The following is a 57671-nucleotide window of genomic DNA, read 5'->3' on the forward strand; positions in this document are numbered from 1 at the left end:
CCCAGGGTTTCCACCGCAATGATATTACCGATGTATTTTTAACCCATTTGCACTTTGACCACGTTGGTGGGGCTGTTGTAAGAGATGGAGAAGCACTTTTACCGGCCTTTAAAAACGCGACCTACTGGAGCAATGCCAAACACTGGGACTGGGCTGTAAACCCTAACGAGCGTGAAAAGGCCTCCTTTTTCAGGGAGAACATTATACCTCTACAGGAAAGCGGTCAACTAAAATTTATTGACACGGCAGATGGTATCAATTTCATGAAAGATTTTGATATCCGCTTTGTATCCGGGCATACCGAATCCATGATGCTGCCACTTATTAATTATAAAGGAAAACAGATCCTGTATATGGCCGATTTGCTGCCATCTGTAGGACACCTGCCCATACCTTATGTAATGGCTTATGATATGTTCCCGCTGCAAACGCTTACCGAGAAAAAGTTATTTTTAAACGAAGCGCTCGAAAAAGAATACATATTATATTTTGAACACGACCCGGTTAACGAATGCTGTACACTACAGCAGACAGAAAAAGGAATAAGAATGAAAGAAGCATTTAAACTGGGGGATGTTTAAGGAGTGTCATAAGATCACCACAAAAATCATACCGCTTGGTAATTTGCACAATTATTATTATAAACATGCACAGAATCTTTACACAACAAAAATTAAACCCTCACTATCAACATGTTACAATATTAATTAATGCCATATTTTTTTTCAAAATACTTTAACCAATTGTATTTTTTTAGAACAAATTTGTAGATTTACACGTTCTACTCCCTGAACACTGAGTAGAGAGGCTTAAGAAACTAAATGAGACAACTCAAAATAACGCAATCCATTACCAATCGCGAGTCACAATCGCTTGACAAATATCTGCACGAGATTGGTAAAGTTGACCTAATAACTGCTGAAGAAGAAGTAATTTTAGCTCAGAAGATCCGCGAGGGCGACCAGGCGGCATTAGAACGCCTCACCAAAACCAACCTTCGCTTTGTTGTATCTGTTGCTAAACAATATCAAAACCAGGGTCTAACCTTAGGCGATTTAATTAACGAAGGCAACCTTGGTTTGATTAAGGCTGCAAAACGTTTTGATGAAACAAAGGGCTTCAAATTCATTTCATACGCTGTATGGTGGATCCGTCAATCTATATTGCAGGCTATTGCCGAGCAATCACGTATTGTGCGTTTACCGCTTAACCAGGTAGGTTCATTAAGCAAAATCAGTAAAGCTTTTTCTAAGCTTGAGCAGGAGTATGAGCGTGAGCCATCGCCTGAAGAGCTTGCCGATATATTGGAAACCACCGTTGATAAGATCTCTGATACACTGAGCAACTCCGGCCGTCATGTATCAATGGATGCACCGTTTGTACAGGGTGAAGAAAATACGCTGCTTGACGTACTGGAAAACCAGGAACCAAACACCGATTCGATCCTGATAAACGAGTCACTATCTGAAGAGATCAAACGTTCACTATCGACCCTTACCGAGCGTGAGCGTGAAATCATTGTATTGTTCTTCGGTTTAGGCACCAATCACCCGCTTTCATTAGAGGAAATTGGCGAAAAGTTCAACCTGACCCGCGAGCGTGTACGCCAGATCAAAGATAAAGCCTTGCAACGCCTCCGCCACACCTCAAGGAGCAAAATCCTGAAATCATACTTAGGTTAATCAAACTTCCACAATAAGATATTTAAAAGCCATCGAAAATCGATGGCTTTTTTTGTACCTTACTCTCTCCACACGTCATTGCGAGGCACGAAGCAATCCCCTACTTACAGAGTAACTGTGCAAGTGCCTCTGCAGCTCGTGATTGCTTCGTGCCTTACAGCAATGACGCCTGAAGGGCGAGTATGGTCACAAAAAAAGCGGTGAGCCTAAACTCACCGCTTTTTATATCTGAAAGATCGGCAACTAATTTCTGATCACCAACCTCCAATAACTCTAAATTAAAGCGCTAACACTTCTTTAACACGGTCAGCAGCTTCTTTCAGCAATATAGCCGAGTAAACTTTCAAGCCTGAGTTATCAATCAGTTCTTTTGCTTCTGCAGCGTTTGTACCCTGCAAACGAACAATGATTGGAACCGGGATATTACCGATCTCCTTGTAAGCGTCAATTACACCCTGGGCAACGCGGTCGCAACGAACAATACCACCAAAAATATTGATCAGGATTGCTTTTACGTTAGGATCAGAAAGGATGATATTGAAACCGGCTTTTACAGTTTGCGCGTTAGCAGTACCACCTACGTCAAGGAAATTGGCAGGCTCGCCACCGGCTATTTTAATGATATCCATGGTAGCCATAGCTAAGCCGGCACCATTAACCATACAACCTACGTTACCATCAAGCTTAACATAGTTAAGGTTTGATTTGCTGGCTTCAACCTCAGTTGGATCTTCCTCATCGGTATCACGCATAGCAGCGTAATCAGCATGACGATAAAGCGCGTTATCATCAAGGTTTACCTTAGCATCAACTGCTAAAATTTTATTATCAGAGGTTTTTAAAACCGGGTTAATTTCAAATTGCGATGAATCGGTACCTTCATAGGCTTTGTATAAAGCCGCAATGAATTTGGTCATATCTTTAAACGCCTCGCCTTCAAGACCAAGGTTAAAAGCTATTTTACGAGTTTGGAAACCCTGTAAACCAACTTTAGGATCAATCTCTTCTTTAAATATAAGCTCAGGAGTTGAGTGTGCAACTTCTTCAATGTCCATACCACCTTCGGTGCTGTACATGATGATGTTACGGCCACGTGCGCGGTCAAGCAGCACGCTCATATAAAACTCTTTTACAGCGCTTTCGCCAGGATAGTAAACATCCTGTGCTACTAAAACCTTCTTAACTTTTTTACCTTCCGGACCGGTTTGTGGTGTTACCAGTTGCATACCTAAAATATTGCCTGATAATTCTTTTACCTGATCAATGTTTTTGGCCAACTTAACGCCGCCGCCTTTACCACGGCCACCTGCGTGGATTTGAGCTTTTATTACTACCCAATCCGAACCGAAGTCTTCTTTCATTTTTTGGGCAGCCTCAACAGCCTGCTCAACAGTATCGGCTACAATGCCTTCCTGAACTCTAACGCCATAGCTTTTTAATATAGCTTTACCCTGGTATTCGTGAATATTCATGTTTTGAAGAATTTGCGGTAAAGCTACAATTTTGTTTGAAACAGGAAACACCTTGTTTCAGTTTATTTGCCATTGTTTGGGTAAATAACATTGTATTTACAAAAGGTTGTTACTTACAATAGGTTGCCATGAATCAACATAACCCAAGTACCGTACACTTTGCTAAATGCGCCGTAGGCGCTACCTGTTTGTAGCAGCATAATGTTCAGTTAAAATTTTGCCTCGTAGAGGCTACCCTTTCTCATCCGATACAAAATCAAACTTGCAAGGGTAGCCTCTAACGAGGCAAAAAAATCATTACAATTACTTTGCTACAAACAGGTATCCCCTACGGGGAATGGAAAAAGAAAATGCGACTAAACGCATATTTAACATAGATACACAACTCAGCATAAAGCATCACATTATCCCCCATCAACCAAACAAATAAATCAGCTAATCCGTTACCTTTGTCAAATGCTTAAAGCCAATTCTATCCATAAATCATACGGACAATTACAAATATTAAAAGGTGTTGACCTTGAGGTACAAAAGGGCGAAATTGTGACCATTGTTGGCGCTTCGGGCGCAGGAAAAAGCTCCCTGCTTAACATATTGGGTACCCTTGACAAGGCCGATTCAGGCACTTTAACTATCAATGGTATTGAATTAAACAAGCTGAACAATAAACAATTGAGCGATTTCCGCAACCGCCAAATCGGCTTTATATTCCAGTTCCATCATTTACTGGTTGAGTTCAGTGCGCTTGAAAATGTTTGCATCCCGGCTTTTATAGCAGGCAAATCAAAGTCGGACGCCGAAAAAAGAGCAGCCGAATTGCTTGACCTGCTTGGCTTGAAAGACAGGCTGCACCACAAACCCAACCAGCTATCGGGTGGCGAGCAGCAACGCGTAGCAGTAGCACGCGCGCTCATCAATAACCCTGCGCTTATTTTTGCCGATGAGCCATCAGGAAACCTTGATTCGGTTAACGCGCTTGAGCTTCATGAATTATTTATTAAGTTGAAGAATGATTTCAGGCAAACCTTTGTAATTGTTACTCATAATGAAGATCTTGCAAACCTGTCGGATCGTACGGTTACAATGAAGGATGGTTTAATTGTTAACGCCCACTAACATGAGCATTTTAATTACTGCCGCTACATCAGCACAAGCCTATCAGCTTAAAAACAAACTTGACGGAAAAAATATTATTTTAGGTGATCACATGGACCTGCCCGATTTTATGGTTAAAACCGGCCAGATGATCCTGCTGCCTAAACCTGCTTCGGCAAGTTATACGCATGAAATGCTCACGCTTTGCTTAGACAAAGGCATCGAATCGGTTTATTTATTAAGGCCCGATGAAGCGGAGCTCCTGCTAAAAGCCGAAACCCTTTTTAATGAATACGATATAAAACTACACGTAATTGCTTAATGGACTATAAGGATATTGATAAACGTAAAACAGCTTTTATTTTTGAATTAGATGATGTGCTTTATCCGGCAAAGGATTACTACTTTCAGGCTTACTACCTGTTTGCCAATATGCTTGAATATATTGAGCTGATAGACGCGAAGGCCGCAACCAAAGTACTAACCGATACGTATATAGCTGAAGGAAAGGATGTTGCTTTTGATCGTTTAGCCGTTGAATTTCCGGTAGCTGAGCAATACCGCGATAAGTTTGAAAACCTGCTTCTAACTGCCAAATTACCGCTAAAGCTGCTTTTGTACCAAAATGTGCTTGCCCTGATGCAGGACATTGTGGTCGACCGTAAAAATCTGTTCATTGTAACCAATGGCAACGTACAGGAACAGGTAAATAAAATAAAACAAACTGAATGGCACGGATTGGAAAAATATCTGCGCTGCTATTTTACCGAAGAAACAACGCCCAAACCCGAGCCTGATGTAATAAACCTGCTTATTCAGGAACATGGCCTTCAGCGTAAAGAAATAGTAATGATAGGAAACTCGGCAACTGACAGACTTTGTGCTGAAGCAAGCGGCGTTGACTTTATCAGTGTGGAAGACTTTTTATAACATTACCTATAACATACTTAATAACCAGGCGTTTAAATATTAAAATTCAAGCTTATGCGGAAAACACTCTACTTTTTAGCCCTTATCTCCATTGCGTCGTTACCTGCCTGTAAAAAAAACAAACCGGTTAACAACGGAGATGATGGCTCAGGGCCGTCAAGCACAGGATCATTGCTTGATCGTGTACGGGATTCGGTTTATCTCTATCCGCAGGAAACCTATTTATGGTACAACCAGCTTCCTACGTATAAAAATTTTCAGCCACGTAATTATGTTAGCAGCGATACCATCACCGGTTTAAGCAGCGAGGTTGATCATTTATCGCAATATGCCATAAATCCAGCTACCTCTCAACCTTACGAATATTACGATAATACCGGTACTGCCAAATATTCGTTTATTGACGATGGCTCGGTATCAAATGAACTAAGCGGTAATGGCGGCGACTTTGGCTTCTCGGTATTCTACCCAAGCCGTACCGACTTGCGGATAAAATATGTGTATCCGGGCTCGCCTGCTGACCAGAAAGGTATTAAACGAGGCTACCAGATCACCAAGATCAACGGCCGCACTGATCTCGCTTATGATGATGGCGGTACAACTACACAATTTGTTATAAATGCTTATGCCAACAGCAAAACCATAAGCATGACACTAACAAAACCTGATAATACAACGATTGACGTAACATTAAATACGGCTAATTACACCATAAACCCGGTAATTACCTATAAAACATTAGATGTGGGTTCGGGCAAAAAAGCCGGTTACATGGTTTTCAATTCCTTTACCGATTTAACCAATGCAAAACCTAAAATTTTGGAGGCCATAAACAGCTTTGCCGGAATTTCTGATTTGATCATTGATTTAAGGTATAATGGTGGCGGGTCGGTAGAAACTGCCGAATACTTTGATAACCTTTTGGTACCATCGGCAAAAACCAATACTAAAATGTATACTGCTTATTTTAATGATAAGCTTACAAGTGACAACTATACCCTATTTAAAAACCTTTATGATATTCCTAAAGGCTTTTTCTCGGTAACCAATCAAACTGTTAACTTCCAAAAAGAAGGCTCACTTAACTTGAGCAGAATATTTTTTATAGTTGGCGGCGGCACGGCATCGGCAAGCGAATTAACTATCAATAACCTTATTCCGGAACTTGAAGTTCAACTAATAGGCTCAACTACCTACGGTAAACCGGTTGGTTTTTATGGTATAGATATCAATAAGTACCAGTTGTATATGCCTATGTTCTCCACAAGAAATTCGGCCAACAGCGGTGACTACTATACAGGAATGACACCCGGAAAAGATCCTTATAAAGGCATCAGTGCAACGGATGACCTGACCAAAGATTTTGGCGACCCTACAGAAGGATTATTGGCACAAGCGCTAAGCTATATATCGACAGGTAAATACATAACCCGTTCGGTAACAACACAAAGCCTGGCTACTTCCTCTAAAAACGTGCTTACTGCAGATCAAAAACGTACAATGGAACAAAAATTTACCCGCAACAAGGTTAAAGGCCTGATGCTTAAAACGCCATCGGTATTTAAAAAGAAGAAATAAGATTTTTTCGGAATATTCAAAAGGCGAAGGGCTTAAAGGCTTTTCGCCTTTTTTATTGCCGTTGTTGGTGTTGTCACCAACAACCTTATGCTATGCACGCCGGCTTTAGCATTAGTTAAAAAAGCCATGTCATTGCGAGGAGGAACGACGAAGCAATGACATGGCTATACAGATCGGATATGCATTGGCTACGAGATTGCCACGCTGCGCTCGCAATGACATACTTTTTTGCCGTTGTTGGTGTTGTCACCAACAACTTCACACTATGCGTATCGGTTTTAGCGATTAATAAGATCATGCGAGGATAAAAAGTTGTTGGTGGCAACACCAACAACGGCGAGAGGTCCGCCTTGTATAGTTTGGGATTGCTTCGTGCCTCGCAATGACGTTTTTATTTATGTCTAATGTTTTATCCCTAATCGGCCAGTTCCCTTAAATCGACAGGAACCACACGTGAGATTCCCTGCTCAACCATGGTTACGCCGTAAATAACGTCGGTACTGGCAATAGTACGTTTATTATGTGACACAATGATAAACTGTGACTCTTTGGAGAAGGTACGGATGATGTTATTGAACTTATCAATATTGGTATCATCAAGCGGGGCGTCAACCTCATCAAAAATACAGAATGGGGCCGGCTTAAGCAGGTACAACGAAAACAAGATAGCCGTTGCAGTAAGCGTCTTCTCCCCTCCCGATAGCTGGTTAATAGATAACGGGCGCTTGCCTTTTGGCTTGGCAATAATATCAATATCTGACTCGAGCGGGTGATCGGGATCAGTCAGGATCAGATCGCATGAATCCTCCTCATTAAACAACGAGCGGAACACCTTGATAAAGTTTTCGCGCACCATCATAAAGGCGGTCATGAACTTATCTTTGGCGGTATCATCAATCTCCTGGATAGTGGCCAGTAATGAAGCTTTAGCCTCGCTCAGGTCCTTCTTTTGTGCCTGGATAAAGGTATAACGTTCATTCATCTCGTTATAAGCCTCAACCGCCATTGGGTTTATAGCGCCAAAATCATCCAGCTGCTTTTTCAGCTTTTCAGCCTTATCGCGCAGGTCCTGTTCGTTTTCACCTTCAGGCACTTCGCTTTCGGGCAGGTCTTCAATATCTATATTAAACTCCACCGAAAGACGTTCTTTCAGCGCGTTCAGGTCTATCTTTAAATTATTACGCTGATCACGTAATTCGTTCTCAATAACTTCGCTGTTTTCTTTTTTCCGCCTTAATGAGCTTACCTGATTCTCATTTTCGGTGATCAGTCCGCGCCATTGATAGTGTTCTTGCTCGGCTTGTTGGGTAGCCTTTTCCAAATTTTCCTTCTGCTCGTACATCTCCAACAGGTTATCGTCGGAGTTATCGGCAAGTTTCAGGTTTTCCTGTATGGCAACCTTTACTTTCTCAAGCTCAATGGTATTTTGACGGATTCGTGTATCCAGATTTTCCTGCTGGCTATCGCGGTAATCGAGATCTTTCATTAAACCCGACACCTTGTTTTGCTGCTGATGGAAACGGATATTTTCCTGGTTATAGGCGTTAGACTGTACCGATACGTATTCGTTGAGCTCGTTAAAAGCCATCTGTTTATCGGCCAATAAATCGCTTTGAATCTGACGCTGAGTTTTCAGCTCAGCCAGCTGCGGCTGCAGGGCAGCCATTTCATCTTTTATACCTGCAATTTTGCGGGCGATATCCTCCTTACGGTTAAGGCTGTTTTCAATGAAAGTTTGATACTGTTCCTGGCGGGTTTTCACGGTGATCAGCTCCGTATTTAACCGGTTAATGATCATCTGCTGCTCATTGATCTCAGCCGCCTTGGTTGAACCACGTAAAGCGCCGAGCTTATTTTGCAGCTCTTCGGATTTGGTTCTGAAAGCACCTACCTGGTTCTCTATACCACGGATCTCCTTGGCTAAATTCTCCAGGTTTTTGGCGCGACCGATCCTCTTACCCTCAAACAAACCAACCGAACCACCGGCCATGGTATGTTTTGATTTATTGAACTTACCGCTTTTACCAATCAGCGTTACGCCCTGAGGCAAAGCTTCGCTGTTGATCTGGCCCTCTTTATCATCATCAACCAGATAAACCCCTTTTAACAGGTAATTACAAAGCGGCAGGTAACGTTTTTCAACCTCGATAACTCCGAGGGCTGGTATTGCATCTACCCTCTCGAAATTCACCTGTGCTGCGGCTTCATCGGCATAATTGTTCAGTACAAAGAAATTTGCACGTCCTTTAGCCGAATTGCTGAGCAGGTTTATAGCCTTTACCGCGTCATCGTAGCTTTCAACTACATAGTAGTTCATGAGCGGCTCCAGGTAGTTTTCGATAGCTACACGAAACTCCTCTTTACAAAAAAGCACATCGCTGAACAGCGGCGCATTTTTAGCCCAGTCGGTATTCTTTTTCAGGAACCTGATAGACTCCGGGAAGCCCTCCAAACTATCAACCATACTTTTGGTAAGGTTGTACTCGTTTTGCTTGGCGTCCAGTCTGCGGCTCTCTTTTATAATGGTATCCTTAACCGAGTTTAGTTCAACATCAGTTTCGGCAATTTGCTCTTTTAATTTATTTTCAAACTCAACGGCCTGTTGAAACTCATCATCAAGCGTTTCTTTGCGGTATTGCAATTCGGCAACCACCTGGTTAAAGTGTGAAAGTTCCACCTCTTTATTGGTGGTATCTTCCATATTGCGCTGGCTCTCCTGCTCCAATGCCTGCTGTTGGATCTGTAATATATCCAGGTCTTTTTCGGCTTTGTAAGCCTGATTTTGCAGGCGGGTATTGATATTATTAAGCTCGTTAAGTTCGTTACGAGCCTCGCTTTGCTGCGCGCGTAGTTCATCAACGGCTTCCTTTAAATCGGATAGCTTGCTCTGGATGGCTTGCAAGCTTTCATCCTCGGTAGCCTTTTCCTCGTTTAAGCGTTTAATGTTGTATAAAACGTGGTTCAGCTGGTTTTTATCTCGCTCCAACTCTTCTGTTAAACGCGATTCCTTATCCTGCTGAAACTTCAGCTGTTCGTTCTTGATCTTCTTTTCACTTTCGTAAGCGCGGATCTTTGAAACAAACTCGTTGGTTGTTTTTTGCTGAACAGAAAGGTTCTTTTCTTTGGTAATGCTATCCAGCTTCTGCTGCTGTAAGGTAGCTTCTAAAGTATCAATCTGGGCAATGATATCGCCTTTCTCGGCTTTATGTTTAAGCTCCTGCTCCTCTATCTTTTTTAACGAGTCGCTAAAGGCCACAATCCGGAACGAGGCCAGCATAATGCTCAGCGTTTTGTATTGCTCTTTTAAGCGATAGTAACGTTCGGTCTTCTTGGCCTGGTTTTCCAGCGTTTTGAGGTTCTTTTCAATCTCAAACAGCAAATCATCAACACGGGCCAAATCGGCTTCAGTTTCTTTTAGCTTACTGAAAGTTTGCTTTTTGCGAAGCTTATATTTAGAAATGCCTGATGCTTCCTCGAACAAATTACGGCGCGATCCTTCCTTATTGGTTATGATCTCGTCGATCATCCTCAGCTCAATAATTGAGTATGAATCGGAGCCGATACCGGTATCCAGGAACAGGTCGGTAATATCCTTTAAACGACACTGCACATCATTTAAGCGGTACTCACTTTCTCCGGTACGGTAAAGTTTACGGGTAAGCGTTACCTGCGAATAATCGGTAGGCAGTATGTTTTTTGTATTATCAAAAGTAAGGGAAACTTCGGCAAGGTTAGCCGATTTACGGCTCTTGGTACCGTTAAAAATAACGTTGTCCATCTTCTCCGAACGGAGCGCCCGGGTGCTTTGCTCACCCAAAACCCAGCGGATACTGTCAACAACGTTCGACTTACCACAACCGTTAGGCCCTACAATAGCGGTAACCCCCTCATTAAAATTGATGGTTATTTTATCGCCAAAACTCTTGAAGCCCTTGATTTCTAAACGGGTAAGCTGCATTTAATTTATTAAGTACCTTGCACAGTCCAAACCCCCAAAGTAATCATAAATAATTGAGTTTTGAAAGTATATTTTGAGGCGAAAGGGAAAAGGTTAAAGGCGAAAGGAGACTTCTACTATTAACACGTCATCGCGAGGAACGAAGCAATCCCGAAGGGACAGAGCAGCCATACAGATTCGCCCTGTAAAGTCGGGGATTGCTTCGTGCCTTGCAATGACGCTTTTTTATTTTTAAACCCTTATCTCCCCTTTTAAATAAGTAACTGCCTTACCACTCATCAGCACCCGGTCGCCTTTAAGTTCACACCAGAGCTCGCCCTGTCGGGCCGAAAGCTGGTAAGCGTGCAGCGTATCCTTGCTAAGGCGTTTTGCCCAGTAAGGGATCAGGTTGCAGTGTGCCGATCCGGTAACGGGATCTTCGGGGATGCCTGCTCCGGGGGCAAAAAAGCGGGACACAAAATCAGAATTATCGCCCGGAGCGGTAGCTATAATACCCACGGTATCCATTTTTGACATGGCGAAGAAATCGGGTGTAAGTTCCCTGATGTCTTGCTCCGTTTCATAAACAATGAAGTAATCGCGCGAGCGCAAAAACGCTACGGGCTGCTTTTCGCCAAGCGCTTCGGCCAGTCCGTTTGGAGCCTCGATTGGTATCGGCGGCCTCGACGGAAAGTCCATGGTATACTTATCACCATCCCACTTTACGGTAAGCGTCCCGGCTTTTACAGTTTCAAAATGAATGGTATCCTCCTCATAACCCAGTTCCGAAAACAAGATGTGTGCCGAAGCCAGCGTAGCATGCCCGCAAAGGTCTATCTCATACTCGGGCGTGAACCAACGCAGCTTGTAACCGGCCCCTTCCTTTACAAAAAAAGCAGTTTCGGCAAGGTTGTTTTCAATTGCTATCATTTGCATGGTAACATCGGGCAGCCATTCATTCAGCGGACAAATTGCCGCCGGGTTACCGCCAAAAAGCTTATCGGTAAACGCGTCGGCCTGGTATATAGGGATAGTCATATCGAATTGGTATTTAGCTAATATAGTAAGGAGAGAATCAAGATACAAGAGTATAAGAATCAAGATGCAAGAGAAAAGAATCAAGATCTTTATCATTTAGCCTGTAATTGTGTTTTTCAAGCTTTTTATTCTTGGATCTTGATTCTTATACTCTTGATTCTTATATCCTGATTCTTACAATCTTTCTTCTATTCCTCTATTCGATCCATAAAACGGAATTACCCGAATTATATTGGTTGTTTTCATAAAGTTTATTTCCGGGATCAATCATCCATTTACCATCCACAATAAACTTATACAGTTGCTTACCCGGTTTAAGGTTAACATTTACAGTCCACTCCTTGCCATCAAATGCAAGGGTATAGCCAAACTCATCAAAGTTGTTAAAACTGCCCGCCAGGTGAACGCTTTTGGCATTATTAAACCCGCTTAACTTAAATGTATAATTAGGTTTTACCGATATATAAGAATTTACAATACCGCCCTCTACCATATTACGTGGATTTTTAGGATCGGTCATCCAGTTATCATCCACAATAAATTTATACCCATAATTACCAGGTGGAATGATCAGGGATACGGCCCACCCGGTTTTGGTTTTTACAAGCGGAATCTTACCATGCTCCCAGTTATTAAAACTCCCGGCCACCTGTACCTTTTTAGCATCGGTATAACCATCAAGCTTAAACACAACCGTTTCGCCAAGGTTCAGTATCGAGTTGGTCAAACCATCCTCGCCCTGCATTTTATTGGGATTGGCCGGGTCGGTGATCCATTTACCATCAACCAAAAAACGGTAAGCCTGCGTGCCATCATGCAGGTAAAGCTGTTTTTGCCACCCTCCGCCGTTTTTTTCCATAATGATGCTATTGGCATCCCAACTATTAAAGCTTCCGGCAAGTGTTATTTTACGGGCATTTGCATAGCCATTTAGCTTAAATGTGTAGTTATATCTGAAGTAGATGGAGTTATTATCATGATCGGCCACGAGGTTGTTATACCGGTCATTGATCCAATGGCCATCAACAATAAACTTATACTCGTACTTACCGGGTTTCAGCTTTACATCGGCAATCCAGCCGCTGTCGGTTTTAGCCATGATTCCCTTAAGCGTGCTCCAGTTGTTAAAGTTACCCGATAGCAATGCCCTCTTATTGGGTAAATAGCCCGGCAAAAAGAAACGGGTTATGCCCGATGGCAACTCATGCACGGTTACTTTAGCAAAGTTATTAATGCCATAGGTAACATCAGCCGGGTATCCCGGCGACCCGTCATCATCCCTATCAATTTTAGTGGTTATGAGGTATGGTTGGGTTTGCGGATTTTTGTTGAGGTTTTCCAATGGCCTGTCAAACTCCACGATGTTTCCCCGCTTACCGGCTGTTGCCCAGCCATCTTTTTGAAGGGCGGAGAAATCGCCTTTCAAAATCGCGGCGGCATTTGCGCCCCTTAAACCAGCCTTTTTGAGCAGGCTATCCACTTCTGCTTTAGACGAGCGCATATCGATGCGCAGCGTCAGTTTATCGTTGCCCATAACCAGGTTACTGCGTTTTTGCGCACTTGCAGACAAGGCCATGCAAACCATCGCAAAAAAAACAATAACTATATAGGCGCGCCTCTTCATATTACTGGTTATTGTAAATGTACATTTCAAATTCTTTTTTAACAAAGTTGATGGTGAATATACCCCTCACAAAGAAATCGTAACCTAAAACACCGTCAATTTTGTAGCCGTACGCGTTCCCCATCTTTTCGAGATTGGTTATCAAGATCCGGTTTTTCATGTACTTGCGGTCACCTACAACCAGGTTATCAAAACGGGTATAGATCACCTCGATAGATGTGCCGCCAATACCCATAATTTTTGAACGACTGATTACCTCCATATCGGGTATCAACTTTTTTGACCGCCGGTAATCAAGCAGGCTGGTTTCGGCGGCGCTGTCAAAAGCAAACCAAAGCGAATTATCGTTAACCGTACCTTTCATTAAAATAACATCATTCAGCATCTTGAAAGGGCTTACCATAAACCTGTCATGAAATACTCTCTCAGCATCGGGAATGTTGCCGTTTTCATCAAGCTTTTGAATATAGAGGGTATTCCGGAACAGATCGACGGTAACGGCAAAATCGGCAAACAACCGGGTGCCCAGCAAACCAAGGATCTTTATTCCGCGCCCGTTTTCGATGGAAGAAAGATCGGTAACATCGGCCCTTAACTTTGAATAATGCAGATCAAGGATATTAAAATTGCGTACATAAGTTGTAAAAGAGCTTCCGGCGGCTCCGTTAATTCCGGCAGATTCCTGCTCGGAGGCATGTGGCATATACCTGAAATAAGTTTCGTTTAAAACCAGGTAAGGCGCTCCGGTATCCAGCACAAAATTACCTTCAAGCGTATCAATCTGCGCTTCAATAACAATCAGGTTTCCGGCCCTTTTTATGGGGATAACCAGTGTCTTAAAATCGCCGGTGGGTGAAGGATCAGCTTCGGGTTTTGCATTTTTAAAGGTAATGCCGTCAATAGTCACTTTCTCGCTTCCCGCTGCACCCAGGCAACAGAAAAATAAAAAAAGGACCAACAGACAAAACTTAGGCATTGCATTAAATACTATACCTAATAGACCCTCATTTTATACTTTAAGTTACACAGGCCAACAATTAAATCATGTGATTAATATAACCATACCTGATCAGGTCATCAGGGTTATGTATGGCTTTTGTACTACCATCATTGATCAACACTATCCTATCGGCCACATCAAGGATATTATAATACTGATGATCAGTAACAATGATACCTTTTACCTCAGCGCATTTACGAATGACGCCTTTAAACATTTCTGCCTGAACCGGCGAAACGTGAGTAAAAGGTTCATCAAGTAAAATAAAATCGGCCCGGCTGTAAATGCACATCAGTGTTTCCAGTTGCCTCAACTCCCCTCCAGACAGTTGGCTGGGCTTCTTTTGATAATGGTTTTGATAGATCGGCAATGAAATAAATTCATCAGCAAACCGAGGGTCGATAATAATTTTGGCCAGGCTTTCGATCTTTATATTTTGCGGTAGATAGTTATGTTGCGGTAAATAGGCTACACGCCCTCCGTCATAACCTTTATAAACATGCTTATCATCAATGCTTATATGTTTGTATGATGGCTTTAGGGTACCAAAAATAATCCGCAACAATGATGATTTACCACAACCATTGCGGCCAAGCAAACCTACCACCTCGCCCTGGCGGCAATGGAGATAAATATCCTGCAATATCTTGCGCCCATCAAACTCCAGGTGAACGCTGTCGGTTTTTAAAATATGCTTACCCAATATTCAACAAGCTTTAAGAGTGATAGCAATATACCGTAAGCCAGGGCATCGCAGGTAAGCGCGTATAAATACAACCTGTCAATATTATACCCCGCGTTGCGGAAGTAGAAGAATGTTTTGTTAGCGTTGTAATTATAATACTGAAAGCCAATAACCAAGCCGTAGCTCATTATTTTCAAAACGTACGATCCGACAACATTCACCTCTCCACGGAGTAAAAAGTAAACACATACCATATTGATGGTCATACACCATAACAATATTGATCTATAAAAATACCAGGTAATTTTTATGGTGTTACGCATTTAGCTATCGTGACAGGTCAGCTAAAATAACGTAGGTTGCGAATTAAAATTTTCCCCGTCGGCAATTCTTATTTTATTCACCAATAAATGTGCCTGTCGGGTTGGCTCGGGGATGCGATAGCCACGGATACAGTTTTTGATAAGCTCAACACTTTGCTCCATGCTGATATGATGGCCCGGAGATATGTAAATGGGGTTACATTTCTTTTTAGTGCGCAAAGCGATGCCAATTAGTTCACCTTTATCATACATCGGGCTTTGATCAAACACCTCGTTACCAGGTTCCTGGTACCTGCCGTAAAGGCGGCTTTTAGCGCTACCTATGGATGGCACATTGGTAAGCAGACCAAAATGGGTTGCAATTCCGGTACGGCGCTCGTGCGCTATCCCTTGCCCGTCCAACACCATAACATCGGGCTTAAAGGGCAGTTTCTCCCATGCTTCGAGCAAAGCAGGTACTTCCCTGAATGCCAGCAGACCGGAGATGTAAGGAAACTTTGTTTTGCTGATAGCCGTTGCCTGGCCAATGATGGTTAACTCGGGATACCTGAGCAGGATGATGCCTGCATAAACTACTTCCGAATACTTATTGAATGAAATATCAGCACCACCTATAACTTTGACAGCATTATCTAAAGGACAAATATCAATTTGTCTGCGTAGCTCCTGTTGCCAGGCAATGGCCTGTTCGGGACTAAGGTTTTCATATAATGCTGGCTGCACCGTTGATTTTTGGGTGATTACGTTGATTGCGCTGATGATTTATTTTTGATAAATGATTTTTAGGTGGATTTGTTTTGAATGGCGTGCATGTTCAAGCTTCCACGCTTTCGATTAACGTATTATGGTAAGCGTGAACGCTCAATCATAAAAAATCGGGGACTGTGCGATTCCCCTCTTGAGAGGCGCGGAGGGGTGTGTTTCTGCTTTGATAGGCTTGTAGCAGAAACACACCCCTGCTATCACTCGTTCCTCCGCGCCCCCTCTCAAGAGGGGAGTTTTAAAACCCGCATGTTCAAGCGTCCACGCTTAAACCTGCAAAAGTCGCTTGAACCTGCAATGTCTTAAAAAAACCAACCACTCAACCAATCACCCTAATCAACCAATCACCTCAATAAGAACTCACATTACTATAATCAATATTGGTTATCCCGCTGTAATCAGGCACAAAAGTTTCTTCCTTGCTGATGGCCATATCAAACTCGAACGAAGCAGGATAAGGTGTATTGAGCAGACTGCCTTTAGGGATGTAAGGGAACAGTTCGCCATAAGTGAGGATCTGGCTGTGGTTAATACGGCGATAAATATACATGCGGTGCAGATCGCAGGGTTTAGTTAAGCCTGCGGCTCCTATCATTTGGATGGCGCTGCTTACCGTTAGCTTGTGAAAGTTAGCTACGCGTACTTTTTTATCATCAACTACCAGACCTTTCATCAGGCTTTTATCTTGCGTAGCTACGCCTGTTGGACAGGTATTACTGTTACATTCCAGCGCCTGGATACAGCCAAGAGCGAACATCATGCCGCGGGCGCTGTTGCACATATCGGCACCAAGGGCAAAGTTTTTAACCAGGTCAAACCCGGTAGCCACCTTTCCGGATGCGATGAGCTTGATATTCTTTTTAAGATCAAACCCTGTAAGGGCATCATAAACAAAGGCCAGGGCTTCGCGCAGCGGCATCCCTACCGAGTTACTAAACTCAAGCGGAGCGGCACCGGTACCGCCCTCGCCCCCATCAACAGCAATAAAATCGGGCGTGATGCCGGTTTTAACCATGGCTTTACAAATGGCTAAAAACTCGCTTTTATGGCCTACACATAGTTTAAAGCCAATAGGTTTGCCCCCCGACAGATCACGAAGCTTCTGGATAAAAGTCATCAGCTCCAAAGGGTTGGTAAACGCAGTATGATAAGGCGGCGAAATCACGTCCTCTCCCATTTCAACAAGCCTGATTCGGGCAATTTCGGGCGTTACCTTGGCGGCAGGTAAAATACCACCGTGACCAGGTTTTGCTCCTTGCGAAAGTTTGATCTCTATCATTTTTACCTGTGGCAGCACGGCACGTTCGGCAAAGGCATCGTAGTTAATTGTACCGTCCTTATGTCGGCAGCTAAAATACCCTGTACCTATCTGCCAGATGATATCGCCGCCGGGTTGCAGGTGATAATCGCTCAGGCCACCCTCGCCGGTATTATGGGCAAAGTTATCCAGCTTGGCGCCTCCATTAAGAGCCAGGATAGCATTCATACTCAGCGAGCCAAAGCTCATAGCCGAAATATTGAATACACTGGCCATATAAGGTTGCTTGCAGGCAGGGCCGCCAACTTTTACACGCGGATCCATATTTAACTGATGATGATCGATAGCGGCAATGCTATGATTAAGCCATTCGTAACCGTTATCATAAACATCAAGCTCGGTACCAAAGGGCCGGGTATCATCAACCTTTTTGGCCCGCTGATAAACCACGCTCCTATTTTGACGATTAAAGGGTGTACCGTTGGTATCGCTTTCAATAAAGTACTGGTAAATTTTGGGGCGCAGTTCTTCCATCAAATACCTTAGGTGACCAAATACCGGGTAATTGCGCACAATGCTATGTTTAGGCTGCACCATATCATAAAAACCTATAAGATATATTGGCCCAATGAACAGGAATGACCATACAGCCGGTGGCCAGATGATGGTCCACAAGGCAAGCATACTGAATATGATAAAAAACGAAGCAATGAAGAGCTTTCTCATGGATGGTTAATTTTATATGAAGCGGCTATTAAGTTTTATAAAAATAGATTTATAATCTAAACAATAGGGCAAATTTGTGGTTAAGAAACTTACTCAATGTCGTTTTAAAGTCACAAAGTTAAAATAGATGTTTAAACATCTATTTTTGTGTTTATCTTTGTATCAACAAAAAAGAAATAAAAATCATGGCAACAGAAACAGCAACAAAATGGGTTATCGACCCTATGCACTCAGAAGTACAATTTAAAGTTAAACACCTGGTTATTTCAACCGTAAGTGGTTTTTTCAAAAGCTTTAATGGTGAATTATTAACTGATAATGATAATTTTGAAAATGCTGAAATTGATTTCTCATTAGATATCAACAGCATTGATACCAACCAGACACAACGCGACGAGCACTTAAAATCAGCCGAGTTTTTTGACGCTGAAAAATATCCTCAAATCAATTTCAAATCAACTTCATTCACCAAAACTGATGATGAAGAATATGAATTGAAAGGTAACCTGACCATTAAAGATCAAACTAAGCCGGTAACCCTTGACGTAGAATTTGGTGGCTCTGCTGCTGACTTTTATGGCAACACCAAAGCAGGTTTCGAAATTAGCGGTAAAATTAACCGTAAAGATTTCGGTTTAACCTGGGACGGCGTAACCGAAGCCGGTTCAATTGTAGTTGGTGAAGACATTAAATTGTTGATCAACATTCAATTCACTAAACAAGCTTAATTGTTTTAATACTGTTGCTGTGTTTTAACATTTAAAATGCCGCTGTTGTTAAAGGATCCAAACAACACGGCATTGTTGAAACCGCAAACAGGTTAAAAATTATGATACCAAAAAGCCATTCGTTTAACACGATTGGCTTTTTGGTTTTAAGGTGATTAAGTATTTTAGCGCTATAGCTAAACCTTATGAAAAACCTGTTAGGCTTGATTCTATTACTATTTCTTATACCGGCTTGCAATCCGGGCGATCCCAAAAGTAAAGTATACACCAAATTACAAAACATAACGAGAAATGATAGCCTTCTCAAAGCAAATAACGACACTGTTGTTATAGACACCGAGCATGGATTTAAGTTTACTCAACACGAATTGCAAGAACTTTATAAACGAGAACCTGCATTTCACGAAAGCGAATATCCCGATGCACCGGAAACTGCTTATAACGACAGGAAGACTACTGACTTTAATAGTGAGTTAGGAAAAGATATTTATTATACTTTATATGCCCACTTCCTGAGTAAGTCTCATTCCTCTAAAAAATACACTGTGAGGCGAAAAAAATTGATCATAATTTACAGGGATATCAATTACATTTTTGGAGGTTTAGCGCAGGGCGGCACTTATTTCGGACATCAGCACACACGCATTTTAGGAGACGCCGAATACGCGCTCTGTTTAGGTGATTTTTATGATTGTTACGATGAGCGAACTTATGATATAACTAAACAAAAGAAATTATATCTCAACGCTCTTCATCAACAAATAACAGATGAATTAAGCACAAATTACGATGTTCTGAAAAATGAAAAATCCGATTTAAAAAGAGATTTATTTGAAAAAGTAAAGGGACTTGATACCTTGATAACTGATTACTTCTACTTGGAAAGCGCCCGAACATTCCAATACTCAAATTATTAACATAGCCCATATCAAACTTACGAAGTTTTAAAAACTTCGTAAGTTTCCACATCGTTGTAATAACATGATTTTAAGCGCGTTCAAGCCTCGTTTTTAAACTAAGTAGCACTATATTTGTTCTTATACTTATGTTAATTAAAATATATCCCGAAAACCCTAATCCAAAAGCTATTGAGCAGGTGGTGGAGGTGTTAAAAAAAGGCGGCCTCATCATATACCCTACCGATACCATTTATGGTTTGGGTTGCGATATCACCAATCACCGTGCTATTGAAGCTATTTGTAAGATCAGGAATATCAAACCCGAAAAGGCTAATTTCTCGTTCATTTGCTATGACCTGAGCCATATCTCTGACTACATCAAACCGATTGACAATACTACCTTCCGCGTACTGAAAAAGGCTTTGCCTGGTCCGTTCACATTCATATTTAATGCAAGCCATATGGTGCCCAAAATGCTTAGCTCCAACAAAAAAACAGTTGGTATCAGGGTGCCTGATAATGATATAGCCCGCGAAATTGTACGTGTTTTAGGTAATCCGATCCTGTCAACATCTATAAGGGATGATGATGATATTATTGAATACTCAACAGATCCGGAACTGATCCATGAGAAATATGAAGATCTGGTTGATATTGTAATTGATGGTGGCTACGGCGACAATATCCCATCAACCATAGTTGACTGCACTACCGGCGACTTTGATATTATCCGTGAAGGTAAAGGCGATTTGGAGTTGTATTTATAAGGCACTGAATAATCTTAGCGATGCTGTGCGAGGGCCGCGTTAGGGATTGTAGTGAAAAGCCCACAGCGCGGGTGGCCATTGAGAGTGGGAAAGGCGAGGACTTGTAACGGAAAGCCCGGGCCGCAGGCAACGCCCATACCATCGAATCAATCAAAAAACACACTACGTTAAAATCCTTATAAAAAATAAAGCAATCTCCAAACTATACAGAGCGGCTCTGCCTATTTGGGATTGCTTCGTTCCTCGCAATGACGTAATGAAAAAACCTACGGCCTTATACCTTTTATAAACCCGTCTATTTTATCCATATACCCATCCTCGCCTAAAAGTTTTACAAACCTGCTGCCTATAATAGCACCGTTGGCGTAATTACATGCTTTGGCAAAGCTGCTGCTATCGGTAATACCAAAACCAATAACAGTAGGATTTTTCAACTTCATGGCCGTGATACGTTTATAGTAATCTTCAACACTATCACTTAATTTCAAATTGTAGCCAGTTATAGTCGATGATGACAGCAAATAGATGAAGCTGTTACTTAGTTCATCTATTTTGCGTATCCGCTCTTCCGAGGTTTGCGGGGTTACCAGGAATATATTGCTTAGCCCATTATCAATAAAATATGAGGAATACATATTTTCATACTCATATATCGGCAGATCGGGTACAATAATGCCATCTACACCAACTTCGGCTGCTTTTTTGCAAAAACGTTCAATGCCGTATTGAGCAATTGGGTTAAAATAGCCCATAAGCAAAATAGGAATACTTACCCGGCTGCGCAATTCGGTCAGTTCTTCAAATAAAACTTTGAGGCTCATGCCGTTTTCCAATGCTACCTCTGAACTATGCTGAATGGTTGGACCATCCGCAACAGGATCAGAATATGGAAAACCGATCTCCAGGAAATCAGCGCCTGATTTTTCAAGGGCTTCGGCAATATCAACCGTAGTATTTAGCGCGGGATAACCTGCTGTAAAATAAATGGATAACAGGTTGTTATTTTTTGATGCAAAAAGCTTGTTTAAACGGTTCATGGTATTTTATTTGTCTGAACTCGAATCAAACGAATTATAAGAATTAATCGAATTTCAAAATTCTGTCTATTCACTAAATTCTCTTAATTCGAGTTCAGACCTTTTTAGTAGTTAAAATATTTAATATAAGTATCCAGATCTTTATCTCCCCTGCCCGAAATGCAGATCACTACATTATCGTTAGCCTCAAACTTCATTTTCTCCAATTGAGCCAAAGCATGGGCTGTTTCAATTGCCGGGATGATCCCTTCCAACTGGCAGCAAAGCAGGCCGGCCTGTAAAGCTTCATCATCGGTAATACTTACGTATTCGCCGCGGTGGCTTTTAAATAAATGCGCATGCTGCGGACCAATACCGGGATAATCCAAACCTGCCGAAATAGAGTAAGGCTCAACAACCTGTCCATCTTCAGTTTGCATTAAAATAGTGCGACTGCCGTGCAATACACCCTCATTACCCAAAGCTGTGGTAGCAGCCGATTCGCCGCTGTTTACACCTTTACCTGCAGCTTCAACAGCTACCAGTTTCACGCTTTCATCATCAAGAAAATGATAAAACATGCCCATGGCATTGCTACCGCCGCCCACACAGGCCAGTACGTATTGCGGTAACTCGCTACCTGTATATTCTACCAATTGTTTTTTTGTTTCGGCAGATATTATCGACTGGAAACGAGCCACCATATCAGGGTATGGATACGGGCCAACTACTGAACCGATGATATAATGTGTATCAACCGGATTGCCTATCCAATCGCGCAGGGCTTCGTTGGTTGCATCTTTAAGTGTTTTACTTCCCGATGTTGCAGGGATCACCTTTGCCCCCAGCATTTTCATGCGCGATACGTTAGGTGCCTGGCGGGCCATATCAATTTCGCCCATGTAAACCACACATTCAATGCCCATTAAAGCGCATACAGTAGCTGTTGCCACGCCATGCTGACCGGCACCGGTTTCGGCAATGATCCGTTTTTTGCCAAGGCGTTTTGCCAGCAAGATCTGTCCTATGGCGTTATTAATTTTGTGCGAACCAGTATGGTTAAGGTCTTCCCTTTTAAAGAAAATATTAGCGCCATATTTTTCCGAATATCTTTTAGCGTGATATAAAGGAGAAGGGCGGCCTACATAGTTCTTTAGCAGATCGTCAAATTCGGCTTTAAAACCTTCATCATTTAAGATATTGAGGTACTGTTGCCTTAATTCCTCTACGTTAGGGTATAACATTTCGGGAATGTATGCTCCCCCAAAATCGCCATAATAACCTTGTTCGTTAACTCCGTATTTCATCTGCTGTATTTTATTTTTGACGATGTTAAATGCGTCTTTTAGTTTTTCGATATTCTTTAAGCCCGGTTCAATTTCAAACCTGCTGTTAAGGTCAACCCCATAAAATTGGGGATGCGTGATATTTTTAACTTCAGCTATATTTTCAGGACCTATCCCTCCCGATAAAAAGAAAGGAACGTCCAATTTGTATTGATCAAGAATAGTCCAGTCAAACGTTTTGCCCGAGCCGCCGTAGATTTTAGTTTTGGTATCGAACAGGAAAAGATCAACATTGTTCGCGTAATCTTTTAATTGTTCAAAATCAAAATCTTCGTTAAGTCCAAACGCTTTTATTACGGTTACCCTGCCTTTAAAGGCCGCGCAAAATGCAGGACTTTCATCACCATGCAACTGAATAGCGTTAAAGCCATATTCGGCAATCAACTTATCAATATTTTCGGCGCTCTCGTTTACAAAAACACCAGTTTTCCGGATAGAAGCCGGGATAGCCTGCAGCGCATCTGCTGACAAACCGGCTGCATAACGCGGTGTTTTATCATAGAAAATAAAGCCCACATAATCTGGCTGTAAAGCCGCGACCGCTTCAATGTTTTCAGGATGTTTTAAACCGCAAACCTTTATTTTCATGGCTTAATTCTGCAATAAATTACTAAAGCTTTTCAAGGCTTTTTTACCAAGCAATGCTTCTTCGGCTTCATAAAAACAATCGCCAAAAGTCTTTTCAGGGCATATAGTTTTAATGGCAAGCGCGGCATTTGCTAAAACAACGTTATTTTGAGCAAGAGTGCCATCGCCTTTGAGCACGTTGTTGAATATGGTCGCCGAAGCCTCTACAGTATCACCGCCTATAATCTCTTTAGGATCAAGCAATTCAAAGCCAAGATCTTCTACACTGTTGATCTTTTCGCCATCGGCCGAGAAGGTTTTAAAATCGCAGGTTAATGAGATTTCGTCATAACCTTCCAGCGCGTTTATGATGGTATACTTTGTAGTTGATTTCTGATACAGATAGGCATACACGCGGGCAAGCTCCAGGTTAAACACACCCACCAACTGATTGTCGGGCTTAGCCGGATTAACCATAGGGCCCAGCATATTAAAGAAGGTTTTTACCCCCAGTTCCTTACGGATAGGCGCTACAGTTTTCATAGCCGGGTGGAACAGCGGAGCATGCAGAAAACAGATATTAGCTTCATCGGTGCTGCGTTTCAACTTATCCATATCATTGGTAAACCGGTAACCCAGGTACTCCATTACATTTGATGAACCACAACCTGACGATACACCGTAATTACCATGCTTGGCTACTTTGTAACCAGCACCCGCAACTACAAACGATGCCAATGTTGAAATGTTAAACGTGTCTTTACCATCACCGCCGGTACCGCAGAGATCGATAAGTCCATCGGTTTCCAGATCTACAGGCAGGCAAAGTTCCAGCATGGCATCACGGAAACCTTCCAGTTCCTCAACGGTAATGCTCCGCATACAATAAGCCGTCATAAAGGCAGCCATTTGCGCGTTGTTGTACTTACCCTGCGCAATGTTCATCAAAATACCTTTAGATTGTTCCCTGCTAAAGGTTTTGTGCTCAAAAAGATGATTAAGTATCTGTTTCATTTGCCCCCCAACCCCGCCAGCTGGCAGGGAGTTAATATTCATAAATTATCCTTTTCAATCTCTCCCCCCTGTTTTTCACTCCCCCTTTAGGGGGCCGGGGGGCAAGGCAACAAAAAAGGGCTGCCGTATGGCAACCCTCCTGAATATATTTTTCAAACAAACATGGAATTGCCTTACGATTACTCGTTAAGCCACCACCAATTGTTGTTTAATTTGTTCATTGTTACTTGTTGGCACAAATATGTAAATAGTTTTTATAAAAACAAACAGAATTTATTTAGTTAGCGAATTATTGATTTTGTGATTTAGCGATTTAAATATCAGGCAGGTCGAATTTGATGAAATTGAATAAATTAGCTACTAATTTCGAATTAGAGAATTTTCAACTTTTATAACCTTAAAAACTCAAAATTCACTAAATCAATAAGTCACTAATCAACCCATGGCTATACGTAAAGAGAAAATTAATCCGGAAGACGATCTTGGTTTTGGTACCCAGCCGGTTATGAAAAGCCAGCCGGTTATCAATAAAGATGGTACCATCAATGTAAAACGTACCGGTTTGCCTTTTTTAAGTACAGCTAATAATTACCATTCGCTGATTACCATGAGCTGGCGCAAATTCTGGGTTATTGTTTTCAGTGCATACTTTACTGTCAATATTATTTTCGCTCTGATTTACTTTTCATTGGGGTCAGATGTTTTAGACGGGAAAAGCGGCAACACCGATTTCGACCGTTTTATGGATGCCTTCTTTTTTTCGGCACAAACCATATCAACCGTAGGTTACGGGCATATCAGTCCTAAAGGTATCATACCTAATACCATAGCCGCGCTGGAATCTATGATGGGTTTACTGGCCTTCGCATTGGCAACCGGCCTGCTTTACGGGCGCTTCTCACGCCCATCGGCTAAGATCATGTACAGCCGTAATGTGCTTATCGCCCCTTATCGTGACGGCGGCAAAGGCCTGATGTTTCGCCTGGCTAATGAGCGCAAAAACATCCTTATCGATTTAGAGATGGAAGTCGTTTTTAGCTATAACGACGAAGAAAACGGCAAAACGGTACGGAAATTTTTCCAGCTGGAACTGGAACGTACCCGCGTGAGTATCCTTACACTGAACTGGACAGTGGTTCATCCGCTTGATGACAACAGCCCAATCAAAGATATCACCCCGGAAGAACTTCAACGCCGCCAAGCCGGCCTAACCGTCAGCCTAAAAACATTCGACGATACGTTTTCACAAACCATCCACTCACGTACCTCCTATCAGTACGATGATTTTATATGGGATGCCAAATTTAAACCCGTATTCGAACGTGATGAAACAGGCCGCGTTGTATTGGATTTGAGCAGGATAAGTGCGTATGATTTGGTTGGTCATTAGGTCATTGCGTCATTAAGTCATTTTATCGCTTTGAACGCGTTGTTGATCATTGGGTCATTAAGTCATGTTTATAGTCTTAAAAGCAATTACCCAATGAAATAATGACACAATGACCTAATGACTAACAGAAATGACTAACGCAGTAACGGATCCCGTTCTTTTGTAAAAACATTATAAACCATTTTATCTAAAAAGGCAGGGATAAATTTGCTGAGGGCTACAGTTAGCTTGCCCTGGCCGGTCATGATGAGGGTACGGCTCCGGTTTTCTATACCATCGGCGATGATTTTAGCTACCTCATCGCTGCTCATCATTTTTTGTTCTTCAAGCGTGCTTTCACCTTGTTGTTTCCCCTCACTGTTTAATGCAGTGTTGCGGATGTTTGACGCGGTAAAGCCAGGGCAGGCGGTTAATACGTGTACTCCGGTTTTCAGGTTTTCAACCCGTAAGGAATCTAAAAAGCCATTCATAGCAAATTTTGACGCCGAATAACCCGAGCGGCCCGGCAACCCTTTATAGCCTGCAATGGATGATACCCCTACTACGCTTCCTTTAGTTTTAATGATTTCGGGCAGGGCATATTTGGTGCAGTAAACGGTACCCCAAAAGTTAACGTCCATTAAAGTTTTAAGCACTTTAAGGTCGGCATCTTTAAACAACGACCGCATAGACATGCCTGCATTGTTAATCAACACATCAACTTTACCAAATGTGGTAAGGGTTTGTTTAATGAGTTGTTTGCAATCTTCCTCAATGGTTACATCGCATTGTATAGCAAGGGCTTTAATCTTGTACTCCTGCTGTAGTTTTTCAGTGATCTGGCAAAGGGTAACGTATTGCCTTGCCGCCAATACTACATTGGCGCCACGTTTAGCACATTCATAAGCAAGTGATTTTCCGATACCCGACGAAGCGCCGGTAATTATAACAACCTTATCATTTAACTTCATACGAAGGAGGAATTAGCTGGGGGATGCCCTCCACCTTAAGTTCGGGCACCTTAAATAAATATTTGGAGGCGAAGATAATCATCGCGCCATAATATTCCTTAAGGTGTGTCCAGCTAAATTTAACCTTGTTTTGTATGTTAAAGTTGATGATATATGTTTTAGGGAAGTAGTAATTTTTGAACCCGGCAAGCCTGATACGGTACGAGTAGTCGATATCATAACCATAGGTATGGAAACGTTCATCCATCAAGCCTATGTGATTAAGGGCTTCTTTGCGTAACAGCATAAATGCGCCGTTGATGATATCTGATTCGGAGGTTTGAAACTCCTCAACCCAATCCTTACTTTCAGGATTGGTAAGCCTTGATTTTGAAAAATGCTTTGCCAGACCGGTTAACTTAAAAAAAGTTTCCCAGGGTTTATTAAAGCCGCGTTTTGACTCTTTCAGAAACTTACCTTCAGGAGTTATCATGCGCACGCCTAAACCACCGGCATCGGTGTGCATATCCATAAACTCTAAAGCTTTTTCAACAGTCTTTTTGCCTGTAATTGTATCCGCATTGACCAGTAAAATATACTCGCCAATAGCCAACTTAAGCGCATGGTTATAGGCACGGGCCATACCCTCGTTTTTATCGTTGGCTATGATTTTCACATCCGGAAATTCGGTATTAAGCATGGCCAGGGACTTGTCGGCCGAGGCATTGTCGACCACAAAAACCTCGTGACTTACGTCCTGGGCAGCCCTGATCGCTGCATTCAGGGCAATTCTGAGCAGGTTACAGGAGTTATGGCTTACAACAACTATAGATAGTTTCATGCTATTTAGATAGTGAATTTTCATACGGAACGCGGGTAGCTATGGAGCGGCCCAAAGTTATCTCATCCACGTACTCTAATTCACCACCAAAAGCTATGCCACGAGCTATAGTTGTAATGGTAATATTGAAACTTTTTAATTTTTTATGAAGATAGAACAGCGTTGTATCACCTTCCATAGTGGCACTGAGGGCAAAAACCACTTCTTTCACCTCATTATCAACTGTTGGTTTCAGTCGCTCAACCAGGGTATCCACCTGCAGATCTGACGGCCCAACGCCATCCATCGGCGATATTAAGCCGCCAAGCACATGGTAAACGCCATTAAACTGGTTGGTGTTTTCAATCGCCATTACATCGCGGGTATCCTCAACAACACAAATCAGGCTATGATCACGACGGTGCGATGAGCAAATCTCGCAAACCGGCAAATCAGATATATTATGGCAAACGCGGCAAAACTGTATTTCGTTGCGGAGCTTGGTTACCGCCGTACTAAAACGCTCAACATCCTGCTTATCCTGGTTAAGTAAATGCAGCACTAAACGCAGTGCGGTTTTCTGACCAACACCCGGCAATTTGGCAAATTCGGCTACTGCATTTTCCAGTAATTTGGACGAAAAATTCATTACGCGAAGATAAATATTTTTTGTGTGATTGCATTCTGTGTACTCATTGCATCTCTTTCATGTCATTGCGAGCGGAGCGCGGCAATCGCACGGAAGCATAGCCGCCCTGTAAAGTATGCGGTTGCCGCGCTCCGCTCGCAATGACATTTTTTAATACATGCTGGCAAAATCCCATCCAACAATAATTACCTTTTTTAAAAAAAGATTCCGACTTTAGAAAAACATTATAACACACACCTATGTCGCCCGGAGTATTATTATCATTTATCATCGGTTATTTTCTGGTATTACTTATCATCTCCTGGCTCACATCAAAAAAATCGTCAGATAATGATACCTTCTTCGTAGCCAACCGAAATTCCAAATGGTACCTGGTTGCCTTTGGGATGATAGGCACAGCGTTGAGCGGCGTTACTTTCATCTCCGTTCCGGGCAAGGTTGGTACCGATCAGTTTGCTTATTTTCAGTTTGTGCTGGGAAACGCTGCAGGGTTTATCATTATCGCCACGGTATTGCTTCCGTTATATTACAGGCTTAAGCTTACATCTATTTACAGCTACATTGAAGGGGCTTTGGGAGTTTGGAGCTATAAAACCGCTGCCGCTATCTTTTTAGTGAGCCGGGTAATCGGCTCGGCATTCAGGTTGTACCTCGTAGTTATCGTATTGCAGAAATTCATTTTCGATAGTTATCATGTACCCTTCGCAGTTACAGTACTCATTTGTTTGCTGCTTATTTGGTCGTACACCTTTAAAGGAGGATTGAAAACCATTATTATTACCGATAGCTTGCAAACATTTTTCCTGGTGCTATCTGTTTTCCTGTCGATATACTTTATTTGCCAAAGCCTGCACATGAACATTTTCGAAGCTGCCGAAACCATCAAAAACAGCAGCTACTCCAAAATATTTTTCTTTAACGATTTCATGAGCAGCAAGCTCCATTTAGGGAAGCAGTTTTTAGGGGCAATGTTCATTACCATTGGCATGACCGGGCTTGATCAGGACCTGATGCAGAAAAACCTCAGCCTTAAAAACATCAAGGAAGCGCAAAAAAACATGTTCAGCTTTGTGGGCGTTTTCGTGGTGATCAATATCTTTTTCCTGAGCGTTGGCGCCTTGCTGTATATGTACGCGGCTAAAAACGGTATCAATGTTACTAAAACCGACTACCTATACCCTACCATAGCCCTGCAATATTTAGGACTTGTACCGGCAATGATATTTATGCTGGGCTTAACGGCAGCTACCTTTGCCACTACCGACTCGGCCCTTACCGCGCTAACCACCTCTTTCTGTGTCGACTTTTTAGACTTTAATAAACGCGCGGATGTAAACAGCAAAAAAATGGTAGCGGTTAGGCATTGGGTACACATAGCCTTTTCGGGGCTGATGTTTTTGACTATTATCATATTCAACGCCATTAATAATGAGGCTGTGGTAAGCGCCATTTTCAGCGTGGCCTCCTATACTTATGGCCCATTGCTTGGGTTGTATTCGTTTGGCTTGTTTGTAGGCAACAGGCAGGTAAGAGATAAACTGGTACCTTTCATTTGCGTACTCTCTCCTGCTATATGTTATTTTTTAAATGCCGAATCAAAATCAATTTTAGGCGGATATGTTTTTGGTAACGAACTCATCATTGTAAACGGATTAATTACATTTATCGGGCTCCTGGCCTTTTCGAGTCGGAAAGTCGGGGAAGTCCGTCAATCAGAAAGTTAAAAACTTAATAATTACCTAATCGAAATCTATTTTCTTTGTACTTTGCGTAAAGTAAGACAAATGTAATCCACTTCCGGACTTTCGGACTTCCCCGACTTCCGGACTAATAAAAGGCTATGACAGGTGAAGATAAAATAAGACAAGCGTTTGAGAACAAAGACTGGCAGGAAATTAAAGTTACCGACTCCTGGCAGATATTTAAAATAATGGCCGAGTTTGTTGACGGCTTTGAAAAACTGGCTAAAATTGGCCCCTGCGTATCAATCTTCGGATCCGCACGTACGCATAACGATAACAAATACTACAAACTGGCCGAAGATACCGCCCGCCTGCTTACCGAGCATGGTTATGGTGTAATATCAGGCGGTGGCCCCGGTATTATGGAGGCAGCCAACAAAGGGGCTTATGAAAATGGCGGCAAATCGGTAGGATTGAACATCGAATTACCTTTTGAACAGTTCCACAATAAATATATCGACAGGGATAAGATCATGGAGTTTGATTACTTCTTTATCCGCAAGGTTATGTTTATGAAGTACTCGCAAGGCTTTATCATTTTGCCCGGCGGCTTTGGTACCATGGACGAATCGTTCGAGGCTATCACCCTCATCCAAACCGGTAAAATTGCCCGCTTCCCCATTATTTTTGTTGGGGTTGAATACTGGAAAGGCCTGTTTAGCTGGGTTGAAGAAAAAATGCTGAACGAACAGCACAACATCAATCCCGACGACCTTAACCTGTACCGTGTTGTTGATACCGCCGAAGAAGCGGTTGAGCACATCACCCGGTTCTACAACAAATACGTACTTAAGCCAAACTTTTAACAGGCTCCAAAATAAAAAATGCCGCTCGGTTAAGGGCGGCATTTTTTGTTGGTATAGTTTAAGTAATTGATCTGCTATTTCATACTGTGCTTTGGGGAAGCCGCAGTTTCAAAGGAAGCGGGCTCTCTTGCTAATTCTATCATGGTGCTCACCTCATCCAATATCTGATTGGTTTCGCCACTTCCAACCTTAGTAAACCTGACGAAACCATTCTTATCAATTACAAATTTTGTAGGTATGCCGGTCACCCCAAACTGGGTCACCACTTTGGCCTGGCGGCCGTTTTCTAATTTATCATCAAACAGCACGTGGAAAGTATATTTATTGTCGGCAATAAATTTCTTTACAGCATCAGCATAATCATTACCGTTTTCCCAGGTATCGATAAATAAAAACTTCACATCCGGATCGTCCTTATATTTATCAACGGCCAGCTGCATTCCTGGGAACGATGCTTTACAAGGGCCACACCATGTCGCCCAAAAATCAACAATCACTACTTTACCTTTAAGGCTGGCTAAGGAAACTGTTTTACCTTCAAAATCTTTTAAGGCGAACGGAGTAGCGGGCTTACTGCTCATATTCTTAACCATATCGGCCCGCTTGGCAGCATTGGAAATCTCATTTAAAATCGCGAAATACCTATCGTACCCCTTATCACTTCCTTTAGTAGCTACATAGGCATTCTTCAATTCGGCTGTGAGCACCGGGGTACCTTTACCTGCTTTCATGGCACGTTCAATAACAGCCGTTGATTGCTCGTATTTACCTAACGCACTTAAAATAAGCACATAATGTTCATTCACTTCGCCATAGTCGCTGGTATTATGCTCGTATACTGGTTGCTGAACTTTCAAAGCCTCGTCATATCTTTTTTCTTTATATAAGATAAACGCGTAAGTATCGGCAAACATGTCATAACTGCCTTTTGCTGCGTTTATCGTTTCTTTAATCGTAGCAAATTCGTGTGGCTTTGGGTTATTTATATTATCCGATAAAATATCCAGGCTCTTTTTCGATATCAGCTCTGCTTCATTTAAATTAGTATCCCTTAAAACATAGTTCCAGGCAATATTATTATAGCTTGCTGCCAGGCCTGTTTTATCTTTTACTTCGGCCACATATTTATCAAAAGCACTATGGTTGCCCGCCTTTAAATACGTTATGGCAAGTTCTCTCCTCAGCGCGTCGCCCCAGCGGTTCTCATCAGCATCCGGATCAGGGAATTTGCTGTTATAAACCTGGTATAATGAATCTTTTTTCGCCAGATTTTTTTCTGCCTTTGCGGTGAAATAAAGGTTACGCCTCATCCCTTCGCCATTCGGGAACCTTTTAAAAATAATGTTATTTACCGAATCAACAGCTGCTTTATTTCCCTGCCAGTTATAAATACTCCTGGCTGTCGTCAGGTCTTTTTCTTTATTACTTCTTAAAAGCTCTGCCAGTTTATTGCTCATAAATTTTACCGATTCCGGGTCTTTTTTGGTATTTAGTACCGCATAGTACCCAACCATGTTACGTTCCATGTTTGGGTACAATTCTATTCCTTTTTTATACAAAGCAAGTCCGGCATCTTCGTCTGTTTTAATTTGGGCGTAATAATTACCTATCGAAGTCCAGAGGATGATGCCTTTAGCTTCATAGGCTCCCGGTACAGGCTTCTTATTTTTATAGATCATATATAAATAACCATTGCCCTTGTTGTTATCAACAACATCGCCGCTGTACAGCTTCACAAAAAATGCCTGGGTATTAGCAGGTATTTCAAATTCACCCGTTACAAGTTTTCCCTGTGCTTTAAGATCAACATCCACTGCAGGTGGTATACTTTTTTCATTATAGTAATACACTATCGCACTGATATCCTTTTTCCCAGCTATAGCTGTCCCGGCGGGATCATATTTTATTCTGATTTTTTCGGATGCTTCGGGATAGTTATTTGATAGTGTGAGGTGTTCGGTTTGCGCGAAAGCACATTGCATAGCCAACAAGGCCGGCACCAGCAGGATTGATTTGTGTGGTTTCATAGGTTTAACTAATTATTTAGTTAAGTTAGATACAAATTATTTTAAATACAATTATTTTAACAATTATTAACCTTAATAATTTACTTTGCACCATGGACACTTCCGCCCAAAATAAACCGCAGAAGGCTTTAGGCTTTATTTTTATTACTTTACTGATTGACGTAGTAGGCTTAGGTATCATTATACCGGTACTACCCAAGCTCATTGAAAAACTAATCCACGCGGGTTTAAGTGAGGCCTCGCTTTACGCCGGCTTTTTAACACTGGCCTACTCAGTGATGCAATTCCTGTTTTCGCCAATGATCGGTAACCTGAGCGATAAGTATGGTCGCCGCCCGGTTTTGCTTTGCTCGCTATTAGGTTTTGGTGTCGATTATTTGTTCCTTGCTTTTGCGCCATCTATTGGCTGGTTATTTTTAGGACGCGCCATTGCAGGTATTACCGGCGCCAGCTTTACAACAGCTTCGGCCTACATAGCCGATGTGAGCACACCCGAAAAACGTGCCCAAAACTTTGGGATGATAGGCGTTGCCTTTGGTCTTGGATTTATTATTGGTCCGGCCATTGGCGGTGTATTGGGTAAAATGGATGTTCAATATCCATTCTTTGCGGCCGCAGGCTTAGCATTTTTAAACGCCATTTATGGGTTCTTTATCCTGCCCGAATCGCTTGATGACGCGCATCGTCGCCCCTTTGATATAAAAAGGGCAAATCCGCTGGGTTCATTATTGCAATTAAAAAAATACCCATCGGTAATGGGCCTGGCGCTGTCGCTGTTCCTGGTATATTTTGCCGGACAAGCCGTACAAAACGTTTGGACGTATTTCACTTTCGAAAAATTTAAATGGGGCGAGGATACCGTTGGTTATTCCCTGGCCTTTATTGGCCTAATGATAGCCCTTGTACAGGGAGGTTTAATGCGCATTATACTACCTAAACTGGGCATGGAACGTTGCATTTGGGTTGGTTTGCTGCTGTACAGCGTTGGCCTTATCCTGTTTGCTATGGCTACGCAAGGCTGGATGATGTTTGCCTTTATGGTGCCTTACGCGCTTGGTGGCATTGCAGGCCCGGCACTACAAGGCATTATGACTAACCAGGTACCGGCCAATGAACAAGGCGAGTTACAAGGCGGTCTAACAAGTCTAATGAGCTTAAGCGCCATTTTTGGCCCCTGGGTAATGACTACTCTGTTTTATTATTTCACTAACGATAAAAGACCGTTCTTTTTACCTGGAGCACCATTTATTTTAGGGGCAATACTGATGCTGATAAGCGCTTTGCTTGCCATACGCAATTTTAAAAACGTAAAGAAAACCTCGGCAAAGGATATTGATACCATGGCAACGTTGCATTGATACAAGAACCATGTCATTACGAAGCGTAGCGGCAATTGCTTGCTATGCAGAGCGGCCTCGCTGCCGTGCCATTGCTTCGTCGTTCCTCCTCGCAATGACACTTTTTTCACATTTCCAACACCTGTCGCGATAGCAAAAAAGCAAGTATAAATCAAATACCAAAGTTGTAAAATACCTCATAATAAAACTTTTGACCTGCTTAAACCTTTATCATTATTAATGAGCGCCAAACCTAAAAAAAAACATACCGCCGCCTTAGGGTTTATTTTCGTAACGCTTTTTATTGATGTGTTGGGTTTAGGTATTATTATCCCGGTAATGCCTTCGCTGCTCGAAAAACTGGGCAATATGGATGTGAGCACCGCCGCGCAATATAACGGCTACCTCACTTTCACGTATGCCTCTATGCAGTTCCTGTTTTCATCATTATTGGGTAACTTGAGCGACAGGTATGGGCGCAGACCGGTGTTGTTAGGTTCGCTCATCGGGTTTGGGATAGATTATATTTTTATGGCCTTTGCCCCTACCGTGGCATGGTTGTTTATTGGCCGGGCCATAGCAGGTTTTGCAGGAGCCAGTAATACCACTGCAACGGCTTATATCGCAGATATCAGCACCGGCAAAAACCGCGCGGCTAACTTCGGTTTGGTTGGCGCGGCATCCGGACTTGGGTTTATCATTGGTATAGGTACCGGAAGTTTTTTAGGCGCGTTGAACGTACGCTTCCCTTTTATGCTGGCCGCGGGACTGGCTTTACTGAATGCCACCTACGGTTATTTCGTACTACCCGAATCATTAAACATTAAAAACCGCAGGCGTTTTGAGTGGAAAAAAGCTAATCCGATAAGCTCATTACGGAACCTGTCGCGCTATCAATCCTTAACCGGGTTGATAGGAGCGTTCTCATTAGTATATATAGCGCAAAAAGCGGTTGAATATGTGCTATCGTTTTACGTAACCGAAAAATTCGACTGGGCCCTTAAAAGCATTGGCTTTTTAGGATTTTTTATTGGCATTGTGCTGGTAGCTATACAAGGAGGATTGATCAGATACACCATCCCCAAATTTGGACAGGAAAAAAATATCGTAGCCGGGCTCCTGTTTTATACCATCGGCTTAACGCTCATAGCTTTTGCCAACCAGGGGTGGATGATGTACGCGTTCATGGTACCCTACTGCCTCGGCGGCATTTCGGGGCCATCATTACAAGGCATGATCACCAGTACGGTATCCCCAAAAGAGCAAGGCGAGTTGCAAGGCTCATTAACCAGTATCAGCAGTTTGGCGGTGATTATAGGGCCACTATTGATGAGCTCAGTATTTCATTTATTTACCCATCGTAATACATCAACTTATTTTCCGGGTGCGCCTTATATTTTGGGAGCGGTCTTGATGCTGATAGCGGTTTTCTTAGCGATAAGGAGTTTTAAGAAAACCGGGGTGGTTGATTCAAAAGAAGTGGAAGCGGTACCGTAATTCCAACACAAAACATAATTATTAATTTTAAGGAAGCAGGAAAGAAAGTAAGGGCAAGTGCGATTCCCCTCTTGAGAGGGTGTAGGGGTGTGTTTCTGCATTTATCGGCTAATCGTATAAACACACCCCTGCTTACGCTCTCGCCAACCTCGCCCCCTCTCAAGAGGGGAGCTTAAAAAGTTAATCCAACCCGCTCACGCCGCCCGATATCACAAACTTCATGACATCTGCCGCGCTCTTATCCATTGGCTTTACTTTATCGGCAGCAACAATAACTACCTGGCCGGCAAACGAGTAGGAATATGGAAAATACACAGCTACCTCACCGGGTAAACCGATCTTTGCCAGATCTTTCTGCACAAGAAAACCTATCTTTTTTAAGCCGAACTCGTTAACCTCAACCAGTACCGGCTCGTTAAACTTCTTCTCTTCGCCAACAAAGGCTTCGGTGAGGTCTTTTATTGAGGAATACAGGAACGCGAAAATAGGCAAACGCGCAAACCAACGCCTGAACCAGGCTTTAATAGGCTCGGTAATTACGTTGGTAACCAGTACCCCCATGATCATGATCACCACAACCACGTTAAGGATGCCGAGACCGGGAATATATACGTGTTTTCCAGTTTTATCAACCAGAAAATCGCTCAGGTTTAGTGCTTTATCAATGCTGGCCACTGCCCAGTACATCAAGAAAATAGCTGCACCCACCGGCACTACCACCAACATTCCCTTTACAAAATACCTGAATAATACCCGCGCTACCTTGTTCATTTTAACCCCAGATTTCTACTCGTAAAAGTACACTCTTTTAAATTGATACAAAATTGAAATCAAAAACAGCGTTTCCAGAGGGTAGAGGCACTTTTTCGTTTTTAAAGAAGTTGGAATTTATCCCTTTTTTGACCTTTTTTTATTTGATTTTGTCCCTTTTTCAACGGTCAAAATTCATTTTTTTCGTAAAAACACTTTGAAAACAACCACTTTTTACGAAAATGAATGCGAGCTATATTCTCAAAGTCTTATTGAATTACGCAATAAAACGGGAGTCATTTATTCTTCATCAAAATCGTATTTTTTCATCAATTCCTCCACTCTTGAAATTTTTTTAAAATATAAATTTTGCTCTTCAGCGGTTGGTTGGTAATCAACTTTGTTTAGTTCGACTCTTTTTGACATAAAATCAAATAGCTCCAGAGTGATTGTCAACGCCTCTTTAAATGCTCCTTTTTCTTCTTTTAATTTGCTGTTCTCATCGGTCAAAAAATTTACAGTTTCTTCCAATCTACCAACCATTAATCCGACTTCTCTACCTGATTTAGTATCATTTTCATTTAACAACAGTTTCATAGTTTCGAAACGTTCCTTCATTTTATTTGAAAGGTAATTATCATCGTGTTTGGACAAAAATTCAACCTGCTCTTTTAACATTGTTATCTGAGCCTCTTTTGCTTCCTTGTATTCCTTTATGTAATTAATACGGTAAATCCGGTCGATGACGAATGCTCCAACGCCAACAACATTTACAATTAGGGAAATAACTAAGCTTTCAGTGTTCATATTATTATAGCTTAAAAGTCATCTTTAGGTTTAGTAGTGGTTGCTTTATAATTGCTTACAATAAGCCCTTTCGAATCGTTGTCAATATCAGTTAATAACTGCCAAAAGATATTATATACCTGCTTTTGAATTTTACTTTTGGCTGTTTTCAATTTTTCCTCATTTTGGTAGATGGCTTCGATAGTTCCCGGAGAACCCGGATTATTCCCCATAGCGGATGTCAATGTATAGTTGTCTAAAATGATTCTGTATTTACCTTCTTTGACGGTAATATTGATTGTAAAACCAATAGTGTAATTTTCGAAAACACCTGCATTTAATGGGTATGAATGTGAAAAAACACCTTTACCAATAAGTTTGCCTGCATCTTTATCTTGTAACTGTAAAACGCTATTAGCTGATTTAAAAGTAGTGGCAAACCATTCACGAGAACGGTTATAAATATCAATGGCTGATACTCCGGGCACTTGAATGATTTGTTTATAAGTAACCTGATTTGTGGTGCTGTCTTTAGGTAGTTGAGGAAATGGTATTAAATCCTGACCAAAAAGAGTAAACGGCAACAGTAATAAGATGATAGATAAGGTTCTTTTCATATTTAATGAGGTTCAACTACTCAAATTTACCTTATTCATATAGAAGTAATAAAGTTCCTCAGTACTTTTTTTTACGACTCAACCGTCTTATTTGAAAAATCACCACTGCAAAAAGGACAGTTACTGTCGTATAAAATTCGAAATTTTGAAAGGGCGTACCAACAGATAGAGAATCTGCTGCTTTTTGAATTTTATTTATCATTTGCCATAGGTTAGGTATCAATAATATGTCAAAGATACATTACATTTACAACCATAAGGAGTAAAAGAATAATTATATTAATATGACGGACGTATATAGCATCTCAAATAGCAATATTGACCTATGATAGGTAGCTTTTTTATAAATATATAATATGAAATTTAACGAGGAAGACAGAGAAATTTTAGGTTTAGCACTGGTGTTTCTTACGCTGACTGCAATATGTTTTGCTTTTGCTTTAATAGCTCCTATTCCGACTCCCGTTATTATACCACAGGGCGGAGATGTGGTTGTTATTCCCTATCCGGCATCCTGATAAAAATAAAGCCTCCCATAACACTCGCTGTTTGGAAGGCTTACCTAAACTTATTTTCCAGAATATTTCTGAAGCTCAAATTTATTAAAAGCAATCAATTTTAGAAAAACCTGTCACAGGTGCTATCAGGAGACTTTTTTTGCAATGGTAAACTCTCTTAATTGGGTTTCAGACCAAATAGTAAAATTAACATTATATTTCAATTCTCTAATCCGGTTGATACATTCAACAATCATAGGTTGTACGATTGCATAACTATCATTAAAGGATTTACCTATTTCTGGTAAGGTTATCCTAATACGTCCGTCAACTACCGATACCAAAGTGTTATAAAGTGGGGGTAACTCCTGACTTAAGTAAACCCTTACCATTTCCAAATAGCTATTCATTTGAATGTTTGTCCAAAGTCTTTAGGAACTTGGTTAAAATACGAAAATACTTTTTCCGCAAACTCCTGTAATTTTAAAGAAGCTTGGTTGATATCTTTCAAACCTCTCTTGATTTGGCTCCGGGGGTCGCCCATCTTATAATAGATTAGCACTGTTCTACAATTTTCGCCGTGAACAATTAAATCCATCTTACCCTGAATTTCAAATTCCTCCGGAGTCATCCAATGACCAGTTTGTTGATTACAAAACCAATACCCCATCTTACGGGCTTTATCTGCGTTAATTTGCAGTTCCTTTTCGATTGTATCAAACATCCTTGCCATAAACACAAAGCTATACTAATAATCTTAGCAAAACAAAAAGGTGTTGAAAATTTTTATATTTGATTTATGAACCTAATCCTATTAATTTCCCAAGCTATCTCAATTGCTCTAACTGCATATATATCTATTTTGGGCTTAAAAAAAGATTTACGGTCAACAAAAGCCATTACAAAATCGGATGCTGTAAAAACGAAACGATGGATTATTATTTTAACTCTTTTGACTGGCGTTATATTAATTGCCAACTATTTAAACAGTAAAATCGAGGAAATCACATCTGAAAAAGAGAAAATAAAGCTGCACGCTGAATTGTCGACGATATTAAAGACCAATAAAATATTGAGAAACACATTAGACAGAAATTCTATCAAAGAATCAAACCTAATTATTGATAACCAGAAGCAATCCGCTAAAGAATTACAAAATGCTGCGAGTAATTTGCAAACTCTGATTCACGGTAGCAATGACGTACCCGTATTTAGATTTATGGTACTGACTAAAAACACTTTGAATGGAAAAATTGAAAATTTCAGCGACCTTCCTGTTTATAATATAACCGGACGGGTTATAAATTATGATGCTATTGAAGGTTGTAAAATAACTATTTTCAAAAATCAAAAATATATAACCAACAAATGTTCTGATTCGGTCAAATTTGAACTTGGTGCGATGAATTATATCGACTCTCATTCAAGCGCAACTTTCAATTTGCCTCTGTTTACTAATACCAATTTAAAACCTAAAGGTCGATTCGTTTTCGAGATTTTTTTTAATGGTAAGCATTATGAACAACAGGCAATTTACAGCGTTGTAAATCATTATTTACTTCAATCAGTTAAAATCGTAGAATTGAAAAATAACATAATAGTTAAGAGCTGGATTCCAAAAACATCGGATTTACCTTTAAATAGTGTTAATTGGTATAAAGAATTTCAAAATTGCCCTTTAACCCAAATTCATACTTTTGATTTTTAAATATTAAGATATCTTCCAAAGTAGTTACATTTTAGGTTTTATCACTGCTAACACTGTAGTTATTATCCCGGATATCAATTCTAAAATCTTAATTAGTTTCATTGTCTTTTTTATCTTTTTTAGGAAACAGGCTACCAACCTGTTTTATTAATTCACCCCAGATTGGTGTGTTTGTAATCACTTCAATATTTTCGATAATTGATTTCAGTTCTTTCAAACTAATAATACCGCAATAGAAAAGCATAACTTTGACTAAATCGTGTGTAATAACGTGTTGCACACTGTAGCAACCGATTAAGCCAATAACATATCCAACCATTTTTTCACCTGTTAGCCCAATCTTAGCAGCTGTGATTGGCACCCCTGTCTTTAATGATTTCCAAATCCCGGTAATCATATCTGCTGCCAACAAAAACAACGTAAGCGAAATCAGTTCATAAGTAGGTAATAGGTACACACAAAATGTCCATATCACCAATTTGGCAAGGTTAGCCCAAATGAATTTTAAAAGTGCGGGAAAGGATTGTAAAAAGCCATATATAAGTGTTAAAATTGGTTTCATTGCTTAGGTTTAAGATATAAATCGGCTTCGTCTTTACGCCTCTTTACTAATGTTGAATTTATTTTGCCTCCGGCTTTATTCCAGAGGTTAAAAGCTGCTCTTATTTCTTCCAGTGTTGCCCCTGCATTGATTTTTTCAGCCAACGTAGATTTTCCAAATCCCACTGTACCAATGTTAAAAGCCAGAGAAACTAATGCGTTAAATTGATTTTGATTGAGTGATACTTTGATAGCTGTGGTTACTGCTTTCTCATAGGTGGATACCACTTTTGAAAAGAGTTCATCACATTGCGCCGGGGTTATTACATCACCTTGTTTAACAGGTGTACCATCAGGATAATAAGTACAACCGATTCCAATAGTCCAAACACCTACTATATCTTTGTAAGCTTTAAGCCTTACACCTTCCTGATTTGAAATAAATTTTATCCCGTCTTTATCAATTTTCACATTGATAAATATTAGTCCGGGGATTTATTATAAACAGAAAAAGCCCACTCGAAAGCGGGCTTTAAGCTTAACTATTGCTTCGGCTAATATGACATTTACACCATCTTATACGGTGTACTTGCGGTGTGAGTTACTGCAATTCAGAGGTAAATTGAGCATCAAATGAACCTATTGAGTTATCGATATTATCTTCCGTTGGAATTATACAACTATTAGCCTCCCTGAATTGGCTAAATGATACCACAAAAACACAACCTGCTATCCTATCAACATTTCCGTTACTAAACTTCTGGATATTTACATTCTCGTTTATGTCGTAATCAGCATCATACTGATTAGCAAAATAAGTAATCATATCATCTGCAATCAGGTTCATATCTGACCAAATTGCCAATTCAGCATTAGGTATATTAGGGTCAAACAAGTCAGCTAAAGTAACTTCAAATTGATGTACAACATTTTTATCCTGAATATTTTGAGTTAGATACTCAAAATGAGCAACCGGATAAACGATGTTGGATTCAGCGTTAAAATTGAACTCATTACCAACATCGACAGTGTTAATTTGATTATGGCTTTTGAAGAAATCAGCAATGAGTTTGATGTATTGATTTATCGAAATCATTAAAAAACCCTTCTCCGGTAATATCCGGTTTTATACACAGATGCACGGTATAAATCTTCATAATTGAAAGTATCATCTGAAAGAGAAATACCAGTAAAACTAAACGTAGAATCCGCATCCGGGGCGGGGTTGGTATCAGGGTCTTCATCAGTCTTTAAATAATCCAACAAACGTTTTTTGTAGGCATCTTTTTTAGTAGTATAAGTGCTTCTTAAAGCATCTATATCACTTTTATCTGCTGTAGTAGCATTATCATCATTAAGCTTTTGTACCCCTTTATTTGATACTTTATAATGAAGCGGGTTTAGGCTATTTAGCAAAGAACCGTACAACATGAAGGGCTTGATGTAGCGCAATAAATCACTATCCACATCCGGGATGGTGTAACCGGAAATAGTAGTAGCTGAAACTACTTCATTACTTAACCTTTTATAGACAGTTGAGCCTATTAACTCTTCCAATTCCAGTTCCTGAAATTCTAAGATTGCCTGACTTAAAATCTTTTCCTCAACATTAGCCTGTATAATGCTATTCTCTTTCAGATAATCAACGGAGATAAATGTTATTTGCCTCATTGGTCGCTCTCCTTTCTAATCACTCTCACTTTATTCCAATAATGGCGACACTGATTTTCAGCTTTTTGGGTTGCAGTATTGAACCACCATCCCCCGGCGTGTTGAAATACATCATAACCGAATATTTCTGACATCTTTTGAATTTCAGAACGGGTATACAATCTATCAACATCAACCACTTGCTTACAGAAATCTCTACTGGTTTTTAAAAGGGTATCGCCGGGAACCTCCGGCCTCTTTTTGTACTCATAAAGCACTTCCACAGTACGGGGATTTTGGGAGATTATAGGAGCAGATTCAACATTCCCATCTGTTACTTTAGACGTTATCAGATTAGCGTTTGTAAGGGCTGTAATGCGGTCTGAAAGATCATTAGTCGTAATACTGATACCTAATTCCTTTTTGATATTAGCTTTGATTTCTGACAGGGTTTTACCATTAATCGGGGTTTTAATCAGATAATTTTCGATGTCGTTATCATCATCAAATTGCAACTCCACTTTTCGGAATTGTTCATGACTATGGGTTTCAAACTCCTGTTTTGATAAAAGAGTAAAATTCCCCCGGTGGCTACCTAAATGTTTGATCTTATCAAAATCTTCTGCTTTTAATACCCTACCGTTTTTGTATTTATCGGCATCTGAATTATCAGCTTCAAAGTTTGCCGAAGCTGAATCAACTTTATTGATGGTAAGTAGCTTTTGACCTGCGCCATCCGGTAACGGCGCTCTGTTATCCAAGCTTCTTAATTCATCAATAGTCAATACCCGTTCTCTGGTCTGATCTGACAATTCAGCCATCAGGATATTTGATTTATCCTTAAATTCTATGGCAGGAAATCCGGCATCGGCCAAAAGTTTATTGATTGCGCCCTCAATTACGTTTCTGCTATCTTTAACAAATACGTTTTTGAAAACCTGATAAGCCTTTTCGATTTCCTGACCGTTACCGCCTAAACCGCCCTCCTGCTCTACACCAAATAAAATCCTACTGGTTGCCTGATGTGCTGTTAAAATATCTTCAATATTGGCTTTGCGGGCGAAATCTAATTTATCAGTGTAATCAGTTGATGAAATGCTATCAACCTGCAAACCCTTTTCACTTCCCATATCATTATAATTGATTAGGAATTTCTTACCTGCTGCGCCGGAGTACTCAGTTCTAAGTTTGCGTTCAAATTCTTTGGCTTGTTCATCGGTAGGTTGGCCTTTAAAAAAGCTTAAGATTACTGAGGGGCTAAAACCATCTTCTAAATTTGCCTTAATAAAATCCTGCAATAGGATTTCACTTACCATACTGGTTACAGCAGGTTGATATGAAACTTCTGCATAGGTATTTTGCGCAGAGGGTACATAACCCTGAAACATGAAAATCTTAGATTTCTGGTCGGGGTTATTGCCTTTTATCCAACGATCATAGCTTAACACGCTTCTTTTCTGCTTCCAATCCGGGCAAATCCAAAACTTAGTTTTAGGAAAATTGCAGCGCATTTGGTTAGCAGGAATATGATTGAAATAAAGAGGCTTATTTTTTAAAACATCATACTGAATTTCTAAAACGAAAGTATTGAAGATGATATAATCCTGTACGCATTTGCGAATAACCTCTTCAAAAGAATCAACCAGATTTATATCAAAATCAGCAGGTTTGCCAGTGTCTTTTACTACTATGCCATCACCTAAAATGTAATTAGCTTTTGATAGCGCAATTGAGCGGTGTAAAGGAACAGAAGCCAAAAGGCGCAAAAGGAAATTTGGGTACAGGTTATCATCACCGTACCTAACATAATTGTCATCAGTAGTACCCTGTCTAAAATTTTCTGGCAGGGGTGTTATACTTCTACTAAAATTGATTATAGCGGTTCTAAATTTATTATCATCAACCTGCACTAAATCGTTACTCATTAATAAATTATATATTCATTGGTATCTGTATTTGGCGGTGTTACATATTCGGTTACCTCTAAATCTTTAATCAAAAGCTTACCTGATTTAAAAGAGTGGCCCGGAGTTGGAGAATTAGTAAAAACTAAATAGATATAATAGCCCGTAGGCATATCATCAAATACTGAGGTGGTAACTAAGAATAGATCAAACCTTTCGGGAGCAGGTGAAACATTCACGGGCAAGGAAAAAGTATATTCAAATCTGGTTGCATCATGTTTAAGCTTAACTATGTATTCGGCATCGGCGATACCTGTGATTTCAGTTAACGTTAAAATGATTCTTTGAACAGGGTTTGATTTATCTATTACCAACATTTTGTTTTAGATAAATATTAGCACCCGGATTATATATAAGAAAAAACCCCTGCCGGGATTGGCAGAGGTTGGATAATTCTTATGAGCAAAGAATTATAGAGCAACTATTGAGTTGATTATTGTCGGGTCTACGATCTGCGGTTCTTCTACATCGCTGCCGGAAAGGGTCAAAACCCTACCGTTTGCAGAATTTGACACCTCGGTAGCTACAGATTTCAACTGAAATTGACCGTTAAGCCCAAATCCAATCCAAGTACCGTTTTTGAGTTTAACTAAAGCAGCAACCGGATTTCCGAAAAGATTCTCAACTGCTGTTTTAGCAGCGATACTACCGATGTTAGCCAAAGTAAACGAAAGTGATTTTTGTATATCGTAAGTACCATTATCGTTATAGGTATAGTCAGACTTGATACTGTTCTGATCTTTTACTGCACCGTATTTTACAAACGTTTTTCCTGAAGCTACGTTGATGTTAGAAATAGTTCCACCAGATGATACAGCGTAAACTTCAGTTGAACCTGATATGATAGCTAAATCACTATAGGCAATCAGGTAAACTTCATCACGTACCCCGGTTTTAGTATTCTTCCCACACTCACGAGCCAACAGGGTTAATGAATTACAAGCCATTTTTTATAAATATTTTAAGTCGGATATAAAAGAGGCTAACCGGATTGTCAGCCCCTCTTACATTATTATTATTTTATTGTACCGTAACCGATAGATTCAGTATAAATTGGTACTACACCTAATGAAAAACGAGAGTCAAAATAAACCTGTTCGGTTTCCATAGAATACTTGTTAACTAATGCTACATCCTGCATTTCTCCACCTGCCTGTAATTGTGACATACGTGCAGCAACTACAGCACCTGTCGAATTGAGGCCATCAACCGGAGCCAGTTTCGAAACGCTACCCCATAATGTTAATTGGTCATTAGGATTGAATAAGTTTTTAGCAGCGATTTGAGATACATACTTCCTGTAAGTGTCAGTACCAATAAAGATTCTGTAATCTTCTTTGTTAGCAATCTCAACGGGCATTTGCAAATCAAAAGCCTGTAGTTGCGAAATGGTATCACCAGAAGTACCACCCGATAAATGAATGTAGGTAGCACCAGTGATTTGTTTTACGAAACCGTCAATCTGTTTTAAAGTTGCAGTAGCACCAGAGGCTTTATCACCTTTCCAGATCATTTGCTCTAAAGCTGCCTGTACTTTGTCTGAAACTTCAGTACCAATAAAGTCTAAGAACAAACCATCATCATACACCTGACCTGCCATTTTGGCCTTCATATCCTGAACTGCGTAAGTTTTTTCAAGGTCACGAACGCAATAGTTAAGGTTCACTTTCAAATCCTTAACAGATAAGATAGCTTCACCCAAAACAGTATCACCTAAAGCATTACGGCCACAGGTTGAACCATCTTGAATTTGAACATCAGTATTAGCTAATTGTACTGCTTTGTTACCTTTTGCAGTACCGTCAAATGCGTTGGCATCTAACAACATTTTAATTGTCTGAGCGCCTAAAATTGCTCTTGTCATGAACGCCCTTGAGGTTTCGTCATTATAGACAGGTAGGGCTGAAATATTATAAGCCATCTTATAATTAGGGGTATTACTTTTTGAAAGAATTACCGATTCGTTTGTATTTTTCTAATTCGGATTCCTTTATCTCCACCCTGTTATCGGCTGATAGTTGGGTGGGTACTTTTTTTAGTAGTTCAATTGTTGAATTGAAGTTTTGTACATCTTCTTTTGTAGGTGCTTCACTGATTACCTGTAAAATTGATTTTACTGCATCTTCCAGAGTTGAAATCCTGTCTGATAATGCTTGTGTTGCATCATCTTCTTTAGCTTCATCTGCCGGGGTTTCTGTAGCTTCTTCAGCGGGTGAACCTTCTACAGGCGCAGCCAAATCTTCTTCTTTAGGTTTTTCAGCTTCTTCTACAGGTGCATCAGGTTCTTTTGTGATTTTATCTATTTTTCCGTCTTTTACTGTTATTTCTGCGCCATTCGACAATGCGTAATCGCCATCAGGTGCAGGCACTGAACCATTTGAAGTACTGGTTGAAATTTCAGCACCCTCTTTAAGTTCGGCGTACTCAAGCATACTGTCTGAATCTTTAACTTTTACGGCTTCAAACGATTCATCATACTTTTCAGTAAAAAACTTCAATAGATTTTGGCACTTTTCCTTTGCTAATTGTATTGCGCTTTTTTCCATCTCGTTTTTATACCGATAAATATTAGATAGCTTAGATATTATCTTTTAGCTGTTCTAATTCAGCTAATTCCTTAAAAGCGGTTTCTAATTCGGATAATAAATATTGTTTTGAAAGATTAACTGTAGTTTTGGTATCGATCATTCCAAACAGCCCCTCAACGGACAATCCTGTAATTTTTTTTGATTGAATATCTGACCAAACCTGATCTGATAGAACCTTTAAGCCTAACACCCAACTGCCAATAGGTACACTACCCAAAGCTTTAGGTGCTAAAATTCCTTTATCGGTATCTACTATATAAGATTGAAATATGTAAGAGTCAGCAGGGATTAATGAATGTTCTAAATTGGTATTATTGAAGAAACCTTTCCGGGCAAACACCTGTGAAATTTCTCGGATAGTATCTTTTGAAAAGGTACAGGCATATTCCCCCAACTCCGGGGAGTTTCTATAAATAACCTGATTAGGAATCAGGGCAACACCTAACAATTCTTTTTTAAGATCATCAGCAGCAAACTTTAACTGCTCATTTTTAGCAAAGCTTAACCACTGCATTTCATTAGCAGGATGTTCAACTAATGCTACGGCCTGAACAAATGAATCTTCTTCCGGGTCTATGGTTAATTCTATAAGGGGTAAATTCTTTTTTAACATTTATCTGTTTTCCGATAAATATTAGTTTGTATCCCCGGTTTAGTACGGGGATACACTTAGTAAGAAGATAAGCTATTGTTTAAACTATCTTTTGCCTCCGCATTTTTTAGACTTTTCAAAACAACATAAGCTTCTACGGGCTTACTTTTCTCAGTTTGAACAGCTTTAACAATATCCTGAGAACCGTTTTGTTGTAAAACTGTACTATTGATAATTGGTGCTGATGGTGTCCCACCGTTTGATATTGAAGATGGAGAATCAACTCCTGATGCCGTACCGCTCTTTAATTGGCTAATTGCTTTTGCTCCGGCTGCTATTGATGCTGCACCCGCTAAAACACCTGAAATAGTATTGATGGTTACCCAAGGCTGACCAAAAGTAATAGGCGAAGCAGCTACAGCTTTAGCATTAGCTACCTGAGTATTTATAACAATTTTGCCTATACCTGCTGCCTGTTCCGCAACAATCCCGGCGATTGCTATCGCTTTGTTCTTTTCACCAATATCTTCAAGCAACGAACCAAAACCGCCTAATAAATCAGCTTCCGCACTTTGAATCTCTTTTTTTGCTTCAAATGCGTTTTCATCAATCTTTTTGCGGGCTTCTGCTGCATTATCAGCGATATTTGTTAAAGCTGTTTCATGTTGTTGTGTTAGCAATTCAATAGCATCATTTTGGCCTTTTAACCCTAATAACTTAGCCTGAAACTCAGCATTCTCTTTGTCGGTATCAGCCTTTTCATTTGCGTTAACCTTGTTTTTAGCTACATCGGCTGTATCAGTATCTTTTGCTTTGTTATTACGGTTGACCTGTACATCTTTAGCATCTGCATGATTTGAAACGCTGTTACCTATCTTCTGCAACCTCTGATTATTGATCTGATCATTGCGGGATGCTTCTAACAACTCTTTTTGCTCCGGGGTTGCGTTCTTTAATTGTTCATCAATTTTCTTATTGATTTCCTGAATGGCCTTATCATATGTTGATAGATTTTCATTTTCGATGCTCTTTAAGTATTCGGCGATCTGGTCATCATATTTCTTATTAACCCTTAACTCTTCGTTTTTGCGGGCTTCTGTCAAATTGTTGAATTCAGTGTTGTAATCTTTTAGATCTTTTTTTCGTTTCTCTAAAAGGTCAAACTCTTTTTTGTATTTAACATCTAAATCTGTTAACTCTTTATCACGGGCATCCTGCGTACCTTCAGCTATTACTTTTAACGCATCTTCATTTTGCTTTTTAATAGCATCTAAATCAGTTTTTAAAGCAGCAGCAGCTTTTTCAGCAGCAGCTTTAGCATCTTTATCTTTTTTATCCTGAATCTTTTTATCTGCTTCTGCCTGAATTACTGCTATCTGGTTTTGACCATCAGCATATTTCTTTTGATAGTCTTTATCTGATTTATCCAGTACAGAAAGTTTTAGCTTTTCGTTTTCTATCTGTAAAGCAGTAGCATCTTTACCTTGCGCTTTTAATAGTTTAAGCTGCCTATCATTTTGCTCAATTGTTTTTTGGGTTTCTTCTTTTCGGGCTTCCTCTGCATAAGCTGCTCTTTTATTAGCAGCCCCTTTTTGATAATTGGCAACTACGTTTAAATCATCAGCAACATTTTTAATGCCGTCTTTAAGGTCATTAGCAGCAGCTTTGAAATCTAACTTTATAACATCAATCAGAACTTTGATACTGGTGATAACATAATCAATAGGTACTTTTAAACCCTTTAGAATTACTAAACCAACACCGTTAACAACCTCCATAAATGAATGGAAAGTATCGGTTGAAGCTTTTACTGTAGGAAATAAACCTGAGATACCGGCTTTAAGGTTATCCCACTGGGTAACCAAAGTTGCTATCAAGGCAATTACTAAACCAATACCTATAGCTTTTAATGCAGTACCAAAAGCAGTAGTAGCTACAGTAGCGCCCCCGGTGGCAACAGTTTCAACAGTTATTGTAGCAGCCAAAGCCCCCTGTGCAGCGGTATTAGCAGCCGTTAATTCTGCTTCTTGTGCTAAAGCAGCGTTATAAGCTTCCTGTAATGCGATCTGTTCCTGTTTAGCTGTAGCAGCCAAAGCAGCCAGTTCTAAATAAGCTTCTTCTGCTCCTGATAGTTCAGTTTCTGCATCTAAGCCCGCTGCTCTGGCCTCTGCTAATGCTGCTTCACTTTCAGCCTTTAGATTGTTAGCATTTTCAATAGCAGTAGCTAAAGCAGTTTCAGCAGCAGCCCGTTCTGTTTGAGCAGCTACTAAAGCTTCATTAGAGGTTACTAATTCCTCGTTAGCTACAGTTTGTTCCTGAGTAGCTTTGGTATAGGCTTGTTTAGGTAAAAATTGAGCAGCAATCACCCTACCCAAATCGGAGAAACCTTTTTTGAGGTCATCTAAATTTGATAAAGCGTGAGAGAATGCTAACAAACCCTGCAAGCGTGCTAAGTTTTCCGATGATTTTTCAGAGTTGAAACCTAATGCTATCAAACCACCGGAGAACCCGGCTAATGAACCTGCTGCACCAGAAGCTACTTTAGAAAAAGCAGCAAACTTATTTTCGGGAGAAAAGCTGTTGAGGGTATCCTTAAATTCACTTGCACGTCTTTTTAGTTCAGCTAAATCTTTAGCACCTTGCAAAAAGGCAGCAGAGTTTTTACCCTGCTGTTGTTCTATTTTCTGTAACTCACTGGTAGCATCACGGATTAACTGTTTGTAGTTTTTGAAACCATCTAAATTACCTACAGGTTGTTTCGAGACTTCACCAACTTTAGAACCTAATTTACCTACTTCCTGTGTAGCCTCTTTAACCTGATCTGTACCGTTAACGGATATATCTAATATGACTTGTTCAGCCCCATTATTTGTATTTGTAGCCATTTATCGTTTTCGATAAATATTCGGCTGACCTGATCTTTAAGGCCGGATTTAACCCTCTTATAACACTATCTTTTGAAGTTTAACCTGCGAAGTTTCTTTAGAGTTGTAGTAATCAATATTTAAAATTTTGGCATACATGCCCCCGGCTTTAGTTTGGATATATACCGGGGTTCTCATATCAAGATTTGATACATCTGTTGCAGATAATAGCACATTAAAATCAAACACAGCAACATTATCATCATTCAATTCTAAAATCTGGTTTTGATAGAAATCTGAATATATATTTGGCAGGGTAAATATATCTTGCGTTAAAGGCATATAAACTTCATTTGGTACACCAAATAATAAACTAAAAATTCCTGTACCGTTGGTATCTGTTAAAATATGAGATGATTTATTAGTTAATGTTAAACCTGATGATACGGTGGTATACGTTACAGTATCCCCCGAATTTGTTAAGACTATATCATACGGGTTGCAGGACGTATAACCATTATTGAATAAGATTCTCAAATTACTTTTATAGGATTGTTTAGCAGTTAATTCACCTTTAAAAATGGCAGGTAATATTTTATCATCACCGTTTTCTTTAACTATAATTGTTGGTGAAAAATCTACTTCAATATCTAATCCGGCTGCTACACCTTTACTATTAGTTATGGAGAAATCCCCGTAGGAAACATCAGCATACTTAGTTGTATAAAGTTTGTTATAATAATTGTTATCATCCGTTTTAAACTTGAAATTATATACTGACGGTAACTGAGTATTGAAAGAAATCTTTGATGCTGATCTTAAATCTACTTTTTTAGTCCAATCATAAGCATAAGTTGCCGGGGTTAATGCCTTCTGGTAAAAACTATCAAAAGGTTCAATAATAATATCGTTGGGAACATTTGGATTTTCTAAAAAATATAAATTAAAAAACTTCAATAGTGATTTTAGAAAATCTTTAACCATCACATTTTGGGGAACTACATCTCTTAAGTTGATGGTATCCCCCGAAACGATTTCTACTTGTGAAGTAACTCCTGATGCCCCTAAATTAAACACAGCATTATTAACAGTTATAGAAGCTGTATTTGAAGTGGTATTAGCCACAATGCCGAAACCTTCACCTTTCAGGTAAGATTTTAAAGCCAATGAAAGATGTGTTGAACCAGTTATACCGGATGTAGGAAAAAGATATTCTGAATTAGTAGATGTAATGGGAGTTCCGGAGGTGTCTAACTGGAATAAAACAAAGCTTACCGTTGAACCTGTACCATCTAAAGAAGTAGCAGAAAAGTTAACTGATAAATCCAATTGGGTAGTTACATTTCTGGTCAAAACATAAGTATGTACATCAACCCCGGTAAATGTTCGGGTTTGTCTTTTGATATACTGGCTATCAACTATTGCTCCCAAATCGATAGCAGCAGAATGATTTAAAGAAGTAAAATTATAGGTTGTTGCCCCGGTGGTAACATCAGTATAAAAGACTTTTTTAACTGCGTTAGAAAACTCCTGTTCAGCATAGGGTATAAAACACTTTTTGAAAATATCAGAATTAATAAAATCACCGGAATAGGTATAACCATATTTTTGAAAGATGTTATCAAAATAGGTTTTAAGATAAACCCCGGTTCTAAAATTGCGCAAATCAAACTTGCCGGGGTTCTGAACAATAGTTTTTCCATAATCGATTTGCGGATAGAAAAAGTCATGATAAGGCTCTGTTAAACCATCATTGTAATTCATATTCCAACTATTAACTATGTTCGTTAATGTGTAGTGGTGGTGGTAATCTGTTACAAATACATTGCTTAACAGATCATTCCCGATCTTACCAAAGAAATCAACTAAGCTTCCGGTAACAACTGCTGAATAAGTATAATTACCGTTGCTATCAAGATCAACCCCGGTAATCTTTAAAGTACCTTTAAAAATCATTATTGAGTCTTCAAAGATTTGACACTGTACACCCCTATTTGGTGAAAAGTTATAATATAATTTCTCAGGTAATGTAGTATCTGAAAACCTCGAAGGGCTATATAAATTCCCCAAAACCCTATTGTTATTAGGTGTAGCTTTTAAGCTTATGTTTTTACTTAGAGAATCTAAGCGTTGGCTTATATCCTGAATAACAGTAGTAGAAAATGAAGTTGTAAATTCGTCCCCCAAAGATTCACATTCTAATTCAGCATAGCTGCCATTATCTTCTATTAAGTATATTTTAAAATTTAGATTACTCATCTTTTTAGATAAATATTCGATTTAGAATAGAATAATTTTTTTTTGAAAATATACACGATTCAAAAAAATTTATACATTTGTATAAATCTAAAATATAAACACTAAAAAAATATAAGATTATGTCAAAAGAGCAGTTAATAGAAAATATACAAAAAGAGTTAGAACAACTACTAAGTCAGAAAAGCACTATAGAAGAAAATTTGACAAAAGAATTAGCGGAGGCTCAATCTGAATTTGATATAAAAGTTGCTTCTATAAAAGCAAAATGGAATATTGCTGATATTGATGCAAACATCGAAACATTTCAAGAAGGTTTAAAAGTTTTTAAAGGTGAACCTACTATTAAACATAACCCTGTAGTAAAAAAGGAAAAGGGTTCATCAAAGCCAGCAAAACCAGCGGGTGAAAAGAAAAGTAACGATCAAAAGATTATAGACGTTTTAAAGGTTTTGGGTTCGGCTACAGTAAGTGAGGTTAAAGAATACCTTAACAAAAACGGTATCCACTTCGGTTCACCAGTACCGCAATATCTTTCAAATATGGAAACAGTTAAACAGATACTTAAGTCCGATGATAATCGCCCCAAAAAGTATTCTTTACGCTAAAAAGAAAGGCTATCATGACGATAGCCTTTTTTTTAGTATTATAATCCGTCTGTGATTTCTCCATCACTTTTAAAAATCAAATTCATAAAATAACCTTCAAAGTCGTCTTGCTTTAGCAAAAAAATCTTTGCGTCCGAGATAGTTATTTTCAGTAATACCTCCCTTGCAAGGCTATCCATCTTAATTGAAGATTCAGCCAACTTTTCATTTGATGCACTGATGGTATCTCCGTGCATAAATTTCGACCTTATTCCATAAGCAGTTTTAATAGCTCTATAGTTTTCAATCTTCTCTTTTAATTCTCCTCCAATATATAAAGTAACTCTTTCAGCCAATTGATGTGAAATTTCCGTGCTATTCGTTACGAATAAACATTCAAACAATGACATATAAAACGATATCTTCATAGGCAGGGAATCCGTTTCTCTTGCATAGCTTAAGAAATCAAATGTTCTGTTAATTTTGTTATAAAGCTTATATGGTATACTATTCTTACCAGAGGAATTTACATTGGATGATTCAGAGTAATCTAACTCTATTTTTTCAAGTCCATCAATTTGGATTAAATCATTCACTTGTATCATTAATGACTTAACTTTATTAAGTTCATTTTTATCAAATTTTGTATTGGAAAATTTGCCACTTGAATTTGAATACATCAAATTAAAAATTCGAGACCGAACAGGTATTTCATCCCCGTCATTAGCGATGGAATGAATCCAATGAAAATTAACAGAATTGTCTTTTATAAGCCACAGTGATATTTGAAAACGATAAAGAAATTTAGCAGCGAACTGCTGATACTTAAAAATAGCAACATTATCAACTCGCTCAATATCACCGTAAATATTAATGTTGTCAACAAATGAATTATAGGTATTCAATCCGACATATGGAGCAATATTTTGCTTTTTAAAAAAAATTGCTTCAAGCCTTTTATTATTACAATCAACCTCAAAGCCCTCAATATTCATTGGAAACTGAATATCAGATGAAATATCAAATCCGGTAAGGTTAGAAACAATAGTAATCATTGTGCCGATGTTAAAACACAATAATACAAAAGGGCTGCGAATGCAGCCCTTATTATTTTTATTCCCCTTCGATCTGGCAACTAACCCAACAAACGCAAAGCGGGTACAGATGATTTCTGTAATTCACAGGATCAATAACGTCTAATACGTCTCGGAAAATACTTAACTCAAACGTGCTTTGAAATGGTGGTATATCAAACTCAAAGTAGACATCAGTCCATCCAATTTCAACCCTTTGTTTTAGGATGTTAACGATGTTATTACCCTTGATACCTAAACATACCGTACCCGCATCATAGCTATCAGCTTTAATTTGTCGGGTGTTAGTTGTTTCACTATCCGGGGTTAGATCAGTTCTGTAAAGTTTAGGGAACAGTTCAGCATTAACCCTTACAACAGCCTTTCTTGTTCCAGTTTTGGCAGTAACGTTAATAGTTCTGAAAACCTTGTTAGGGTTACCATCTGCATCATAACCTAATTCAATATGATTGATAGCAGGGCTGATTAAAGATGGATAATCCCTGTTTATTGAACTCCTGCTTACCAAAGTAGCACCGCTGTTTGACCATCTGCCCGAACCCGTCCAACCGCTATCAAAAGTATTATCACTAATCTTCTCTGTAAACGATAATTTAGGGCTATAACCTACCTTTTTGTTTTTCTTTTCTACACCACCGTTATATTGTACATAGATGTCGGAAATAGAAAATGTATTGCCTGATAAATCAACAACCAATTTCAAATTGTCGTAGTTTACATATCTTTTTAAATCCGATGCAGATAACGTTAATTGATAATAGCCATTGTTGTAAGTTGCTGCTGATGTTACATTAGCAAAACTACCTTCGGGTTTACCGTATGTACTTAAGAATGCAAAACTATGCCTTGTCAACGTACTATTGATTTTTGAATAGTTAATAGTGGTTGAACCTGTTGAGCCTGTAGTTGCTAAAGTAGTAGTACCTGTAGTATCATAAACAATAGTTGATGGTTGAGCTTGATTTAAGGTTTCAAACCCAATGATATAACCAGTAGTAGGACTATAAAATTTACCTTTAGCTATCAAACTGATTGTACCGCCTGTGCCATTTAGAACCTGACTTGAAGTATAAATATCACCAATCGTAATAGATGTACCTGTATAAGTAGTTTTGTCAACTGTTAAGATAATAGATTGATTGCTCTTTGCCGGAAAAGCATAATCCGCACTGTTAAAGTAGTCTTTCAACCAGAATTTAGTTGCCCCGCTTTGTGGCATCTGTATGTAAATGGTTGCTGATGTGTTATTGATTTTATCCAACGTTAAATCCCACAAAGCAAAATCCGTAAACGAAACTGCGTTTTTACTCATCAATTCGAGATACTCATCAGTGTAAGCAGTACCTTTTGTGTATGAAGTTGCGCCCGAAATCTTGTCCATATACCCCCAACCGTTTGCCTCATTTGATTCAGTCAACCCATAATGACCTACCGTTAATTCTGACCATTTTGAACTTCTTTGTTGGATGGTATCATAGTTTAAATCCTGAATTGAATTAATAGCTAACTCCCCTATTTTTCTAAATCCTTTAATTGATTTCTTAGGATTTGGGATTGCCTTATTAAATAAATATGTCCATTCATTAACATTGTAAGAAATGGCACGGGTATCCGGGTGTGTACCCCAGAACCTAATTGCGGGTACACCTTGTGTAATTATTTTTTCACCTAATACGCCCTGTTCGTGGTAATACGCTCCATATTCATCAGCTACAGTTTTGAAAATATTAGATAGGAAGGAATTTTTAATGAAATAATCATTACTATATATAGGTTTAGCACCTGATGCTAAAATAGTTTCTGATACTTCTTTCAATTCTTCTTTAAACAAATCAGAATCGCTAATACCACTATTTAAAGTTTCGTTCCCGATATTTTGAACGGTTATGTATGTCGGGTTAATATCTCTTATACCAAAGCCCCTCGATGTAAATTGAGTAGGGGTATTTTTTCTTAACCTATCTGTGATATCTACTAACCTATCGCCACCCTGTGAATAGTTATATACCTGATAATTTGTTAGCGCTGCAACCCTGTTAACAATGGCTTTATTTTTTACTGCCACCCCGGCAGCCTCAATGTAAGAGCAACCTGCGAAAACAATTTTATCTGAATTTAAAATGGTAAGAGTGTCCCCGGTGCTACTCGATGCACCTGTAGCCCCGCTTATCATGTAACCATTAATAGCGGTAACAACCGGAAAACTAAATGGTACATAAACATTTGCTGTGTTACCTGTTTCCAATTGAATCTGGCTGTAAGGCTGAGGGAATGATGTTCTAAAAACACCGTAGACTACCCTTGTGCAATTGGTTTGGGCGGTAAACGTGTACGGTGTTTCACCGGATGGCAAAATAGCGTAGCTAATCTTAGCGTTACTTGCGTCCTCAAACCTTATTGAAACAGGCTGACCGCCCGCAAAATTAGGATGATGATAACCGCTTAAGGTGTAAATATTACCGGGGGTAACCGGGCTGTAGAGCAATACCGCTCCCGTCAACGTAACATAGCTTCCGTCATTTGGGGTTATCCACTGTCCGGTTATTTGATTTACCGGATTTTGAAGATTTATTGATGTTGTGATTGTTGGTACTCCATAACCTTTATCTCTTAATTGTTTTTGAGTAACGACATAAGTATCTCCTGTCATCGGGGTCACAACAATACCATTCGTCAAATATTGCGCTTCAATATTCTTATTGTTGATGCTGTTTACATTTGATAAATACGGTGCATAGGCGGGATAATTAGCCGACTGGTCACCTGCCAATAACATTACATTATTATAGGGTTTGGTATTCGAAGTGTTGTCGTAACGTTGAACTGAATAATAGATTTTCGTACAGGCTGACGGCGTTGTAAATACTGTTGGTGCAATATTATTTAAGGTAACCCCACTTAAGGAATTTCCGTTAATGTCCTCAAATCTTAAATTCAAACTTAATGTACTTGAAGGTGATATATAGCCACCAATTGTATAGGTGGTATTGCCACTAACAGAAGAATAATATGTTACACCGCTAAATGTTATTAAATTGAAACTGGCTGATGTCTGAACATAAGTGTTTAATAGAATATTTGCGGGGTTTTGCAAATTGATTGAACCTGTTGATGAACCAACGGTCACTTGTGAAGGTGTAAAACCTAAAGCATTAGTAACTTGCGTCGATGTTATCCCTGTTATAAATAAGGTTGAGCCAGATATGTCTAACTTACTTTCAACGTTAGTTTTAGTAAGGTTAGCAAGTGTATTGAAAGCATTTCCTATAGTAGCAGGACTGATAGTAAACGGTAAAGTCTGATTAATTATATTGGCAGTAATGCCGGAGGTGTAACCTGAAATATCCATTATCTTTTAGGATAAATATTAGGTCGTTAATCAAATAATCCGGGAACATCACAAGTGAAAGTAATCTCCAACCTATTGTTATCAGTTGAGTACTTTTTCTGCCTGATAGTATAAGAGCTATTAAATAACGTTACGGGGTAATACCTGCTGTTATCAAGCCTCACATAAACTTTTTCAGCGGTAAT

Annotated in this window: 52 protein-coding genes (2 of these 52 cut by a window edge); 17 read left to right on the plus strand and 35 right to left on the minus strand. The window is 39.9% G+C overall.

Going from position 1 to position 57671, the window contains the following annotated elements; all coding sequences use genetic code 11:
• A protein-coding gene (locus tag EAH55_RS18625; protein WP_121810976.1) for an MBL fold metallo-hydrolase crosses the window boundary here: on the plus strand, positions 1 to 581 show its 3' portion. The gene continues 259 nt to the left of window position 1, outside the view; 581 of the gene's 840 nt are visible here — the last part of the coding sequence; its start codon lies beyond the left edge, outside the window; the stop codon is at positions 579 to 581.
• Between the two features lie 240 nt (positions 582 to 821).
• On the plus strand, positions 822 to 1682 hold the full coding sequence (locus tag EAH55_RS18630) for a sigma-70 family RNA polymerase sigma factor (protein ID WP_090466905.1): 861 nt from the start codon (positions 822 to 824) through the stop codon (positions 1680 to 1682).
• A 278-nt stretch (positions 1683 to 1960) separates the two neighbouring features.
• On the opposite strand, the gene sucC is transcribed toward EAH55_RS18630, so the two are convergent.
• Complete coding sequence (sucC, locus tag EAH55_RS18635) at positions 1961 to 3154, minus strand: ADP-forming succinate--CoA ligase subunit beta (protein WP_121810977.1); 1194 nt, start codon at positions 3152 to 3154, stop codon at positions 1961 to 1963.
• A gap of 456 nt (positions 3155 to 3610) precedes the next feature.
• Between sucC and EAH55_RS18640 the strand changes: the two genes are divergently transcribed.
• From EAH55_RS18640 to EAH55_RS18655, 4 genes are read left to right on the plus strand one after another with little or no spacing between them, the layout of a single operon-like run.
• Positions 3611 to 4270 carry an ABC transporter ATP-binding protein gene (locus tag EAH55_RS18640; RefSeq protein ID WP_121810978.1) on the plus strand — a complete coding sequence of 220 codons (660 nt, stop codon included), beginning with the start codon at positions 3611 to 3613 and terminating at the stop codon, positions 4268 to 4270.
• Between the two features lies 1 nt (position 4271).
• A complete protein-coding gene (locus tag EAH55_RS18645; protein ID WP_112569997.1) occupies positions 4272 to 4571 on the plus strand; it encodes a hypothetical protein in 300 nt (99 codons plus the stop codon).
• Positions 4571 to 5179: an HAD family hydrolase gene (locus EAH55_RS18650; RefSeq protein ID WP_121810979.1), complete on the plus strand. Its 609-nt coding sequence runs from the start codon at positions 4571 to 4573 to the stop codon at positions 5177 to 5179. The genes EAH55_RS18645 and EAH55_RS18650 overlap by 1 nt, the downstream gene beginning before the upstream one ends.
• 54 nt (positions 5180 to 5233) lie before the next feature.
• On the plus strand, positions 5234 to 6757 hold the full coding sequence (locus EAH55_RS18655) for a S41 family peptidase (RefSeq protein ID WP_121810980.1): 1524 nt from the start codon (positions 5234 to 5236) through the stop codon (positions 6755 to 6757).
• Between the two features lie 415 nt (positions 6758 to 7172).
• On the opposite strand, the gene smc is transcribed toward EAH55_RS18655, so the two are convergent.
• The 8 genes from smc to EAH55_RS18695 all read right to left on the minus strand — a co-directional run bounded on the left by smc (position 7173) and on the right by EAH55_RS18695 (position 18110).
• Complete coding sequence (gene smc, locus EAH55_RS18660) at positions 7173 to 10715, minus strand: chromosome segregation protein SMC (protein WP_121810981.1); 3543 nt, start codon at positions 10713 to 10715, stop codon at positions 7173 to 7175.
• A 231-nt stretch (positions 10716 to 10946) separates the two neighbouring features.
• Positions 10947 to 11732, minus strand: a complete 786-nt coding sequence (locus EAH55_RS18665; protein WP_121810982.1) for a PhzF family phenazine biosynthesis protein — start codon at positions 11730 to 11732, stop codon at positions 10947 to 10949.
• 196 nt (positions 11733 to 11928) lie between these two features.
• On the minus strand, positions 11929 to 13356 hold the full coding sequence (locus EAH55_RS18670; protein WP_121810983.1) for a hypothetical protein: 1428 nt from the start codon (positions 13354 to 13356) through the stop codon (positions 11929 to 11931).
• Between the two features lies 1 nt (position 13357).
• Positions 13358 to 14332 carry a pepsin/retropepsin-like aspartic protease family protein gene (locus tag EAH55_RS18675; RefSeq protein ID WP_121810984.1) on the minus strand — a complete coding sequence of 325 codons (975 nt, stop codon included), beginning with the start codon at positions 14330 to 14332 and terminating at the stop codon, positions 13358 to 13360.
• A gap of 61 nt (positions 14333 to 14393) precedes the next feature.
• The gene (locus EAH55_RS18680; protein WP_162996948.1) at positions 14394 to 15059 is read right to left on the minus strand and encodes an ATP-binding cassette domain-containing protein; all 666 of its coding nucleotides are present in this window, start codon (positions 15057 to 15059) and stop codon (positions 14394 to 14396) included.
• Complete coding sequence (locus EAH55_RS18685) at positions 15041 to 15364, minus strand: hypothetical protein (RefSeq protein WP_162996949.1); 324 nt, start codon at positions 15362 to 15364, stop codon at positions 15041 to 15043. The genes EAH55_RS18680 and EAH55_RS18685 overlap by 19 nt, the downstream gene beginning before the upstream one ends.
• 21 nt (positions 15365 to 15385) lie before the next feature.
• On the minus strand, positions 15386 to 16087 hold the full coding sequence (gene nfi / locus EAH55_RS18690; RefSeq protein ID WP_121810987.1) for a deoxyribonuclease V: 702 nt from the start codon (positions 16085 to 16087) through the stop codon (positions 15386 to 15388).
• A 388-nt stretch (positions 16088 to 16475) separates the two neighbouring features.
• Positions 16476 to 18110: an FMN-binding glutamate synthase family protein gene (locus EAH55_RS18695; RefSeq protein WP_121810988.1), complete on the minus strand. Its 1635-nt coding sequence runs from the start codon at positions 18108 to 18110 to the stop codon at positions 16476 to 16478.
• A 185-nt stretch (positions 18111 to 18295) separates the two neighbouring features.
• Between EAH55_RS18695 and EAH55_RS18700 the strand changes: the two genes are divergently transcribed.
• The 3 genes from EAH55_RS18700 to EAH55_RS18710 all read left to right on the plus strand — a co-directional run bounded on the left by EAH55_RS18700 (position 18296) and on the right by EAH55_RS18710 (position 20504).
• On the plus strand, positions 18296 to 18838 hold the full coding sequence (locus EAH55_RS18700) for a YceI family protein (RefSeq protein ID WP_121810989.1): 543 nt from the start codon (positions 18296 to 18298) through the stop codon (positions 18836 to 18838).
• A 185-nt stretch (positions 18839 to 19023) separates the two neighbouring features.
• Positions 19024 to 19755, plus strand: coding sequence for a hypothetical protein (locus EAH55_RS18705; protein WP_121810990.1), 732 nt, complete (start codon positions 19024 to 19026; stop codon positions 19753 to 19755).
• Between the two features lie 128 nt (positions 19756 to 19883).
• The gene (locus tag EAH55_RS18710; protein WP_112569976.1) at positions 19884 to 20504 is read left to right on the plus strand and encodes an L-threonylcarbamoyladenylate synthase; all 621 of its coding nucleotides are present in this window, start codon (positions 19884 to 19886) and stop codon (positions 20502 to 20504) included.
• 266 nt (positions 20505 to 20770) lie between these two features.
• On the opposite strand, the gene trpA is transcribed toward EAH55_RS18710, so the two are convergent.
• The 3 genes from trpA to trpD all read right to left on the minus strand — a co-directional run bounded on the left by trpA (position 20771) and on the right by trpD (position 24447).
• A complete protein-coding gene (trpA, locus tag EAH55_RS18715; RefSeq protein WP_121810991.1) occupies positions 20771 to 21541 on the minus strand; it encodes a tryptophan synthase subunit alpha in 771 nt (256 codons plus the stop codon).
• Between the two features lie 104 nt (positions 21542 to 21645).
• Positions 21646 to 23454 (minus strand): bifunctional phosphoribosylanthranilate isomerase/tryptophan synthase subunit beta, encoded by a 1809-nt coding sequence (locus EAH55_RS18720; protein ID WP_121810992.1) that lies wholly within the window; start codon positions 23452 to 23454, stop codon positions 21646 to 21648.
• Between the two features lie 3 nt (positions 23455 to 23457).
• Positions 23458 to 24447, minus strand: a complete 990-nt coding sequence (gene trpD, locus EAH55_RS18725) for an anthranilate phosphoribosyltransferase (protein ID WP_121811716.1) — start codon at positions 24445 to 24447, stop codon at positions 23458 to 23460.
• 442 nt (positions 24448 to 24889) lie between these two features.
• Between trpD and EAH55_RS18730 the strand changes: the two genes are divergently transcribed.
• Positions 24890 to 25837 carry an ion channel gene (locus EAH55_RS18730; RefSeq protein WP_121810993.1) on the plus strand — a complete coding sequence of 316 codons (948 nt, stop codon included), beginning with the start codon at positions 24890 to 24892 and terminating at the stop codon, positions 25835 to 25837.
• A 134-nt stretch (positions 25838 to 25971) separates the two neighbouring features.
• Here EAH55_RS18730 and EAH55_RS18735 read toward each other — a convergent pair whose 3' ends face one another.
• The 3 genes from EAH55_RS18735 to recR are packed head-to-tail and all read right to left on the minus strand — an operon-like array spanning position 25972 to position 28235.
• Positions 25972 to 26787, minus strand: a complete 816-nt coding sequence (locus EAH55_RS18735) for an SDR family oxidoreductase (protein ID WP_121810994.1) — start codon at positions 26785 to 26787, stop codon at positions 25972 to 25974.
• Positions 26774 to 27607: a glycosyltransferase family 2 protein gene (locus EAH55_RS18740; RefSeq protein WP_162996950.1), complete on the minus strand. Its 834-nt coding sequence runs from the start codon at positions 27605 to 27607 to the stop codon at positions 26774 to 26776. Before EAH55_RS18740 ends, EAH55_RS18735 begins: the two co-directional genes overlap by 14 nt.
• A gap of 1 nt (position 27608) precedes the next feature.
• Positions 27609 to 28235, minus strand: a complete 627-nt coding sequence (gene recR / locus EAH55_RS18745) for a recombination mediator RecR (protein WP_121810996.1) — start codon at positions 28233 to 28235, stop codon at positions 27609 to 27611.
• Between the two features lie 239 nt (positions 28236 to 28474).
• Here recR and EAH55_RS18750 point away from each other — a divergent pair, with 239 nt between their 5' ends.
• Positions 28475 to 29959, plus strand: a complete 1485-nt coding sequence (locus EAH55_RS18750; protein ID WP_114940532.1) for a sodium:solute symporter — start codon at positions 28475 to 28477, stop codon at positions 29957 to 29959.
• 116 nt (positions 29960 to 30075) lie between these two features.
• The gene (locus tag EAH55_RS18755; protein WP_112569956.1) at positions 30076 to 30783 is read left to right on the plus strand and encodes an LOG family protein; all 708 of its coding nucleotides are present in this window, start codon (positions 30076 to 30078) and stop codon (positions 30781 to 30783) included.
• Between the two features lie 74 nt (positions 30784 to 30857).
• Here EAH55_RS18755 and EAH55_RS18760 read toward each other — a convergent pair whose 3' ends face one another.
• A complete protein-coding gene (locus tag EAH55_RS18760) occupies positions 30858 to 32810 on the minus strand; it encodes a redoxin domain-containing protein (protein ID WP_121810997.1) in 1953 nt (650 codons plus the stop codon).
• 92 nt (positions 32811 to 32902) lie between these two features.
• Here EAH55_RS18760 and EAH55_RS18765 point away from each other — a divergent pair, with 92 nt between their 5' ends.
• Entirely contained in the window at positions 32903 to 34168 is a 1266-nt protein-coding gene (locus EAH55_RS18765; RefSeq protein ID WP_112569952.1) for a TCR/Tet family MFS transporter, read from the plus strand.
• Between the two features lie 219 nt (positions 34169 to 34387).
• Positions 34388 to 35644 carry a TCR/Tet family MFS transporter gene (locus EAH55_RS18770; RefSeq protein WP_114940535.1) on the plus strand — a complete coding sequence of 419 codons (1257 nt, stop codon included), beginning with the start codon at positions 34388 to 34390 and terminating at the stop codon, positions 35642 to 35644.
• Between the two features lie 180 nt (positions 35645 to 35824).
• On the opposite strand, the gene EAH55_RS18775 is transcribed toward EAH55_RS18770, so the two are convergent.
• The 3 genes from EAH55_RS18775 to EAH55_RS18785 form a co-directional block, all read right to left on the minus strand.
• Positions 35825 to 36415: a DUF502 domain-containing protein gene (locus EAH55_RS18775; protein ID WP_121810998.1), complete on the minus strand. Its 591-nt coding sequence runs from the start codon at positions 36413 to 36415 to the stop codon at positions 35825 to 35827.
• Positions 36416 to 36694: 279 nt separating this feature from the next.
• Positions 36695 to 37201 (minus strand): hypothetical protein, encoded by a 507-nt coding sequence (locus EAH55_RS18780; protein WP_121810999.1) that lies wholly within the window; start codon positions 37199 to 37201, stop codon positions 36695 to 36697.
• An 11-nt stretch (positions 37202 to 37212) separates the two neighbouring features.
• Complete coding sequence (locus tag EAH55_RS18785) at positions 37213 to 37797, minus strand: DUF4468 domain-containing protein (RefSeq protein WP_121811000.1); 585 nt, start codon at positions 37795 to 37797, stop codon at positions 37213 to 37215.
• Positions 37798 to 38153: 356 nt separating this feature from the next.
• Here EAH55_RS18785 and EAH55_RS31000 point away from each other — a divergent pair, with 356 nt between their 5' ends.
• Positions 38154 to 38315, plus strand: coding sequence for a hypothetical protein (locus tag EAH55_RS31000; protein ID WP_162996951.1), 162 nt, complete (start codon positions 38154 to 38156; stop codon positions 38313 to 38315).
• Between the two features lie 385 nt (positions 38316 to 38700).
• Here the strand turns inward: EAH55_RS31000 and EAH55_RS18795 are convergent, their stop codons facing one another.
• Complete coding sequence (locus tag EAH55_RS18795) at positions 38701 to 39027, minus strand: hypothetical protein (protein WP_121811002.1); 327 nt, start codon at positions 39025 to 39027, stop codon at positions 38701 to 38703.
• A gap of 66 nt (positions 39028 to 39093) precedes the next feature.
• Here EAH55_RS18795 and EAH55_RS18800 point away from each other — a divergent pair, with 66 nt between their 5' ends.
• Positions 39094 to 40002, plus strand: coding sequence for a hypothetical protein (locus EAH55_RS18800; RefSeq protein ID WP_121811003.1), 909 nt, complete (start codon positions 39094 to 39096; stop codon positions 40000 to 40002).
• An 88-nt stretch (positions 40003 to 40090) separates the two neighbouring features.
• Here EAH55_RS18800 and EAH55_RS18805 read toward each other — a convergent pair whose 3' ends face one another.
• The 12 genes from EAH55_RS18805 to EAH55_RS18860 form a co-directional block, all read right to left on the minus strand.
• The gene (locus tag EAH55_RS18805; RefSeq protein ID WP_121811004.1) at positions 40091 to 40564 is read right to left on the minus strand and encodes a phage holin family protein; all 474 of its coding nucleotides are present in this window, start codon (positions 40562 to 40564) and stop codon (positions 40091 to 40093) included.
• Entirely contained in the window at positions 40561 to 41013 is a 453-nt protein-coding gene (locus EAH55_RS18810) for a lysozyme (protein ID WP_162996952.1), read from the minus strand. The genes EAH55_RS18805 and EAH55_RS18810 overlap by 4 nt, the downstream gene beginning before the upstream one ends.
• Before the next feature lie 130 nt (positions 41014 to 41143).
• Positions 41144 to 41638: a hypothetical protein gene (locus tag EAH55_RS18815; RefSeq protein ID WP_121811006.1), complete on the minus strand. Its 495-nt coding sequence runs from the start codon at positions 41636 to 41638 to the stop codon at positions 41144 to 41146.
• Positions 41638 to 42213, minus strand: a complete 576-nt coding sequence (locus EAH55_RS18820; protein WP_121811007.1) for a DUF6712 family protein — start codon at positions 42211 to 42213, stop codon at positions 41638 to 41640. Before EAH55_RS18820 ends, EAH55_RS18815 begins: the two co-directional genes overlap by 1 nt.
• Positions 42210 to 44117 carry a phage portal family protein gene (locus EAH55_RS18825; protein WP_121811008.1) on the minus strand — a complete coding sequence of 636 codons (1908 nt, stop codon included), beginning with the start codon at positions 44115 to 44117 and terminating at the stop codon, positions 42210 to 42212. The genes EAH55_RS18820 and EAH55_RS18825 overlap by 4 nt, the downstream gene beginning before the upstream one ends.
• Entirely contained in the window at positions 44117 to 44473 is a 357-nt protein-coding gene (locus tag EAH55_RS18830; protein ID WP_121811009.1) for a hypothetical protein, read from the minus strand. The genes EAH55_RS18825 and EAH55_RS18830 overlap by 1 nt, the downstream gene beginning before the upstream one ends.
• A 93-nt stretch (positions 44474 to 44566) precedes the next feature.
• On the minus strand, positions 44567 to 45103 hold the full coding sequence (locus EAH55_RS18835; RefSeq protein ID WP_121811010.1) for a hypothetical protein: 537 nt from the start codon (positions 45101 to 45103) through the stop codon (positions 44567 to 44569).
• A gap of 68 nt (positions 45104 to 45171) precedes the next feature.
• Positions 45172 to 46077, minus strand: a complete 906-nt coding sequence (locus tag EAH55_RS18840) for a hypothetical protein (RefSeq protein ID WP_162996953.1) — start codon at positions 46075 to 46077, stop codon at positions 45172 to 45174.
• 16 nt (positions 46078 to 46093) lie between these two features.
• Positions 46094 to 46702: a hypothetical protein gene (locus EAH55_RS18845; RefSeq protein ID WP_121811012.1), complete on the minus strand. Its 609-nt coding sequence runs from the start codon at positions 46700 to 46702 to the stop codon at positions 46094 to 46096.
• Positions 46703 to 46733: 31 nt separating this feature from the next.
• The gene (locus EAH55_RS18850; RefSeq protein WP_121811013.1) at positions 46734 to 47357 is read right to left on the minus strand and encodes an XkdF-like putative serine protease domain-containing protein; all 624 of its coding nucleotides are present in this window, start codon (positions 47355 to 47357) and stop codon (positions 46734 to 46736) included.
• A gap of 56 nt (positions 47358 to 47413) precedes the next feature.
• The gene (locus EAH55_RS18855; protein WP_121811014.1) at positions 47414 to 50221 is read right to left on the minus strand and encodes a hypothetical protein; all 2808 of its coding nucleotides are present in this window, start codon (positions 50219 to 50221) and stop codon (positions 47414 to 47416) included.
• 57 nt (positions 50222 to 50278) lie between these two features.
• Positions 50279 to 52459 carry a hypothetical protein gene (locus EAH55_RS18860; protein WP_162996954.1) on the minus strand — a complete coding sequence of 727 codons (2181 nt, stop codon included), beginning with the start codon at positions 52457 to 52459 and terminating at the stop codon, positions 50279 to 50281.
• A 119-nt stretch (positions 52460 to 52578) separates the two neighbouring features.
• Here EAH55_RS18860 and EAH55_RS18865 point away from each other — a divergent pair, with 119 nt between their 5' ends.
• Positions 52579 to 53064: a hypothetical protein gene (locus tag EAH55_RS18865; protein WP_121811016.1), complete on the plus strand. Its 486-nt coding sequence runs from the start codon at positions 52579 to 52581 to the stop codon at positions 53062 to 53064.
• 38 nt (positions 53065 to 53102) lie between these two features.
• Here the strand turns inward: EAH55_RS18865 and EAH55_RS18870 are convergent, their stop codons facing one another.
• The 3 genes in view from EAH55_RS18870 to EAH55_RS18880 are tightly spaced (at most 58 nt apart) and all read right to left on the minus strand, a layout consistent with a single transcriptional unit that may run on beyond the window.
• A complete protein-coding gene (locus EAH55_RS18870; RefSeq protein WP_121811017.1) occupies positions 53103 to 54098 on the minus strand; it encodes a HEPN domain-containing protein in 996 nt (331 codons plus the stop codon).
• A gap of 58 nt (positions 54099 to 54156) precedes the next feature.
• Positions 54157 to 57486, minus strand: a complete 3330-nt coding sequence (locus EAH55_RS18875; protein ID WP_121811018.1) for a hypothetical protein — start codon at positions 57484 to 57486, stop codon at positions 54157 to 54159.
• Between the two features lie 26 nt (positions 57487 to 57512).
• Positions 57513 to 57671 carry the final stretch of a hypothetical protein gene (locus EAH55_RS18880; RefSeq protein WP_162996955.1) on the minus strand. 1089 nt of this gene lie beyond the right edge of the window, so the window shows 159 of its 1248 coding nt (coding positions 1090–1248); its start codon lies beyond the right edge, outside the window; it ends in the stop codon at positions 57513 to 57515.

It is taken from the genome of Mucilaginibacter kameinonensis, from assembly GCF_003675385.1.
Taxonomy (GTDB): Bacteria; Bacteroidota; Bacteroidia; order Sphingobacteriales; family Sphingobacteriaceae; genus Mucilaginibacter; species Mucilaginibacter kameinonensis.

Coding starts and splice junctions, on each gene's coding strand:
- EAH55_RS18630 (WP_090466905.1), top strand. CDS start 822: ATGAGACAACTCAAAATAACGCAATCCATTACCAATCGCGAGTCACAA.
- sucC (WP_121810977.1), bottom strand. CDS start 3,154: ATGAATATTCACGAATACCAGGGTAAAGCTATATTAAAAAGCTATGGC.
- EAH55_RS18640 (WP_121810978.1), top strand. CDS start 3,611: ATGCTTAAAGCCAATTCTATCCATAAATCATACGGACAATTACAAATA.
- EAH55_RS18645 (WP_112569997.1), top strand. CDS start 4,272: ATGAGCATTTTAATTACTGCCGCTACATCAGCACAAGCCTATCAGCTT.
- EAH55_RS18650 (WP_121810979.1), top strand. CDS start 4,571: ATGGACTATAAGGATATTGATAAACGTAAAACAGCTTTTATTTTTGAA.
- EAH55_RS18655 (WP_121810980.1), top strand. CDS start 5,234: ATGCGGAAAACACTCTACTTTTTAGCCCTTATCTCCATTGCGTCGTTA.
- smc (WP_121810981.1), bottom strand. CDS start 10,715: ATGCAGCTTACCCGTTTAGAAATCAAGGGCTTCAAGAGTTTTGGCGAT.
- EAH55_RS18665 (WP_121810982.1), bottom strand. CDS start 11,732: ATGACTATCCCTATATACCAGGCCGACGCGTTTACCGATAAGCTTTTT.
- EAH55_RS18670 (WP_121810983.1), bottom strand. CDS start 13,356: ATGAAGAGGCGCGCCTATATAGTTATTGTTTTTTTTGCGATGGTTTGC.
- EAH55_RS18675 (WP_121810984.1), bottom strand. CDS start 14,332: ATGCCTAAGTTTTGTCTGTTGGTCCTTTTTTTATTTTTCTGTTGCCTG.
- EAH55_RS18685 (WP_162996949.1), bottom strand. CDS start 15,364: ATGCGTAACACCATAAAAATTACCTGGTATTTTTATAGATCAATATTG.
- EAH55_RS18695 (WP_121810988.1), bottom strand. CDS start 18,110: ATGAGAAAGCTCTTCATTGCTTCGTTTTTTATCATATTCAGTATGCTT.
- EAH55_RS18700 (WP_121810989.1), top strand. CDS start 18,296: ATGGCAACAGAAACAGCAACAAAATGGGTTATCGACCCTATGCACTCA.
- EAH55_RS18705 (WP_121810990.1), top strand. CDS start 19,024: ATGAAAAACCTGTTAGGCTTGATTCTATTACTATTTCTTATACCGGCT.
- EAH55_RS18710 (WP_112569976.1), top strand. CDS start 19,884: ATGTTAATTAAAATATATCCCGAAAACCCTAATCCAAAAGCTATTGAG.
- trpA (WP_121810991.1), bottom strand. CDS start 21,541: ATGAACCGTTTAAACAAGCTTTTTGCATCAAAAAATAACAACCTGTTA.
- EAH55_RS18720 (WP_121810992.1), bottom strand. CDS start 23,454: ATGAAAATAAAGGTTTGCGGTTTAAAACATCCTGAAAACATTGAAGCG.
- trpD (WP_121811716.1), bottom strand. CDS start 24,447: ATGAAACAGATACTTAATCATCTTTTTGAGCACAAAACCTTTAGCAGG.
- EAH55_RS18730 (WP_121810993.1), top strand. CDS start 24,890: ATGGCTATACGTAAAGAGAAAATTAATCCGGAAGACGATCTTGGTTTT.
- EAH55_RS18735 (WP_121810994.1), bottom strand. CDS start 26,787: ATGAAGTTAAATGATAAGGTTGTTATAATTACCGGCGCTTCGTCGGGT.
- EAH55_RS18740 (WP_162996950.1), bottom strand. CDS start 27,607: ATGAAACTATCTATAGTTGTTGTAAGCCATAACTCCTGTAACCTGCTC.
- recR (WP_121810996.1), bottom strand. CDS start 28,235: ATGAATTTTTCGTCCAAATTACTGGAAAATGCAGTAGCCGAATTTGCC.
- EAH55_RS18750 (WP_114940532.1), top strand. CDS start 28,475: ATGTCGCCCGGAGTATTATTATCATTTATCATCGGTTATTTTCTGGTA.
- EAH55_RS18755 (WP_112569956.1), top strand. CDS start 30,076: ATGACAGGTGAAGATAAAATAAGACAAGCGTTTGAGAACAAAGACTGG.
- EAH55_RS18760 (WP_121810997.1), bottom strand. CDS start 32,810: ATGAAACCACACAAATCAATCCTGCTGGTGCCGGCCTTGTTGGCTATG.
- EAH55_RS18765 (WP_112569952.1), top strand. CDS start 32,903: ATGGACACTTCCGCCCAAAATAAACCGCAGAAGGCTTTAGGCTTTATT.
- EAH55_RS18770 (WP_114940535.1), top strand. CDS start 34,388: ATGAGCGCCAAACCTAAAAAAAAACATACCGCCGCCTTAGGGTTTATT.
- EAH55_RS18775 (WP_121810998.1), bottom strand. CDS start 36,415: ATGAACAAGGTAGCGCGGGTATTATTCAGGTATTTTGTAAAGGGAATG.
- EAH55_RS18780 (WP_121810999.1), bottom strand. CDS start 37,201: ATGAACACTGAAAGCTTAGTTATTTCCCTAATTGTAAATGTTGTTGGC.
- EAH55_RS18785 (WP_121811000.1), bottom strand. CDS start 37,797: ATGAAAAGAACCTTATCTATCATCTTATTACTGTTGCCGTTTACTCTT.
- EAH55_RS31000 (WP_162996951.1), top strand. CDS start 38,154: ATGAAATTTAACGAGGAAGACAGAGAAATTTTAGGTTTAGCACTGGTG.
- EAH55_RS18795 (WP_121811002.1), bottom strand. CDS start 39,027: ATGGCAAGGATGTTTGATACAATCGAAAAGGAACTGCAAATTAACGCA.
- EAH55_RS18800 (WP_121811003.1), top strand. CDS start 39,094: ATGAACCTAATCCTATTAATTTCCCAAGCTATCTCAATTGCTCTAACT.
- EAH55_RS18805 (WP_121811004.1), bottom strand. CDS start 40,564: ATGAAACCAATTTTAACACTTATATATGGCTTTTTACAATCCTTTCCC.
- EAH55_RS18815 (WP_121811006.1), bottom strand. CDS start 41,638: ATGATTTCGATAAATCAATACATCAAACTCATTGCTGATTTCTTCAAA.
- EAH55_RS18820 (WP_121811007.1), bottom strand. CDS start 42,213: ATGAGGCAAATAACATTTATCTCCGTTGATTATCTGAAAGAGAATAGC.
- EAH55_RS18825 (WP_121811008.1), bottom strand. CDS start 44,117: ATGAGTAACGATTTAGTGCAGGTTGATGATAATAAATTTAGAACCGCT.
- EAH55_RS18830 (WP_121811009.1), bottom strand. CDS start 44,473: ATGTTGGTAATAGATAAATCAAACCCTGTTCAAAGAATCATTTTAACG.
- EAH55_RS18835 (WP_121811010.1), bottom strand. CDS start 45,103: ATGGCTTGTAATTCATTAACCCTGTTGGCTCGTGAGTGTGGGAAGAAT.
- EAH55_RS18840 (WP_162996953.1), bottom strand. CDS start 46,077: ATGGCTTATAATATTTCAGCCCTACCTGTCTATAATGACGAAACCTCA.
- EAH55_RS18845 (WP_121811012.1), bottom strand. CDS start 46,702: ATGGAAAAAAGCGCAATACAATTAGCAAAGGAAAAGTGCCAAAATCTA.
- EAH55_RS18850 (WP_121811013.1), bottom strand. CDS start 47,357: ATGTTAAAAAAGAATTTACCCCTTATAGAATTAACCATAGACCCGGAA.
- EAH55_RS18855 (WP_121811014.1), bottom strand. CDS start 50,221: ATGGCTACAAATACAAATAATGGGGCTGAACAAGTCATATTAGATATA.
- EAH55_RS18860 (WP_162996954.1), bottom strand. CDS start 52,459: ATGAGTAATCTAAATTTTAAAATATACTTAATAGAAGATAATGGCAGC.
- EAH55_RS18865 (WP_121811016.1), top strand. CDS start 52,579: ATGTCAAAAGAGCAGTTAATAGAAAATATACAAAAAGAGTTAGAACAA.
- EAH55_RS18870 (WP_121811017.1), bottom strand. CDS start 54,098: ATGATTACTATTGTTTCTAACCTTACCGGATTTGATATTTCATCTGAT.
- EAH55_RS18875 (WP_121811018.1), bottom strand. CDS start 57,486: ATGGATATTTCAGGTTACACCTCCGGCATTACTGCCAATATAATTAAT.